The organism is Haemophilus sp. SZY H36, assembly GCF_018829625.1.
GTDB classification, from domain to species: Bacteria; Pseudomonadota; Gammaproteobacteria; order Enterobacterales; family Pasteurellaceae; genus Haemophilus; species Haemophilus haemolyticus_K.
In genome coordinates, this window is the sequence record NZ_JAHKKA010000001.1 from 403,369 (window position 1) to 461,039 (window position 57,671).

54 protein-coding genes, 5 tRNA genes, 1 other RNA gene and 1 pseudogene (1 of these 61 running past the window's edge) are annotated in these 57,671 nt (G+C 38.5%); 20 read left to right on the plus strand and 41 right to left on the minus strand.

The window, feature by feature from the left end:
* Positions 1–24: 24 nt before the first annotated feature.
* The 4 genes from parE to hypA all read left to right on the plus strand — a co-directional run bounded on the left by parE (position 25) and on the right by hypA (position 5,926).
* Entirely contained in the window at positions 25–1,923 is a 1,899-nt protein-coding gene (gene parE, locus KP713_RS01750) for a DNA topoisomerase IV subunit B (RefSeq protein ID WP_215769670.1), read from the plus strand.
* 67 nt (positions 1,924–1,990) lie between these two features.
* Positions 1,991–4,246, plus strand: a complete 2,256-nt coding sequence (gene parC / locus KP713_RS01755) for a DNA topoisomerase IV subunit A (protein ID WP_215769671.1) — start codon at positions 1,991–1,993, stop codon at positions 4,244–4,246.
* Positions 4,247–4,275: 29 nt separating this feature from the next.
* Positions 4,276–5,490: a sodium/glutamate symporter gene (gltS, locus tag KP713_RS01760; RefSeq protein WP_048952622.1), complete on the plus strand. Its 1,215-nt coding sequence runs from the start codon at positions 4,276–4,278 to the stop codon at positions 5,488–5,490.
* A gap of 94 nt (positions 5,491–5,584) precedes the next feature.
* Entirely contained in the window at positions 5,585–5,926 is a 342-nt protein-coding gene (gene hypA, locus KP713_RS01765; RefSeq protein ID WP_005633520.1) for a hydrogenase maturation nickel metallochaperone HypA, read from the plus strand.
* 102 nt (positions 5,927–6,028) lie between these two features.
* Here the strand turns inward: hypA and fdhF are convergent, their stop codons facing one another.
* The 22 genes and pseudogenes from fdhF to KP713_RS01880 form a co-directional block, all read right to left on the minus strand.
* Positions 6,029–8,188, minus strand: coding sequence for a formate dehydrogenase subunit alpha (gene fdhF, locus KP713_RS01770; RefSeq protein WP_226385891.1), 2,160 nt, complete (start codon positions 8,186–8,188; stop codon positions 6,029–6,031).
* A gap of 201 nt (positions 8,189–8,389) precedes the next feature.
* Positions 8,390–9,535: a 5-methyltetrahydropteroyltriglutamate--homocysteine S-methyltransferase gene (locus KP713_RS01780; protein WP_215769672.1), complete on the minus strand. Its 1,146-nt coding sequence runs from the start codon at positions 9,533–9,535 to the stop codon at positions 8,390–8,392.
* 193 nt (positions 9,536–9,728) lie between these two features.
* A complete protein-coding gene (gene lolE, locus KP713_RS01785; protein WP_005633497.1) occupies positions 9,729–10,979 on the minus strand; it encodes a lipoprotein-releasing ABC transporter permease subunit LolE in 1,251 nt (416 codons plus the stop codon).
* On the minus strand, positions 10,979–11,662 hold the full coding sequence (lolD, locus tag KP713_RS01790) for a lipoprotein-releasing ABC transporter ATP-binding protein LolD (RefSeq protein ID WP_005633495.1): 684 nt from the start codon (positions 11,660–11,662) through the stop codon (positions 10,979–10,981). The genes lolE and lolD overlap by 1 nt, the downstream gene beginning before the upstream one ends.
* A gap of 81 nt (positions 11,663–11,743) precedes the next feature.
* Positions 11,744–12,385, minus strand: a complete 642-nt coding sequence (gene bioD / locus KP713_RS01795) for a dethiobiotin synthase (protein ID WP_215769673.1) — start codon at positions 12,383–12,385, stop codon at positions 11,744–11,746.
* 12 nt (positions 12,386–12,397) lie between these two features.
* Positions 12,398–13,177: a malonyl-ACP O-methyltransferase BioC gene (gene bioC / locus KP713_RS01800; RefSeq protein ID WP_215769674.1), complete on the minus strand. Its 780-nt coding sequence runs from the start codon at positions 13,175–13,177 to the stop codon at positions 12,398–12,400.
* A complete protein-coding gene (locus tag KP713_RS01805; protein WP_215769675.1) occupies positions 13,165–13,812 on the minus strand; it encodes a pimeloyl-ACP methyl esterase BioG family protein in 648 nt (215 codons plus the stop codon). Before KP713_RS01805 ends, bioC begins: the two co-directional genes overlap by 13 nt.
* Before the next feature lie 9 nt (positions 13,813–13,821).
* Positions 13,822–14,964: an 8-amino-7-oxononanoate synthase gene (gene bioF, locus KP713_RS01810; RefSeq protein WP_215769676.1), complete on the minus strand. Its 1,143-nt coding sequence runs from the start codon at positions 14,962–14,964 to the stop codon at positions 13,822–13,824.
* 8 nt (positions 14,965–14,972) lie between these two features.
* Entirely contained in the window at positions 14,973–16,262 is a 1,290-nt protein-coding gene (bioA, locus tag KP713_RS01815; protein ID WP_215769895.1) for an adenosylmethionine--8-amino-7-oxononanoate transaminase, read from the minus strand.
* A 22-nt stretch (positions 16,263–16,284) separates the two neighbouring features.
* Complete coding sequence (locus KP713_RS01820; protein ID WP_215769677.1) at positions 16,285–17,466, minus strand: lipoprotein-releasing ABC transporter permease subunit; 1,182 nt, start codon at positions 17,464–17,466, stop codon at positions 16,285–16,287.
* Positions 17,466–18,413, minus strand: coding sequence for a 2-hydroxyacid dehydrogenase (locus KP713_RS01825; protein ID WP_215769678.1), 948 nt, complete (start codon positions 18,411–18,413; stop codon positions 17,466–17,468). The genes KP713_RS01820 and KP713_RS01825 overlap by 1 nt, the downstream gene beginning before the upstream one ends.
* A gap of 54 nt (positions 18,414–18,467) precedes the next feature.
* Positions 18,468–18,590 (minus strand): annotated as a pseudogene (locus tag KP713_RS01830) (IS3 family transposase); the annotation flags it as partial.
* Between the two features lie 37 nt (positions 18,591–18,627).
* Positions 18,628–20,583: a site-specific recombinase gene (locus KP713_RS01835; protein WP_215769679.1), complete on the minus strand. Its 1,956-nt coding sequence runs from the start codon at positions 20,581–20,583 to the stop codon at positions 18,628–18,630.
* A 446-nt stretch (positions 20,584–21,029) separates the two neighbouring features.
* Positions 21,030–21,404: a transposase gene (locus KP713_RS01840; RefSeq protein ID WP_215769680.1), complete on the minus strand. Its 375-nt coding sequence runs from the start codon at positions 21,402–21,404 to the stop codon at positions 21,030–21,032.
* 87 nt (positions 21,405–21,491) lie between these two features.
* Complete coding sequence (gene kdsA / locus KP713_RS01845; RefSeq protein WP_005629022.1) at positions 21,492–22,346, minus strand: 3-deoxy-8-phosphooctulonate synthase; 855 nt, start codon at positions 22,344–22,346, stop codon at positions 21,492–21,494.
* 14 nt (positions 22,347–22,360) lie between these two features.
* Positions 22,361–23,164, minus strand: a complete 804-nt coding sequence (locus KP713_RS01850; protein WP_106013307.1) for a SirB1 family protein — start codon at positions 23,162–23,164, stop codon at positions 22,361–22,363.
* Complete coding sequence (prmC, locus tag KP713_RS01855) at positions 23,164–24,042, minus strand: peptide chain release factor N(5)-glutamine methyltransferase (RefSeq protein ID WP_215769681.1); 879 nt, start codon at positions 24,040–24,042, stop codon at positions 23,164–23,166. The genes KP713_RS01850 and prmC overlap by 1 nt, the downstream gene beginning before the upstream one ends.
* A complete protein-coding gene (locus tag KP713_RS01860; RefSeq protein ID WP_215769682.1) occupies positions 24,042–24,482 on the minus strand; it encodes an RDD family protein in 441 nt (146 codons plus the stop codon). Before KP713_RS01860 ends, prmC begins: the two co-directional genes overlap by 1 nt.
* Positions 24,483–24,534: 52 nt before the next feature.
* On the minus strand, positions 24,535–25,617 hold the full coding sequence (prfA, locus tag KP713_RS01865) for a peptide chain release factor 1 (protein ID WP_032803489.1): 1,083 nt from the start codon (positions 25,615–25,617) through the stop codon (positions 24,535–24,537).
* A gap of 93 nt (positions 25,618–25,710) precedes the next feature.
* Entirely contained in the window at positions 25,711–26,247 is a 537-nt protein-coding gene (locus tag KP713_RS01870) for an elongation factor P hydroxylase (protein WP_215769683.1), read from the minus strand.
* A 32-nt stretch (positions 26,248–26,279) separates the two neighbouring features.
* Positions 26,280–27,347 carry a DNA polymerase IV gene (gene dinB / locus KP713_RS01875; protein WP_215769684.1) on the minus strand — a complete coding sequence of 356 codons (1,068 nt, stop codon included), beginning with the start codon at positions 27,345–27,347 and terminating at the stop codon, positions 26,280–26,282.
* A 65-nt stretch (positions 27,348–27,412) separates the two neighbouring features.
* The gene (locus KP713_RS01880; protein ID WP_215769685.1) at positions 27,413–27,916 is read right to left on the minus strand and encodes a hypothetical protein; all 504 of its coding nucleotides are present in this window, start codon (positions 27,914–27,916) and stop codon (positions 27,413–27,415) included.
* A gap of 105 nt (positions 27,917–28,021) precedes the next feature.
* On the opposite strand from KP713_RS01880, the gene ssrA reads away from it, so the two are divergent.
* Together ssrA and KP713_RS01890 are read left to right on the plus strand one after the other, a co-directional pair.
* Positions 28,022–28,387, plus strand: a transfer-messenger RNA (tmRNA) gene (gene ssrA / locus KP713_RS01885).
* Positions 28,388–28,550: 163 nt separating this feature from the next.
* Entirely contained in the window at positions 28,551–28,931 is a 381-nt protein-coding gene (locus KP713_RS01890) for a pyrimidine dimer DNA glycosylase/endonuclease V (protein ID WP_005638006.1), read from the plus strand.
* A gap of 215 nt (positions 28,932–29,146) precedes the next feature.
* Here KP713_RS01890 and hypE read toward each other — a convergent pair whose 3' ends face one another.
* The 8 genes from hypE to KP713_RS01930 form a co-directional block, all read right to left on the minus strand.
* Positions 29,147–30,160 carry a hydrogenase expression/formation protein HypE gene (gene hypE / locus KP713_RS01895; protein WP_215769686.1) on the minus strand — a complete coding sequence of 338 codons (1,014 nt, stop codon included), beginning with the start codon at positions 30,158–30,160 and terminating at the stop codon, positions 29,147–29,149.
* Position 30,161: 1 nt separating this feature from the next.
* A complete protein-coding gene (gene hypD / locus KP713_RS01900) occupies positions 30,162–31,274 on the minus strand; it encodes a hydrogenase formation protein HypD (RefSeq protein WP_215769687.1) in 1,113 nt (370 codons plus the stop codon).
* Between the two features lie 3 nt (positions 31,275–31,277).
* Positions 31,278–32,084: a hydrogenase nickel incorporation protein HypB gene (gene hypB, locus KP713_RS01905; protein WP_215769688.1), complete on the minus strand. Its 807-nt coding sequence runs from the start codon at positions 32,082–32,084 to the stop codon at positions 31,278–31,280.
* 147 nt (positions 32,085–32,231) lie between these two features.
* Positions 32,232–32,849 (minus strand): energy-coupling factor ABC transporter ATP-binding protein, encoded by a 618-nt coding sequence (locus KP713_RS01910; RefSeq protein WP_215769689.1) that lies wholly within the window; start codon positions 32,847–32,849, stop codon positions 32,232–32,234.
* 1 nt (position 32,850) lies between these two features.
* Complete coding sequence (locus KP713_RS01915) at positions 32,851–33,483, minus strand: energy-coupling factor transporter transmembrane component T family protein (RefSeq protein WP_215769690.1); 633 nt, start codon at positions 33,481–33,483, stop codon at positions 32,851–32,853.
* Positions 33,483–34,103 (minus strand): cobalt transporter CbiM, encoded by a 621-nt coding sequence (gene cbiM / locus KP713_RS01920; RefSeq protein WP_215769691.1) that lies wholly within the window; start codon positions 34,101–34,103, stop codon positions 33,483–33,485. The genes KP713_RS01915 and cbiM overlap by 1 nt, the downstream gene beginning before the upstream one ends.
* Complete coding sequence (locus KP713_RS01925) at positions 34,103–34,588, minus strand: HI_1622 family ECF transport-associated protein (RefSeq protein WP_005632431.1); 486 nt, start codon at positions 34,586–34,588, stop codon at positions 34,103–34,105. The genes cbiM and KP713_RS01925 overlap by 1 nt, the downstream gene beginning before the upstream one ends.
* Positions 34,589–34,600: 12 nt before the next feature.
* Positions 34,601–35,284 (minus strand): DUF4198 domain-containing protein, encoded by a 684-nt coding sequence (locus KP713_RS01930; protein ID WP_215769692.1) that lies wholly within the window; start codon positions 35,282–35,284, stop codon positions 34,601–34,603.
* Between the two features lie 95 nt (positions 35,285–35,379).
* Here KP713_RS01930 and KP713_RS01935 point away from each other — a divergent pair, with 95 nt between their 5' ends.
* The gene (locus tag KP713_RS01935; protein WP_005633867.1) at positions 35,380–35,787 is read left to right on the plus strand and encodes a Cd(II)/Pb(II)-responsive transcriptional regulator; all 408 of its coding nucleotides are present in this window, start codon (positions 35,380–35,382) and stop codon (positions 35,785–35,787) included.
* 13 nt (positions 35,788–35,800) lie between these two features.
* Here the strand turns inward: KP713_RS01935 and KP713_RS01940 are convergent, their stop codons facing one another.
* The gene (locus KP713_RS01940; protein WP_048953983.1) at positions 35,801–36,343 is read right to left on the minus strand and encodes a tetratricopeptide repeat protein; all 543 of its coding nucleotides are present in this window, start codon (positions 36,341–36,343) and stop codon (positions 35,801–35,803) included.
* Complete coding sequence (locus KP713_RS01945; RefSeq protein WP_215769693.1) at positions 36,344–37,060, minus strand: YwiC-like family protein; 717 nt, start codon at positions 37,058–37,060, stop codon at positions 36,344–36,346.
* 111 nt (positions 37,061–37,171) lie between these two features.
* Here KP713_RS01945 and KP713_RS01950 point away from each other — a divergent pair, with 111 nt between their 5' ends.
* The gene (locus KP713_RS01950) at positions 37,172–37,522 is read left to right on the plus strand and encodes a RidA family protein (RefSeq protein WP_215769694.1); all 351 of its coding nucleotides are present in this window, start codon (positions 37,172–37,174) and stop codon (positions 37,520–37,522) included.
* A gap of 30 nt (positions 37,523–37,552) precedes the next feature.
* Entirely contained in the window at positions 37,553–37,957 is a 405-nt protein-coding gene (locus KP713_RS01955; RefSeq protein ID WP_048953986.1) for a Z-ring associated ZapG family protein, read from the plus strand.
* Between the two features lie 134 nt (positions 37,958–38,091).
* Here KP713_RS01955 and KP713_RS01960 read toward each other — a convergent pair.
* A tRNA-Val gene (locus KP713_RS01960) sits at positions 38,092–38,168 on the minus strand.
* A 229-nt stretch (positions 38,169–38,397) separates the two neighbouring features.
* Between KP713_RS01960 and pyk the strand changes: the two genes are divergently transcribed.
* The 4 genes from pyk to pgi all read left to right on the plus strand — a co-directional run bounded on the left by pyk (position 38,398) and on the right by pgi (position 44,230).
* Positions 38,398–39,834: a pyruvate kinase gene (gene pyk / locus KP713_RS01965; RefSeq protein WP_140529074.1), complete on the plus strand. Its 1,437-nt coding sequence runs from the start codon at positions 38,398–38,400 to the stop codon at positions 39,832–39,834.
* Positions 39,835–39,966: 132 nt separating this feature from the next.
* Positions 39,967–41,382, plus strand: coding sequence for a replicative DNA helicase (locus KP713_RS01970; protein WP_353886441.1), 1,416 nt, complete (start codon positions 39,967–39,969; stop codon positions 41,380–41,382).
* 9 nt (positions 41,383–41,391) lie between these two features.
* A complete protein-coding gene (gene alr, locus KP713_RS01975; protein WP_046949505.1) occupies positions 41,392–42,474 on the plus strand; it encodes an alanine racemase in 1,083 nt (360 codons plus the stop codon).
* Between the two features lie 106 nt (positions 42,475–42,580).
* On the plus strand, positions 42,581–44,230 hold the full coding sequence (gene pgi, locus KP713_RS01980; protein ID WP_215769696.1) for a glucose-6-phosphate isomerase: 1,650 nt from the start codon (positions 42,581–42,583) through the stop codon (positions 44,228–44,230).
* A 72-nt stretch (positions 44,231–44,302) separates the two neighbouring features.
* Here the strand turns inward: pgi and KP713_RS01985 are convergent, their stop codons facing one another.
* Complete coding sequence (locus KP713_RS01985) at positions 44,303–46,150, minus strand: UDP-glucose:protein N-beta-glucosyltransferase (RefSeq protein ID WP_215769697.1); 1,848 nt, start codon at positions 46,148–46,150, stop codon at positions 44,303–44,305.
* A gap of 310 nt (positions 46,151–46,460) precedes the next feature.
* Between KP713_RS01985 and fbp the strand changes: the two genes are divergently transcribed.
* A complete protein-coding gene (fbp, locus tag KP713_RS01990; protein WP_215769698.1) occupies positions 46,461–47,465 on the plus strand; it encodes a class 1 fructose-bisphosphatase in 1,005 nt (334 codons plus the stop codon).
* 215 nt (positions 47,466–47,680) lie between these two features.
* Here fbp and KP713_RS01995 read toward each other — a convergent pair.
* From KP713_RS01995 to KP713_RS02010, 4 genes are all read right to left on the minus strand, one after another.
* Positions 47,681–47,755 (minus strand) — tRNA-Gln (locus KP713_RS01995).
* 46 nt (positions 47,756–47,801) lie between these two features.
* Positions 47,802–47,876: transfer RNA gene (locus KP713_RS02000), tRNA-Gln, on the minus strand.
* A gap of 28 nt (positions 47,877–47,904) precedes the next feature.
* A tRNA-Leu gene (locus KP713_RS02005) sits at positions 47,905–47,989 on the minus strand.
* A gap of 5 nt (positions 47,990–47,994) precedes the next feature.
* A tRNA-Met gene (locus tag KP713_RS02010) sits at positions 47,995–48,071 on the minus strand.
* A gap of 345 nt (positions 48,072–48,416) precedes the next feature.
* Between KP713_RS02010 and lysC the strand changes: the two genes are divergently transcribed.
* A complete protein-coding gene (gene lysC, locus KP713_RS02015) occupies positions 48,417–49,769 on the plus strand; it encodes a lysine-sensitive aspartokinase 3 (RefSeq protein ID WP_215769699.1) in 1,353 nt (450 codons plus the stop codon).
* 128 nt (positions 49,770–49,897) lie between these two features.
* Positions 49,898–51,196, plus strand: a complete 1,299-nt coding sequence (gene purA, locus KP713_RS02020; RefSeq protein WP_215769700.1) for an adenylosuccinate synthase — start codon at positions 49,898–49,900, stop codon at positions 51,194–51,196.
* A gap of 105 nt (positions 51,197–51,301) precedes the next feature.
* On the opposite strand, the gene KP713_RS02025 is transcribed toward purA, so the two are convergent.
* The 3 genes from KP713_RS02025 to rsmI form a co-directional block, all read right to left on the minus strand.
* Positions 51,302–51,853 carry an NlpC/P60 family protein gene (locus KP713_RS02025; RefSeq protein ID WP_215769701.1) on the minus strand — a complete coding sequence of 184 codons (552 nt, stop codon included), beginning with the start codon at positions 51,851–51,853 and terminating at the stop codon, positions 51,302–51,304.
* Between the two features lie 121 nt (positions 51,854–51,974).
* Entirely contained in the window at positions 51,975–53,423 is a 1,449-nt protein-coding gene (gene tldD / locus KP713_RS02030; RefSeq protein ID WP_215769702.1) for a metalloprotease TldD, read from the minus strand.
* Positions 53,424–53,525: 102 nt separating this feature from the next.
* Positions 53,526–54,377, minus strand: a complete 852-nt coding sequence (rsmI, locus tag KP713_RS02035) for a 16S rRNA (cytidine(1402)-2'-O)-methyltransferase (RefSeq protein ID WP_215769703.1) — start codon at positions 54,375–54,377, stop codon at positions 53,526–53,528.
* A gap of 71 nt (positions 54,378–54,448) precedes the next feature.
* Here rsmI and KP713_RS02040 point away from each other — a divergent pair, with 71 nt between their 5' ends.
* The 4 genes in view from KP713_RS02040 to dolP are tightly spaced (at most 56 nt apart) and all read left to right on the plus strand, a layout consistent with a single transcriptional unit that may run on beyond the window.
* Complete coding sequence (locus KP713_RS02040; RefSeq protein ID WP_215769704.1) at positions 54,449–56,176, plus strand: penicillin-binding protein activator; 1,728 nt, start codon at positions 54,449–54,451, stop codon at positions 56,174–56,176.
* A complete protein-coding gene (locus KP713_RS02045) occupies positions 56,176–56,535 on the plus strand; it encodes a YraN family protein (protein ID WP_065264667.1) in 360 nt (119 codons plus the stop codon). The genes KP713_RS02040 and KP713_RS02045 overlap by 1 nt, the downstream gene beginning before the upstream one ends.
* Before the next feature lie 12 nt (positions 56,536–56,547).
* Entirely contained in the window at positions 56,548–57,132 is a 585-nt protein-coding gene (locus KP713_RS02050; protein WP_065264666.1) for a D-sedoheptulose-7-phosphate isomerase, read from the plus strand.
* A 56-nt stretch (positions 57,133–57,188) separates the two neighbouring features.
* Positions 57,189–57,671, plus strand: the 5' portion of a protein-coding gene (dolP, locus tag KP713_RS02055; protein ID WP_065264665.1) for a division/outer membrane stress-associated lipid-binding lipoprotein. It continues 99 nt past the right edge of the window; only the first 483 of its 582 coding nucleotides appear in the window; its start codon is at positions 57,189–57,191; the stop codon falls past the right edge of the window.

Below are 57,671 nucleotides of genomic sequence, written 5' to 3' on the forward strand. Positions count from 1 at the left end.
AAAAAATTAACGACTCATCTAACCATGACAACCAATTATTCAGCTCAAGAAATTACCGTTCTTAAAGATCTCGAGCCGGTGCAAATTCGCCCCGGTATGTATACAGACACCACTCGTCCGAATCATCTTGCACAAGAAGTTATTGATAACAGCGTGGATGAGGCGCTTGCGGGTTTTGCTACAAAAATTGAAGTAATTTTACACCCAGATCAATCCATTGAAGTCACAGATAATGGTCGAGGTATGCCTGTGGATATTCATCCTACAGAAGGCGTTTCCGGCGTAGAGGTAATTCTGACTAAATTACATGCTGGTGGTAAATTCTCTAATAAAAATTATGAATTTGCGGGTGGTTTACACGGTGTGGGGATTTCTGTGGTGAATGCACTTTCTGAACGCGTGGATATTCAAGTCAAACGCAATGGTGAAGTGTATAAAATTGCCTTTGAAAACGGCAGTAAAGTAGAGGAATTGGAAGTTATTGGAACTTGTGGCAGACGCACAACTGGAACAACCGTTCACTTCAAACCGAATCCAAAATATTTTGACAGCGCAAAATTTTCCGTTAGCCGCCTACGCCATTTATTAAGAGCGAAAGCAGTCCTCTGCTCAGGGCTTGAAATCAAATTCATTGATAAAGTAAACAATACTCAAGATATTTGGTTATATGAAGATGGGCTTTCCGATTACCTTATCGAAGCAGTTAACGGCTTTGAAACACTTCCGGAAAAACCATTCGTTGGTGAATTTAAAGGAACAAATGAAGCGGTTAGCTGGGCATTACTTTGGTTGCCAGAAGGTGGCGAACTAATTGGCGAAAGCTATGTAAACTTAATTCCGACTATTCAAGGCGGAACACATGTTAATGGCCTACGCCAAGGTTTATTAGATGCCATTCGAGAATTTTGCGAATTTAGAAATCTATTACCACGCGGCGTAAAACTTACCGCTGATGATATTTGGGATCGTTGTTCTTACATTCTTTCCCTTAAAATGCAGGATGCGCAATTCGCAGGGCAAACTAAGGAACGCTTATCATCACGCCAAAGTGCGGTGTTTGTCAGCGGTGTTTTAAAAGATGCATTCAGTCTATGGCTTAACCAAAACGTACAAGATGCTGAAAAATTAGCAGAAATTGCCATTAGTTCCGCACAACGTCGATTACGCGCAGCCAAAAAAGTCGTACGAAAAAAACTCGTTAGTGGCCCTGCGTTACCAGGGAAATTAGCAGATTGTGGCTCACAGGATTTAGAAAAAACAGAATTATTTTTAGTAGAGGGCGACTCTGCAGGCGGTTCAGCAAAACAAGCGCGTGATCGCGAATATCAAGCGATTTTGCCGTTACGTGGAAAAATCTTAAATACATGGGAAGTTTCACCGGATCAAGTATTAGGTTCAACGGAAATTCACGACATAGCTGTGGCTCTAGGGATCGATCCTGATAGCAATGATTTATCACAACTTCGCTATGGTAAAGTATGTATTCTCGCGGATGCTGACTCTGATGGCCTGCATATTGCCACCCTACTCTGCGCCCTATTCTTACGCCATTTTCCGAAATTGGTACAAGACGGTCACGTTTACGTCGCAATGCCACCACTTTATCGCATCGACTTAAATAAAGAAGTCTTCTACGCATTAGATGAAAGTGAAAAAGAGGCGATTTTAGATCGGTTGAAAAATAAAAAAGGCAAACCGAATGTTCAACGCTTTAAAGGTTTGGGTGAAATGAATCCATCACAATTACGTGAAACAACAATGGATCCTAATACTCGTCGCCTTGTTCAATTAACTTATGATTTAGAGGAAAACCAAGGCGCGGATACATTAGAACTCATGGATATGTTGTTAGCGAAAAAACGTTCCGAAGACCGTAAAAATTGGTTACAAGCGAAAGGCGATCAGGTTGATTTATCTGTTTAGACTAAATTAATCTTAGCAAATCCGAATTTCAATAAATTAAGAATACATTCAATTAACAGAAACCAAAATGACAAATATCAATTATGAAGGCATTGAACAAATGCCTCTACGCACCTTCACCGAAAGGGCTTATCTCAACTATTCCATGTATGTCATCATGGATCGTGCGCTGCCTTTTATCGGTGACGGTTTAAAACCCGTTCAACGTCGTATTGTATATGCGATGTCTGAACTTGGCTTAAATGCTACGGCAAAATACAAAAAATCAGCCCGTACCGTCGGTGATGTACTTGGTAAATTCCATCCACATGGTGACATCGCTTGTTATGAAGCAATGGTGTTAATGGCACAACCTTTCTCTTATCGTTATCCGCTTGTAGATGGTCAAGGTAACTGGGGGGCACCAGATGATCCAAAATCCTTCGCTGCCATGCGTTATACGGAATCACGCCTTTCTAAAATCTCTGAAATCTTACTGAGCGAACTCGGACAAGGAACAGTAGATTATCAGCCAAACTTTGATGGAACCTTGGCCGAACCACAATATTTACCTGCTCGTTTACCTCATATTTTATTGAACGGCACAACAGGTATTGCAGTGGGTATGGCGACAGATATTCCACCGCACAATATTAACGAAATTGCTGATGCGGCAGTAATGTTGTTAGATAATCCTAAAGCGGGATTAAATGATGTACTTGAAATTGTTCAAGGCCCAGATTTTCCAACAGAAGCAGAAATTATTTCGCCAAAATCAGAAATTCGTAAAATTTATGAGCAAGGTCGTGGCTCAATAAAAATGCGTGCAACTTGGAAAAAAGAAGACGGTGAAATTATTATTTCAGCGCTTCCACATCAATCTTCGCCATCCAAAGTTATTGCACAAATAGCCGAACAAATGACGGCAAAAAAACTGCCAATGCTAGAAGATATTCGTGATGAAGCCGATCACGAAAATCCAATTCGCATTGTGCTAGTTCCTCGCTCAAATCGCGTCGATACTGATGCGTTAATGGCACATTTATTTGCTACCACAGATCTTGAAAAAAGCTACCGTGTAAATATGAATATGATCGGGCTTGATCATAAACCTGCGGTAAAAGGTTTATTAGAAATCTTAAATGAATGGCTTACCTTCCGCCGTACAACGGTAACTCGTCGCCTTCAATATCGCCTAGATAAAGTACTCTCTCGCTTGCATATTTTAGAAGGTTTGATGATAGCCTTTTTAAATATTGATGAGGTTATCGAAATTATACGTCACGAAGATGATCCTAAAACAGAGCTTATGGCACGCTTTAATTTAAGCGATGAACAAGCCGATGCAATTTTAAATTTACGCTTACGTCATTTAGCGAAATTAGAAGAAAACCAACTCAAAGCTGAACAAGATGAACTTGAAAAAGAGCGGTTAAATTTAGAAGCAATTTTAGGATCAGAACGCCGTTTGAATACGCTTATCAAAAAAGAAATTCAAGAAGATGCGAAAAAATATGCCAGTCCACGTATGTCTCAACTGGTCGAACGTGAAGAAGCCAAAATGATCTCTGAAAGTGAAATGACGCCAGCAGAACCAGTTACTGTAATCTTATCCGAAATGGGCTGGGTACGTTGTGCTAAAGGACACGATATTGATCCAAAATCATTAAGCTACAAAGCGGGTGATAATTATCGAGCTCACGCTTGTGGCAAGAGTAATCAAGCCGTTGTATTCATTGATAGTACGGGGCGGAGTTATGCTCTCGATCCGCTTTCATTACCTTCCGCGCGTTCGCAAGGTGAACCCCTCACAGGTAAACTAAATTTACCCGCTGGTGCGACCATTGAATATGTCGTAATGGCTAGCGAACAGCAAGAATTATTGATGGCTTCTGATGCGGGTTATGGTTTTATTTGTAAATTTGAAGATTTAATTGCACGCAATAAAGCAGGAAAAGCCTTGATTTCTTTACCGGAAAATGCCAAAGTGATGGAGCCTAAGACACTGGCGAATGCCACCTCACTTGTTGTCGCTATGACATCCGCTGGCAGAATGTTGATTTTCCCGGTAAAAGATTTACCGGCATTATCAAAAGGCAAAGGCAATAAAATTGTGACAATACCTGCCGCAAATGCAAAAGAGCGCAGCGAATTGTTAGTGAAATTATTGCTTATTTCAGATCAAGCAAGTCTTGAATTTCATTCCGGAAAACGAAAAATTGTATTAAAACCGGAAGATCTGCAGAAGTTCCGTGCTGAACGAGGCAGAAAAGGTTCGACATTACCACGTGGATTACATACCAATGTTGAAATAGTGATAATCGAACCGCAACACAACACATAATTTAAACACAACATAGGGAGATCCAATTTATGAGTCATACATTTAGCACGTATGAAACCCTTGCACTAGCAAGCTTAGTCTTGCTCTTGGGTTATTTTCTCGTTAAACGAATCAGCATCTTAAAAACCTTCAACATTCCTGAGCCAGTTGTTGGTGGTTTTATTGTTGCTATTGGTCTTTTAATTTGGAATAAAGTTGACGGGACATCCTTTAACTTTGATAAGAATTTGCAAACTACCATGATGTTAGTGTTCTTCACTTCCATTGGTTTAAGCGCAAACTTTTCCCGTTTAATTAAAGGCGGAAAACCACTTATCGTATTTTTGTTCGTCGCTGGTTTGCTAATTATTTGCCAAAATGTTATTGGTGTCGTAGGTTCATTAGCATTAGGTATCCACCCAGCATATGGTTTATTAGCAGGTTCTGTCACATTAACTGGCGGTCATGGTACTGGCGCAGCATGGGCTGATACCTTCGTTCACCAATTTAATCTACAAGGTGCAACTGAAATTGCTATGGCATGTGCAACCTTTGGTTTAGTCTTCGGTGGTATCATTGGTGGCCCTGTTGCACGTTTCTTATTAAATCGTCAAAAACAAGGTGAAAATCCTGAAAATGATGAAGTAGATGATATTCAAGAAGCCTTTGAACATCCAACTTACAAACGTAAAATTACTTCACGTTCGTTAATTGAAACTATTGCAATGATGTCTATCTGTTTGCTTATCGGTCAATATTTAGATGCACAAACAAAAGGCACCGCATTCCAATTACCAACATTCGTATGGTGTTTATTTACCGGTGTAATTATCCGTAATATTTTAACCAATATCTTCCGTTTCCAAGTAGCGGATTCGGCTATTGATGTATTAGGTAGCGTGGGTTTATCTATTTTCTTAGCTATTGCCTTAATGTCATTAAAACTTTGGGAACTTGCAGGTTTAGCGGTAGATGTATTAATCATCCTTGCAGTACAAGTTGTCTTTATGGCGGTATTTGCAATCTATGTTACTTATCGCGCAATGGGTAAAGATTATGATGCGGTTGTATTAAGCTCTGGTCACTGTGGCTTCGGTTTAGGTGCGACCCCAACAGCCGTTGCAAATATGCAAGCCATTACCAGCCGTTTTGGGCCATCACACAAAGCATTTTTAATCGTTCCAATGGTCGGGGCGTTCTTTATCGACTTAATCAACGCTGCGCTATTAAAAGTCTCATTTGCAGTTGTAAATATGCTCGTGTAGAGTGCGGTTGAAATTGACAATGTTTTAGAGAAATGCCTTTATCTTGAATTGATAAAGGCATTTGTTTTAAGGAAGAAAAACAAAAGGAAAAACTATGCACGAATTATCTCTTTGTCAAAATATGCTGGAAATAGTAGAACAACAATGTAAAAGTCACGATATAAAAAAAGTTACGGATCTGTGGCTGGAAATTGGCGCGCTCTCTTGTGTAGAACCTGACGCATTGGAATTCTGTTTTGATATAACCTTTCAAGGTACGGCTGCTGAAGGCTGTAAACTACATCTGATTCCTATTGCAGCGCAAGCCTGGTGTTGGCAGTGTCAAAAATTAGTTGAGATACAAGCTCATCATGATTCTTGTCCAAATTGTGGCAGCATACACTTGCAACGACAAAGCGGTGATGAATTACGTATTAAAGAAATTGCCTTTGAATAAACCCTCTTTTTAACATTTCAAATATTCTTACCCATATCATATTTCATTAGATATAAAAAAGGACAGGCATAAAGCCTGTCCTAATCATGATAAATATGATAATTAAGCCACAAGTGCGGTTTCTTTTAAGCGTGATTTGAGCTTAGTATATTCAGTTACAACATAGTGCTCAGCCCAACGTTGATCTTCAATTTTTTCGATACGCACCGCGCTGTATTTATATTCCGGAGTACGAGATCCCGGATTTAAATGTTCAGCAGTGAGTTCGTTACATTTTCCGATCCACCATTGGTAAGTCATATAACACGCACCTTTATTAGTACGAGAACTTACATCAGCACGAGATATAACTTTACCACGAGATGAAGAAATCCAAACAAGCTCATTATTCTTAATGCCTAAAGCTTTCGCATCTTGGTCGTTCATTTGAACAAATCCTGGCTCATCAGCCAATGCAGCAAGTGCACGGCAGTTACCCGTCATTGAACGGCAAGAATAGTGACCAACTTCGCGCACAGTAGAAAGCACTAATGGATATTCTTCAGAAACTTCTTCCATTGGTGGTTCCCAATCGCAAGCAAAGAATTCAGCTTTACCATTTGGACGGTCGAAGATTTGACCTTCATATAAGTATGTAGTGCCTTGATCTTCAGGGCCTTCATCTGTACATGGCCATTGAATATAACCCAAGCCTTCCATTTTCTCGTAAGTTGCACCTTTATAAATTGGGCAAAGCTCACGCAACTCATCCCAAATTTCTTTGGTATTGTTGTAATGCATTGGATAACCCAAAGCCTGTGCCATAAGACTAATGATTTCCCAGTCGTCTTTCACATCACCAACAGGATCTACCGCTTTATAGAAACGTTGGAAACCACGGTCAGCTGCACTATAAACACCTTCGTGTTCAGCACAAGATGTTGCTGGTAAAATCACATCCGCTTCTGCTGCCGTTTGAGTCATAAAGATATCTTGAACAATAATAAACTCAAGATCTTTAAAAGTTTGTTTCATGGCATTCAAATCAGGTTCAGTTTGTAAAGTATCTTCACCCATAATATAGAATGCTTTGAGTTTACCTTCTGCCACTGCATGTGGCACTTCACTCAATGGTACACCTGGTTTGGTTGGAATAGATGGTACGCCCCATGCTTTCGCAAATTTAGCGTTGATTTCTGGATCCGCATAGCTTTGATAACCAGGTAAAGTATTATATAAAGCCCCCATGTCACATGCGCCTTGTACGTTGTTTTGCCCACGCACAGGGTTTACACCAACATTTGGTTTACCTAAGTTACCAGTAAGCATTGCCAAGCTTGCCAACGCACGTACAGTTTCCACACCTTGACGGAACTGACATACCCCCATACCCCATAGAATTGTCGCAGTTTCAGCTTTCGCATAAGTGCGGGCAATTTCTCTCAACATTTCAGGCTCAATGCCAGTGATATGTTGAGTTGATTCAGGTGTATAAGCTTTTACAGTTTCATAGAACGCATCGAAATTTTCGGTATGTTCATCGATGAATTTTTGATCTTGTAATCCTTCTTCAAGAATCACGTTCATCATTGCATTCAAAAATGCGACATTGCTACCATTGGCAAGAGGCGCATAAATGTCAGCAATACGAGCGGTTTCAATTTTACGAGGATCACAAACAATAATCTTCGCCCCTTTTGCTTTTGCGTGGTTAATACGACGCGCCACAATAGGGTGAGACGTTGAGGCATTATAGCCAAAGATAAATACGCATTTAGTGTCTTCAATCTCAACAATTGAGTTGGACATCGCGCCGTTACCGACCGATTTGAGCAGACCTGTTACAGAAGGGCCGTGTCATACGCGCGCACAACAGTCAATGTTGTTATTACCTAATACCGCACGAGCAAATTTTTGCATAACGAAATTCACTTCGTTACCTGGTCCACGAGAAGAACCCGTTACCATAATTGACTCGTTACCATATTTTTCTCTAATTTCCTGTAGACGTTTTGCAGAATAGGAAATAGCTTCTTCCCAGCTCACTGGCGTGAACGGCTCGCCACGTTTGTAGCGAATCATCGGTTGAGTTAGGCGAGGAGTGAGGATTTTTGTATCATGCACAAAATCCCAGCCATAATATCCTTTCAGGCAAAGCTCCCGTTCGTTTGTTTTACCGTTTGCACCTTCAGCACCCACAATTTTGTTGTTTTCAACCAATAGATTGATCTTACAACCTGAAGCGCAATACGGACAGACAGTAATCACTTTTTTAATTGCCATAATAATGTCCTTATTGTAGATAACCAGAATGAATTAATCATTCCGAGTAATATAATACGCCTAAATAAAGAACATAGGCTTATAAATTTTGTGGATTTTTTGATATAAAACAGGTTTTAAGCAATTTTTTAGAATATTTAAAACAAGTAAAAAAATAGCCGCACTTTATGCGGCTATTTTTATATAACATTGGAAATATATTTATTTTCCCCAGACCTCTTCAGAGATGTCTCGGATAAACTCTAGTTTTTTCCATTGTTGCTCTTCAGTTAAAATATTGCCTTCTTCTGTAGAAGCAAAACCACATTGAGGGCTTAAACAAAGCTGATTAATATCGACATATTGTGTTGCTTCCTTAATGCGTGCAATGATTTCATCACGATTCTCTAAGTCACCTGATTTGGATGTCACTAATCCTAGAACAACTTGCTGATTTTTAATAAAACGTAACGGTTTAAAATCACCCGCACGATCACTATCATATTCTAAAAAGAAACCATCTACATTACAGTGGCCAAATAAGATTTCTGCTATAGGTTCATAACCACCAGCAGAGAACCAAGTAGAACGGAAATTACCTCGACAAATATGCATTGTAATGGCTAGATCAGCTGGTTTAGCCGCAACAATTTTATTAATCATATAGACATAATCTTTTGCGATTTGATCAAGATCTAAACCTCGCTCTGTATAGGCCTTGCGTTTATCTTCAGCACAAAACTCACCCCAACTTGTATCATCCAATTGCAAATTGCGACAGCCTGCAACATAGAAGATATTCATTGCTTTAATATAAGCATCAGCAATATCATCAAGTAATAATTGATTATTATCTTGATAACGTGCAATAGGATGATAATCTGTTTCACGTACTGTACAAATTAAATGCAACATGGAAGGAGAAGGAATGGTTAATTTTACTTCTGTTTCACCTGAAATTTTTTGTAAAGCACGATAATGTGCTATGAATGGATGATTCTCAGAAAAATCAATTTTATCAACAATACGTAAAGTTTTTGGGCGGACACTATGATGCTTAAATTGTACCGAAAATTTTTCTACATCCACTTCTTTTACACCATCTAAAGCGGCTAAGAAGTCAAGATGCCAGAAAGTTCGACGAAACTCCCCATCTGTTACAGCAGATAATCCCACTGACTTTTGATGCTCAACTAATTTTGAAATTTCACTATCTTCTACTTGAGTTAAGTCGGCGCAAGAAATGTCGCCACAGCTACATTGATGGCGTGCTTGTTTTAATGTTTCTGGGCGTAAAAAGCTCCCGACAATATCAAAACGATAAGGGGCTTGAGTTCGAGTCTTGGCATTTGGAAATAATTTGCTCATGATGCTTTCCTATAATTAAATTTTAAATGAAATGCGGTCGATTCTAACAAAGAATATCTAGCGATTGAAGTTTTAGCCATCTAGATGTATATGAATTTTCTTTGTGGTTTTAAGAAATAAATTTCATATAAGTCATTGAAAGCAGATTCTTACAATATTAAAAATACCGCACTATCATGCGGTATTCACAAAATTAATGGCTACTTAATACTTGAGCTGGTTGTAATTTAGCGGCCCTACTTGCTGGATAAAGACTAGCAATTAAACTCAATGCAAGCGCTGCAACTAAAACCATCAAAACATCCAACCAATGTAACTCGCTTGGCAAAAAATCGACAAAATACACATCGCCTGATAATAATTTCTTACCGATAACCCACTCAATGCCTTGAATAAAAGTTGTCAGATTTAATGCAAGTATAATGCCTAACACAATACCAATTAAGCAACCTTTCATTCCAGCCTGTAAGCCATACCAAATAAAAATACGTTTAATGAAAGCATTATTCGCTCCAAGCGTGCGCATAATGGCAATATCGCCCTGCTTATCTTTTACCGCCATAATCAGCGTAGAAACAATATTAAAACATGCCACCCCAATCACGAGTACCATGGCAATATACATCACAGTTCGAATAAGTTGAATATCGCGATACATATAACCAAATTTACTAATCCAGTTTTGAATATAAAGCATCTGAGGATAGTCGTTAAGCATAGATAAATCCAAATTTTTCACAGAAAAAGGATCATCTAATTTCAATTCAACACCTGTTATTTGATCAGGTTTATAAGTTAAAAATTCTTGTGCTTGAGCAAGCGGCAATAAGGCATAACTGTAATCAAGTTGCCCATCTAAACGTAAGATTGCAGTGACTTGCACGCGTTCACGAGTAGGTTGAGCAAGTTGTTCATCGCCATTTTGCTGAGAAATAAGTAAGGTAACCCAATCACCCGATTTTACATCGAGTTCTCTAGCAATACCTGAACCCAAGACTAATCCGCCTTCTTTCCCAAATTTATCCCAGCCTTGCTCTTGTACGAAATTACCAAGAGAGCTCACACGATCTTCTGCTTGTTTTTCAATGCCCTTCACTTGAACCACTTTCAGTTTTGATCCATTTTCTACCAATGCAGTAAAGCTAACAAAAGGGGAAATACCTTTAATTTGGCCATTTTGTTGTAAGCGTTTTTCCAAATTTAGCCAATGGTGAATGGTTGGATCCGTTGCATTCGGTGCAGATAAAATCTCTGCATGGGGAACCACAGCAAGAATTCGTTGGTTAAGCTCACGCTCAAAACCATTCATCGCACTTAAGCCAACAATTAAAACTGCAACGCCCAGCGCGATACCGATAGCTGAAAATTTTGCAATTAACGCAACTAAAGGATTTTTCTGCTTGCCACGTTGATAACGCCAACTAATAAAAAACGGCGTATTCATCACACACCTTCCTTCAAAATACCATCTTGCATAACTAAACGGCGTGATAGTTTTTCAGCAAGCCCCATATCGTGAGTGACTAATAAAAAAGCGGTATTTTGCTCTTGGTTAAGTTGTTGAATGAGTTCAAAAATGCTTTCTGTGGTCTTGTGATCAAGATTCCCTGTGGGTTCATCCGCTAAAACTAACGATGGATTATTCACCAAAGCACGCGCAATCGCCACGCGCTGACGTTCCCCACCAGAAAGCGCTGAAGGACGATGCGTCATTCTATGGCTTAACCCCACCGCACTTAGCATTTTTTCGGCACGATCTTTCGCTTCAGTTTTATTTTGATGACCAATCAACATCGGCATCATCACATTTTCAAGTGCAGTAAAGTCCGCCATTAAATGATGGAATTGATACACAAATCCTAAATAACGATTACGCAAAGCAGCTAATTCATTAGCCGATGCTTTTTGCAAGGATTGTCCATTAATAAACACTTCCCCACTACTTGGCTGATCAAGTCCCCCTAAAGTATGCAATAAAGTACTTTTCCCTGAACCAGAACTTCCCACAATCGCAACCAACTCTGCGGGTTCCATAGAAAAAGAAACGCCTTTTAACACTTGTGTTTGGTTTTCACCTTCTTGATAAAATTTATTGATGTTTTCGCATTTTAATAAATAGTTATTCATTTTTTACTCGTTTTAACCGCACTTTAGCAGCAAATCATCTCATTAAAAACTGGCGCGAGTCTATCACACTTTTCCCTGAGCTTAAATTTCAATGCGCCCAAAGTATTCCAATCCCGTTTCAGGAAAATGTTTTTTAAGATAACCTTTTAAATAGCCTTGTGTCTCTTGACTAATAATAGGATCGTATTCAGGATAACCGTTATACATTACGCTTAGCACTGACACACCATGAGAACGACAAGCCTCTAAACTTAACAATGTATGGTTTATGCTACCTAATTTTCCCGATGTCACTAAAATCAAAGGGTAATTATTTGACTGGATATAATCTAACGTCGTCGCCTCTTCGCAATAAGGTACCATTAACCCACCGGCCCCCTCCAACAATACATAATCATATTTTTCTGCCAAAAGTGCGGTGGATTTTTCAATAATTTTTTCATTAATTTCTCGCCCTTCGAGCTTTGCCGCTAAATGAGGAGAACAAGGATATTCAAAAAGATAAGGGCAGGTGTCGCCTTGTAAATCTTCTTCCGTCAAATCAATGCCTTGAATCTTTCGATGTACAACCAAATCATCAGCGATATTTTTACAGCCTGTTTGAATCATTTTTTGTGTAATAACGGAAAAGCCTTGTTCCATCAACTTTTTAGCATAAATGCCTGTTGCAACTGTTTTACCTACATCGGTATCAATGCCCGATACAAAAATAACCTTGCCCATAAATACGCCTTACTAATTTCCAACACGAGAATAACGTGCGATAAAAAACAATGGATGATAAGTTAACCGCACTTTACCCGATGGCAACCTAAAAGCCTGTAAGTAGTCATCAATAAATTTGTTGAGATTTTTTCTTGTCCAATTTTTCTGGTTAGTCGCTGTTACACCTGTATATTTCAGATGTTTGAGTACATCCAATGGCGTATCAAACTCTAGTATTACATTAACATCGTCATGCCATAAAAGATCAAAATCATTGGCTAACCAATTTTGCCATTGAGATAAATTCGGATAACTTAACCCCACATTCGTCATTTGGCGAATCTCTTTTAAATTATCTTCACCAAAGCTCGTAATCGCTAATAACCCATTAGGTTTCAATCCTGTTTTACAATGGGAAATAAAATTGTCAGGATGATGGAACCACTGCACGGCTGATGCACTTGCAATCAAGTCAAATCGTCGTTGAAAAGGAAAGTTCTCTGCATCACCACAATAAAAATCAAAGGGGTGAATCAGCTTTTCAGCGAGTAGAGAGCGCACATCGCACAAATCATTAAATAACCAATAATTGGCTGAAATCTGTTTCTGCAACAACGTACTCAACATACCAGAACCGCAAGCTAGTTCCAAAACGCTATCTAATGATCCATTTGGTAAATAGTCTTGTAAATGCATCATTAACTTAATATTCATTTTTTGTTGAATTAACGCATGTTCATCATAGCTATTTAAGGCTTTTTGGAAGGCTTGTTGAATACGCGATTTATTTACGGAGGTTAATAATTCCATAATGCCGACCAGTGGGTAAATCTTGAAAACACATAATGTTCACCCTCTATTTCCTGAATGGCACAACGCGATGCCCAATATTGGTGCTGATTAGCTGGCATAAAAATTTTATCGTGAGAACTAACCCATACATTTGTCCAGTGAATAAGATCTGTGCGTTTATCCTGCTGAATCATCGCAAAAAGTGCGGTGAGTTCTTGATGAATTTCGTTAAATGGTCGTGCAGAAAATTGTTGATAACGTTCAAAAGATACTTTGTCACCACAGATTCTACGTTCAAACTTTGAACGAGTATTTTCTGTGAGATTCTCTAGAGTACCTTTAAAAATAGCGTAAGGAATACCGAAACTATCATCACAAGGTAAACCTGTACCATTCACTGCTGTTGCAGATTGTAAAGTGATTCCTTGTAATACTCGCTCTGCCACCCAAACACCCATTGACCATGCCACTAAACGAATTTGCTGATAGGCAGAAAAATCAAAATCTAAATCCAAATCTTGATAATCGTAGCAAATTAATAAATTATGATTTATTGGCAAAATCAAATGAGCTACCGCATCAAGAGGTGTCCCCCAGCCAGCAAAATAAACTATTAAATGCTCACCTTGATGATCATAAAATTTCGTTTTCACATTATTTCCTTATAAGCATGCCACAAACTGTTTTACTTCATCCATTGTCATATCTGCCGTCAAAGACAATCGTATTCTGGATGTACCTTTTGGTACTGTCGGTGGTCTAATCGGCAAGCAATAATAACCTTGCTCTTGCAGCTCTTTCGCCTTGGCAAGGGTTGCTTCGTTCTCACCTAAAATATAGGGAACAATGCAAGTTTGACTTGGCATTATTTGCGTTCTATGCTCCACTTCTTGGCGTAAAAATGCACTTAAGTGCTCAAGATGTGTTCTTTCTTTTGAAAGTTGTGGTAATCGTTCAAAAATAAAATGAGTCCAGGCCACATTAAATGGCGGAAGTGCTGTTGAAAAAATCAATGGACGCATTTGATTAATCAAACACTCTTTTAATATTTGATCACAGACGACATAAGCCCCCATTGAAGCTAAGGCTTTGCCAAAAGTGCCAACCAATAAATCTATATCAGATATCACATTAGCTCGTTCGGCAATACCTAATCCGTTTTTACCATAAACGCCTATTGCATGGGCTTCATCCACATAAAGATAAGTATTGGGAAACTGTTTTTTCAGTTGCACAAGATGTTTTAAATCAGCTACATCACCATCCATACTAAAAACTGATTCCGTCACAATAAAAGTGCGGTCAAATTTTCCAGCATTTTTTTCGAGCAGATTTTTTAGATGTTCATAATCATTATGACGATAACGAAAGAACGCACATTGACTTAAACGAATACCATCAATCATACTGGCATGCACTAATTTATCTGCCAAAATTAAACTTTTTGTTGTTGTCAACGCCGGTAAAATACCAAGATTGGCGTGATAGCCACTGTTAAATAATAAAGCACTTCCCCGTTGGAAACTTTGAGCAATAAGCTGCTCAAGATCGGTATAAACAGGAAAATTTCCCGTTAATAAACGAGACGATGAACTGGTAAAAGAGGGAAAATTATCGCCATATTGCTGTAAAAAAGACTGGCGCAAATTTTCATTTGATGCCAAACCTAAATAATCATTAGATGACATATTCAACATTTTGCGATTTTCTCGCGTAATATATCGTCCTTGATGAACTAAGTCTGGAATTGAACGATATTGATTTTGTGCGCTAAGCTGTTCCAGTTGCTGTTTGAAAGCATCCATTTTTTATCCTAATGTTCATATTCCTGCGTTAAAGCCAGAATCATGCCTTCCGTTAATTTCTGCAGTTCATCACTTTTAATCACAAATGGTGGCATCACATAAACCAATTTTCCGAAAGGTCGAATCCAAACACCTTGTTCCACAAAACGTGGGACTAAAGTTTTCATATTTACCGCACTTTTCATTTCAACCACTCCAATCGCCCCTAATACACGAACGTCTTTGACGTAATCTTTTTCAACTAAAGGCGAAAGCTGTTGTTTTAAGGAAGACTCAATTCGCTGAATATTTTGCTGCCAAGGGCTTTCCAACAATAAACGGATAGATTCTGCTGCAATCGCACAAGCCAACGGATTTGCCATAAAAGTGGGTCCGTGCATAAAGCATTTAGCCTCACCGCCACAAATAGTTTGCGCAATTTCAGTGGTCGTAATGGTTGCCGATAAAGTTAAATAACCACCCGTTAAGGCTTTACCAATACACATAATATCTGGCGAAATCCCAGCATGCTCGGCAGCAAATAGTTTCCCTGTACGGCCAAAACCCGTGGCAATTTCATCAAAAATTAGCAATACACCATATTGCTTACAAAGCGCTTGTGCTTTCACTAAATAAGTTGGCGAATAAAAATACATACCGCCCGCACCTTGCACGACAGGCTCTAAAATAAGTGCGACGATTTCGCTACCTTTTTTCTTAAGTAAATCAGCTAAAGGTTCCATCACACAATCATTCCAAGATTCATAAAATGGAATATTGGGTTGAGGAAGAAAATATTGTACTGGCAGGCTATGATGAAATAAATGATGCATCCCTGTGGTTGGATCACACACTGACATCGCATTCCAAGTATCGCCATGATAACCCGAACGGATGGTGGCAAATTTCTGTCGTTGTACTTCCCCTTTAGCGTGCTGATATTGAATAGCCATTTTCATCGCTACTTCCACAGCAACAGAACCACTATCAGCAAAAAAGATCTTATCTAATCCATTTGGCAAAATTTGTACCAATAATTGAGCTAAGTCCACCGCAGGTTGATGGGTAAAACCGCCAAACATAATATGGCTCATTTTTGCCAACTGATTCTGTGCAGCCGCATTTAAACGAGGGTGATTATAACCATGCAACGCCGCCCACCAAGAAGACATGCCATCAATCAAACGATTGCCATCTTTTAAGGTTATCATCACGCCATCAGCACGTTCTACCGCATAAAGCGGCATGTCAGAAGAAACTGAAGAATAAGGATGCCAAATATGTTGTGTATCAAAAGATAAAAGTGATTGTTCATCCATCATTCATTTACCATTAAAAAACTTATTCGTATCGCAAGGCAGCGGCTGGTTCTACTTTTGCAGCTCGATAAGCGGGATAAAGGGTTGAAAGTAAAGAAAGTAACAAGGAAAATCCAATGACAAAAATCATTTGAACAAAGGATAATTCTGTCGGTAAAAAAACACCTTGTGGATTTACCGCACTTACAATGTCTGTTAAGTTCAAGGTGACTAAAACACCTAAAATAGCACCGAGCAATGTGCCAACAAATCCCACCAGTAGTCCTTGATAAATGAACACTGAACGCACTTGCGATTTTGTTAAGCCCTGAGTTTGCAAGATCGCGATTTCCCCTTGTTTATCCACCACCATTAAACTTAAAGAGGTGACAATATTGGAAATCGCCACGACAATGATCAAACTAATCAGCAATCCCATCATATTTTTTTCCATTCTCACCGCTTGGAAAAATTCACCTTTTTGGACACGCCAATCCGTAATTTTTTGTGTTGGGAAATGTTGTGGGAGTTCTGTAATTTGGAACGGATCATTCAAAAATAAACGATAGCCCTGTGCTTGCTGCGGTTGAATACGCATTAAGCGACCAATATCTGTAATATTAGCAAAGGCTTCATAACCCGATGCTTCGCCATAATCATAATAAATATCGCTAACCGTAAATAAACGCTGTATTGGCACGCGACCGAATGGTGTATATTGACTATTTTCCGTAATCATCAAACGGATTTTATCCCCAACATTCACGCCCAATTTTTGCGCCAGTTGATCACCAATGACCAGTTTAAATTCCCCACTAGGCAAAATTTCATTAAATTTAGCCTGATCAAAAGATTCAACCAAAGGATCATCAAAAAATGATTGAATACCAATGATTTGTCCTGCACTCACGCCTTTTGTCGTTTGGTAAATCACATTTGTTGTATTGATCGGCACCGCTTTTTGGATAAAGTGCGGTAAATTTTCTAATGTTTTTTCTGTAGAAATGGGCTGTTCTTCACTCACAATCGCGTGAGGAATGGAAGATAGCACCTGTTGTTTTTGGTAACCTTCTAATCCATTCATCACAGAAAGCACGATAATCAATGCCATCACACCTAGCACAATCCCTAGGCTTGCAAGATTAGTCACTAATCGGCCAAAACGATCCGCACTTTTAGCACGCCAATAACGTAGTGCAATATAAAGAGAAATAGGAAAATTCATTATTTTTGATTTAATTGTTGTACAAATTCTTCGATGTTTTGCATTACTTTGCCAACTAATGTTGTCACTGCACTATCACTCGCCCAAGCAATATGCGGGGTGATAATTAAATTAGACATAGTTGTTGCAGCTAAAATTAACGGATTATCTTTTTCTGGCGGCTCTTTTACCATTACATCCAAAGCCGCTCCACCTAAATGCCCCGTTTTTAACGCATCAACTAAGGCAAGTTCATCAATCAGAGGCCCACGTCCTGTATTAATCAAAAATGCACCTTTTTTCATTTTGGATAAGGTTTCTGCATTCATTAAATTCTTAGTTGTTTCGGTTAATGGGCAATGCAAAGTCACAATATCCGCTTGTTTTAATACTTCCTCAAAGGGTGTATAACCTTCACGGCAAACAGTGGCGTCTTTGTGTTCAGCATAAAGAACTTTCATTCCCACGGCATTAGCCAAACGTCCCACTTCTGATCCTAAGCAACCTTTACCAAATACACCCAATGTTGAACCGCGCACATCTGTAATTGGGTAATCAAAATAACAAAACTGTTTACTTTCCGACCATTTTGCTTCTATTTGATCGCGTAACCAACCAGCCAAACTGTGTTTTAAAGAAAAAATCAGACCGATAACGTGTTCTGGCACGGTTGTGCTGGAATAACCGGTCACATTACGTACGGAGATTCCCATTTCTTCTGCAGCCACAAGATCAACATTATTTGTACCAGTTGCAGTAATCGCAATTAGCTTTAACTTAGGTAATTGTTTTAACGTTTCTCGATCAAAAATGACTTTGCTCGTAATAACAATATCAGCATCTTTCGCTCGTTCAATCGTTTCAGCACAAGAAGTATGCTCATATTCAGTCCAAGTATGCACAAAGCTTGGACGAGGAATAGGGATATGTTTCGGGATAGCCATACTATCTAAAAAGACGATATTCATTGTTTCTACTTTTATATACAAAGTGATCTGCCCCCCAAAAGTTGGACAGGTTAGTTAACTTAAATATTGAGCTCGGTATTGCACTGGGCTCAATCCTTTGAAAGCAAGTTTAATTCGTTTTTGGTTGTAATACACTAAATATTCTTCAATTTCAGCCTGTAATTCAGCGATTGAGTGATAAGTCCGAGAGTGGGGTGCAGATCACTTAAGCCGATTATTTATCTAATTGAACAGGAAGAAATAAGCTTAATGGACGTTTTTTCACAATTTGACAAACTTCATGCCAAATTGGCCACCAGCTATCAATTTCCGTATTTAAAGAACGCAGGGCAACCCAAAGCGTTAATGAAAAACTGACAATTAAATTCACTAAACCAATCAACAATACAAAAGCAATGCATTGTAAAAGCAATGAATAGGTGAAATGTCCGCTCACGGCAATATAGCCTACATTCGCCGATGAAAATGCCACATGACGAATATCTAACGGAAGATGCGTTAAGTAACCCACCACACCCGTAATACCAAGCAGCATACCAAAGCAAAGGTTACCGATAATAGAGCCATAATTCTCATGCATATAATTAGCAAATTTAACGCGAGATTTCTCAGACATCAATTTTTTCAATAATGGATGTTGCGTTAAACGCATGCGCATATTCAAATAATTGCTGCGGTTATCAAAATAGCCCGAAATAATCCCTGAGCAGAATAACCATACTCCCGCAATGGCTGCAAACCATAAGGTTCCCGCAAAAGGATCAATGCTATGCAACTGATACGCGATTTGATCAGCATTCATCAATGCCTCACCTGTTTTATATTGGTAACCAAACGCAATCAATGCCGCTAAGCCCATCGCGATGAGCACATTACCTAGCACCGCAATACTTTGAGAGCGAAATACATCCACTAATAATTGGGCTAATTTCATATTGACGCTTTTACCTTGAGGCGTTTTCTCGACGGCCTCAGCAAAACGAGCTGCTGTCATGGCCGGCTGTTTCGTTGCAACCGTAAAATGCAACATAAAGATCACCATAAAACCTAAGCCGTAATTTAAGCCTTCAGCAATCCCTTTCCAGACTTTGTCATCAATAATGCTACCTAGATAGATTTTAAATAGCGCCATCAGTGCAATTAATACCCCACCACCTGCGGCAGAATAAAACATTGCCCAGTACTCTTTTTTATCTCGAGTGATGTAATGCTCGCCATGATCGCCCGCATTTTGGGTAATGCTACGTGAAATTAATCTTGAGCTTTGTTTCCATAATCGGGTGATGCTATGTTTCTCTGCTGCTGCGCGAGCAAAACAGCCAGTTAATAACAATATCCGGCGTGGTAAATAGCGATTTGAAACAAAAATCGCCATCAAGGTTTCCAATCGCTCTAAAGTCTGAGAAAGACGCTCCAATAAATACGCAGTATTTAAGGAAGAGCCCACCACTGCCCCACGTTTTTGCAAACGATCAACCAATTTTTTACATTGGCTAAACATTACCTGTAAATGGCTATCATCAAAAACCGTTGATTGGCGGCGCGCCTGTAACCAATTCACCACTTCATGGTGCAATGCCACAAAAGGGGAATCTGCATTCAACAGAGAAGGCTCCATTCGCATCAGCTCAGGATCCATATCTTCAGCAGCAATCCAAATTGAAAGCATCTCAATGGCAAATAACCCTTCACTTTCAATATGATTTTTTAAACGCTCACGATCTTTTTGTTCTGTACAACGGGTTAAGACGCCAAATACACCTCGCCACGTTTTTAAAGGAACAGCATCAATCCAGCGTGCATCATTTTTATCTCTAAATAATAAATAAAAAATATCACGTAAATCATTAATATCTTTAAAAGAGGGGTTAAAACGCTCATAAATACGTGTTTTCATCTCCTGTCCAAAACCGCCACGTGTAAGGATACCGCTACTAATAAACAAGGGGTAAAGGCGTAAACCACATAACCAACCACATAATAATTTCGAAACAGAACAGCCTAATTCTTTATCGTTCTTTAAGATAAACTTAAACAAATGCAAGGTCGGAGCAATTTTTTCTGTGGGGCTGCTACGTAATAATTGGCACAAGCCCTCCACGAGACCAAAGGCATCGTTTTCCGCCACTTTGTTACGTAAAAATTGCGGTAAGGTATCGATTTTAATCATGAGCTTCCCCCTCATATCGTTTATATTCAAAAGCGTAACATTATACAGCGCTGTTGGATAAAGTAAAAATTAGCGGAAAAAGCGATCTCCCCCCCCCCAAAAAAAAGTTGGACAGGTTAGTTAACTTAAATATTCTTCAATTTCAGCCTGTAATTCAGCAATTGAATGATAAGTCCGTGAGTAAAACACTCTGATTTTAATATCGCAAAAAAGCTTTCAATCACCTCATTATCGTAGCAATTTCCTCGGCGACTCATACTCTGTACCGCTTTACCTTTTGGCGTAATTTGAGCGTCATGGGGCAATAACCATCTCGGTTTTTGTTCTTTTTATACGGCGATAAAATAACTTCTTTAGCTTCGTAATTCGCTTAATCTCTTTATAGTAAAAGCTTGAGCGAGGCATTTTAGCCACTCGAAATAAATCATTTAACGCGTGGTTTGGCTTCAAGCTTTCAATGATTTTTCTTTTTTCTGTCGCTGTTTTTGACGGTCGAGTGCCTCTAACTCCTTTAGGTAAGCAATCTCCGCTCGAGCTAAAGCGAGCTCTCTCTGTAACTTTTTAAACGCTTTAGGTGAAAAGTCTGTGGTTTCTTGAATTTCAATGTCTTTCTTTTTCATCTTTGGCTTCACTATTTTCGGTGTTTTAAGGCCTGTATAAGGCGATTTTACGCCATCAAGCCCTCTTTCCCGAAATGCTTTTAGCCAATAAATGACGAGAACGTGGAAAATTTGATGAAGTTTAGCCACCTCATGGATACCATAATCCTGTTCGGTGACGAGTTTGATATTTTTCAAACGAAATTGATAAGAGTAGGACATAATCTGCACTTCAAATTAGGTGTCCAGCTTTTGGGGTGCAGATCAAAGTGCGGTCAAAATTAACCGCACTTTTGCTTAAATATTTTCTTAGATTGAGGTATCCAATTCTGGGAAAGATTTTACTAAATCATCAATCGCTTTCATTTGAGAGACAAAACCTTCAAGAGCAGAAAGAGGCAATGCAGAAGGGCCATCACATTTCGCTTGATTTGGATTTGGATGCGCTTCTAAGAATAAGCCTGCAATTCCTACCGCTAAACCAGAACGCGCGAGTTCGGTCACTTGTGCGCGACGGCCACCTGATGCAGCCCCAAATGGATCACGGCATTGAAGTGAATGGGTTACATCAAAAATAACTGGGCTACCCTTAGATGCTTTTTTCATGACGCTGAAGCCAAGCATATCCACAATTAAATTATCGTATCCAAAGTTTGTTCCACGATCACAAAGAATGATTTTATCGTTACCACATTCTTCGATTTTTTCCACGATATTACCCATTTGACCAGGGCTTAAAAATTGTGGTTTTTTCACATTAATCACTGCGCCTGTTTTCGCCATCGCTTCAACAAGATCGGTTTGACGAGCCAAAAAGGCTGGAAGTTGAATAATATCTACAACATCTGCAACGGGCTGACATTGATAGATTTCGTGTACATCGGTAATAATTTTTACACCGAACGTATCTTTTAATTCTTGGAAAATTTTTAATCCTTCTTCCATACCTGGGCCACGGTAAGAATGAATAGATGAACGATTCGCTTTGTCAAAAGAAGCTTTAAACACATAAGGCACGCCAAGTTTCTCCGTCACTTTCACATAAGCTTCACAGACTTGCATCGCCATATCACGACTTTCAAGTACGTTCATTCCACCAAAAAGCACGAAAGGTTTGTCATTTGCAACATCAATATTGCCAATTTTTACAATTTTATTTTGCATAAATTTTCCTTAAATCAATGGAGGGGAAAAGGATCTTTATCAATCTCGCCCTTAAGTTCTAAAAGTTGAGTTCGGATTAAAGCCGCAGTTGGGTCTTCCGGACAACGTTCCACAAAAAATTCTAAATCTTTTAATGCCGAAGGGTAAGCACCCATCTGAGCTAAAACTAAACCGCGATCACGGATGTGATAAGGATCTTCATCATTACCAATCAGTAAATTCTCAATATAACGGTATGCCATGTCGTTATGCTCTTCGCGGATGAGTGCATTCTTCGCCAGTTGCTCAAAACGAGAATAAAGTAAAGAAAGATCGGCTCTATCAAGTTCTTCCGGTTGAATTTGCACACCAAAGCCAAATGCCCCTTCATAAAGTTGCTGTAATTTTTCTTGCGATATATAAGTGCCATCCCAAGGATCAATAAAAGCCACTTCATCTCTTACTTCGGCACGTAAAATGAGCTGTGTTGGGAAATTGACTGGGTAAATCGGCAAATCCAATACCTCGGCTAAATAAAGCACAATTGCCCCAAGCGTCACTGGCATTCCTTGACGATGCTCCAACACATAGGGCAAATACAAATTGCGTGCATAGAAATACTCTTCTGAGTCACAATGAAAGCCCCAATCACCATAAAATAGCTGTAGTAACTGATGAATTTGCTCTTCTTTCGGCCAATCTGGCGAAATTTCTTTACGTGCTCGACGTACAAACCCGCCAATTTTTCCCCGAATTTGCGCTTCTGATGATCCATCATCTGAGATGGTATTATAAAAATGCACAAATTGATCGTATAACGCACGTCGATAATATTTCATTACTTCTTCCAAAAACCTAAAGTGACGCGCTCATTGTCGCCATAATCACGCACGGTTTCAACCATTTCCCAATGATTTTCTAGGAAAATTGAGCGCACTTTTTCGCCTTGTTGCCATCCATGCTCAAGTAATAATACGCCATTAGAATTCAAATAACCCGGTGTTAATTCAATAATATGACGTAAATCAGCATAACCGGCATCATTGGCAACTAATGCAGAAAGCGGTTCAAAACGCACATCACCTTGACGTAAATGTTCATCTTGAGCATCAATATAAGGCGGATTACTGACAATAAGATCAAACTGCCCTGTTATATTTTCAAACCAACGGCTCTGCAAAAATTGCACATTTAACTTATTTTTTTCTGCATTAGATTGGGCTAATTCCACAACATCGGACATAAGATCAACACCAATGATTTCTAATGAAATTTGTCGTTTTTGACAAATAGGTGAAAGCTCTGATGCTAATGCTAACGAGATAGCGCCTGTGCCTGTGCCAAGATCAAGAATACGAAAGTGCGGTGGATTTTCTTCCAGTTTTTCTAAAGCAATTTGTAATGCCTTTTCCACTAAAATTTCAGTATCTGGTCTTGGAATCAATGTGCCTTTTGAGACATTTAATGGCAACGACCAAAATTCTTTTTCACCAAGAATATAAGCGATAGGTTCGCCTTTTAGACGACGATCTAAAAGTGCGGTCAATTTTAACTGCACTTTTTCATCAATCTCGGTATCATCAAAAGCAAGGATTTGCGTACGCGATTTGCCAGTAGCATGTTGAAGAAGCACAAACGCATCAATTTTGCTATTTTCAGTGGGATTTTTTTGTGCCAAATCCACAATCGCTTGTGCCAGCCATTCTTTATAATTCATTATTTTTCGTCTTTTAACACAATTGTGCCAGCCACTAAATCAGTTAAAGAACGGCGATCATCACGCACAAGTGCAACAATACCGCTAATAATCAATAAGAAACTCGTCCACGCCAATAAAATATCAATAATCTCACGACCAATATATTTACCAAATTCAACAGGCTGATTGGTATGATAATTAAATACACGCAAGCCTAAGCAGCGTTTTGCCATTGTTTGCCCATAAGTTTTCATGAAATATAACTGAAAACCAGCATATACAATCGTCCCCACTACACCAGCAAAATCCCCCAATGCAAAACCGAGACCAACCATCACCCAAAGCACAAGCCCATTAATCATACTCGCAAGCCAGCGTTTAAAACGGCTTGCTTGAGCATGTTGAGAAGGTTTGAAAGCAGAAGAAAATTCAGCATCTTTTTGATTTTCAATGATCATTTTATTTCCCTGTAAAGTTAAAAAGGACATCTGAAATCAGATGCCCCTATCATTAATTCTGTTCAGACAATGCCGCCAACTGATCCGCTTGATATTCGGTAATAATCGGCTGAATCAGTTCATCAATTTTACCATTCATTACTTCATCCAAACGGTAAATAGTGAGATTGATACGGTGATCTGTGACTCGACCTTGCGGATAATTATATGTGCGAATTTTATCAGAACGATCGCCCGAACCTAATAAGTTACGGCGCATATCTGTTTGTTCTGCGGCTTGGCGTTCTTGCTCTGCTTGAACAATACGTGACGCTAATACCGACATTGCTTTCGCTTTATTTTTGTGCTGTGAACGCTCATCCTGACATTCCACCACAATACCTGTTGGAATATGTGTAATACGAACCGCAGAATCCGTTGTATTTACGTGCTGACCACCAGCGCCTGATGAGCGATAAGTATCAATACGCAAATCTGCTGGATTAATTTCTGGCATTTCCGACTCTGGCAATTCTGGCATTACCGCAACGGTACAAGCAGAAGTGTGGATACGCCCTTGCGATTCAGTTTTTGGTACACGTTGCACACGATGACCGCCAGATTCAAACTTTAACTGACCATACACACCTTCGCCAGTGACTTTAACAATCACCTCTTTATAACCGCCTTGCTCACTTTCGTTAGCACTTAGCATTTCTACACGCCAGCGTTTACTTTCAGCATAGCGACTGTACATACGGAATAAATCACCGGCAAAAATACCCGCTTCATCACCGCCTGTTCCCGCACGGATTTCTAAATAGCAGTTATATTCATCATTAGGATCTTTCGGCAGTAAAAGAATTTGAAGTTGTTGTTCCACTTCTTCAATTTCCGCTTTGGATTCTTCTATTTCCATTTGCGCCATTTCTTTCATTTCAGGATCGTCGAGCAATATTTCAGCTTCTTCAATATTTTGATTTAATTGCGTCCAACGATTAAAACATTTCACCACTTCTTCAAGTTGCGAATATTCTTTAGAATACGCACGGAATTTATCCTGATCACTAATTACAGAAACATCACCTAATAAGGCTTCTAGCTCTTCATAACGTTCTTTTAAACTTTCTAATTTTGCAATAATGGAATCTTTCATCATTTGTAAGTCACCGAAAATAAAATCGGCGTATTCTAGCCGATTTTAGGGAGAATTGACAGTGTCAAAAGTGCGGTTAAAAATCGCCACTCTTTAAATACGCGTCACATCAAATTTACTTAAATCAATACGATCTTCTGTGCCATAAAAAATAGCAAGAGTATGGCGTAACATTTCAGCTCGTTTTGGTAAACCTTTTTCCGCGTAGATTTTCACTTGTTCATACACGGCTTGTTTAAAAGGCTGTGTATCACCCGGATTGCCATTCAAATTATCCGCACTGGCAAAATAACGGAAACCTGCCGCCGTCGCCAAAATCCACTCTAATGCTTGCGGTTTAACTTCAACTTTTTCAAAATCACGCTGACGTTCTTCTGAACGTCCATCTGGCTCATACCAATAACCAAAATCTTCTAGTTTACGGCGTTCTTTGCCTGCCACTAACCAATGAGCAATTTCGTGCAATGCACTGCTATAAAATCCTCTAGCAAAATAAATCGCGTTATAAGGCACTTCATCATTTGCGGGTAAATAAATGGGTTCTTCACCGCCTTTGACTAAGCGAGTGTTGTATTCCTCTTCAAAACATTGATTAAAAATTGCAATAATATCTTCTAATTTATGTTCCATAATATCGACTCCTAAAAAACCGCGAGATTATATCACCAGAGGCTCATTTGTTCTTGTTTATTTTCTTCAGGCAAATTGACATGTAACCCAATCAAACGAATCGAGCGCCCTTTTGCTCGCATAAAAATTTGAGGAAGTAATTGATGAAAACTCTCCAAAGAAAGTGGCAAACCTGTTTTCTCCAAAGTAGTTACTTGAAAATCTTCAAATTTAAACTTTACGCCAATTTTACGGAATGAAGATAACGGTATATTAGGGGCAACACGCTTAAGGCGACGAATTAGCTCTTGATAAAGATTATTCAATAATTCTGAAGCTTGCTCAATTGTGTGAATGTTTTCAAGCAAAGTTTGTTCTACGCCAACTGATTTACGTTCACGATGGGCTTGTACTTCACGATCATCAATGCCATGACTAAAATCCCAAATACGTTTACCCGCCTTACCAAATTGATTTAATAAGACGATTTGATCAAAGCTTTGAATGTCAGCACAAGTTTCTAATCCCATATCGAGTAATCGTTGTGATGTCACTTTACCCACACCAGGGATTTTATTTAAGGGTAAGGTTTTAATGAATTTCTCGACTTCATTCGGCTTAATCACAAATTGTCCATTAGGTTTATTCATATCCGAGGCAATTTTGGCAAGGTATTTTAAAGGCGCAACACCAGCCGAGGCAGTTAAATGTAACTCATCAAAAATTGCTTGGCGGATTTCTTGTGCGATCCAAGTCGCTGAGCCAGAACATTTTTGACAGTACGTGACATCTAAATAGGCTTCATCTAAAGAAAGTGGTTCAATAATATCAGTGTAGCGCTGGAAGATTTGATGAATTTGTGCCGAAACTTGTTTATACAACGCCATATTCACGGGCACAAGAATGAGATTAGGACACTTTTTTATGGCTTGAGCCGTTGGCATTGCACTATGCAAACCAAATTTTCTCGCCTCATAATTACAAGTTGTCAATACACCACGTTGACGAGAAGAACCACCTACAGCAACAGGCTTTCCCTGCAAATTAGGATTTTCACGAATCTCAATCGATACGTAAAAACAATCCATATCAATGTGAATAATTTTTTTATCTTGTAGCATAAAAAAAGTGCGGTTAAATTTTATTTAGTATAACCGCACTTTAATTACTGTTCAAGCATACATATTTAATTATCAGAAACGACTTTCTTATCTTTAAACATGACTGAACGTTCAACTTTATAAACATGAATAGGTTCTTGCGTATTCATAAAAATTGAACGGTATTTTTCATCAATTTGAGTAAATGGAATTTGTAAATTAATTGTCAGTGTCTTACCTGGCAATAAGGTATTTTCTAATTCTATTTGCATATCTTGGCTATGCACAACTTGACGATTATGCACATACACACTCATCCATTGAATATTTTGAATCGGGAATTCACTTTTATTCGTAATAGTATATTTAAAGCGAGAAAGTGCCTGACCATCCTCACCTACCACAATATCTCTATCGCCAACATCAATAGAAATAGCATAGTTAACATACTTAGGGTAGCTTTTTTCTGCAGTTGCAGTTTTTTCTACACTTTTAGGTTTTTCCTTTGAAACATTTTCTTTTGCAATTGCAGAAGAAATTGAACAACTAGCTGCAAACAAAGCGAGTACTAAATATTTAAAAAATGACATTATTTTCTCCTATAAAAAACGCCGAAATTTTACCCTAACTCACGCATTTAATAAATACCGCTCTTTTTCTTCTGCTTGTTTTTTGTTAGACTAGTCTACAATTTTGGGGCTGATTCTGGATTCGACGGGATTAGCGAAGCCCAAGGTGCACGTCGAGGTGCGGTAGGCCTCGTAAATAAACCGCAAAAAAATAGTCGCAAACGACGAACAATACGCTTTAGCAGCTTAATAACCTGCATTTAGCCTTCGCGCCCTAGCTTCCGCTCGTAAGACGGGGATAACGCGGAGTCAAACCAAAACGAGATCGTGTGGAAGCCACCGTTTGAGGATCGAAGCACTAAATTGAATCAAACTAGCTTAAGTTTAGCGTGTCTGTCCGCATGCTTAAGTGAAATTAAAGACTAGACTAAACGTGTAGTGCTGAAGGTAGAGTAATTTCGGACGGGGGTTCAACTCCCCCCAGCTCCACCACCCCTTTATTTTTCCTCTTCTAAGTTTTCAATAAAAGAAATAATTTAGTTTTTCTACTCACCTTAGTTTTAGTAACCGTTACCTTATTATTACCTAGCACATTATTGGTGGAATTAGTCATATTCATTACTCGATGGGATATAAAATAATAAAGAGAGATTTTATGACCAGAATTAACCTTGTTCCTCCTGCTGAACTTTGCGATCAGCATCTATTAGCGGAACATAGAGAACTAACACGGATTCCAAATGCGGTTGCGAAAGGAAAATTTAGTTTAAAAGGGCAGCCTGAAGATTATAAATTAGGCGAAGGACACGTACGATTTTTCTTTAATAAACTTGCGTTTTTAAAGCAACGTTACGACTTATTGCATGAAGAGTGTCTTGCTCGTGGTTTCAATGTTCAATATTTTTGGGCAGAGGAGCTACCTGATGATCCTAATCTTTGGCAAAATTATTTGCCCACAGAAAATGCTTTAGCATTAAACCGTGAGCGAATTGCATTGCGTATGCCTGTAAAGGCACGATTTACCGCAAGAAAATAAAGCCCAGAAAGAGCTTTAGCTTTCATTGTTTTGAATGAAATATAATCAGCATCCACACCGACCATTGTAGTCTCTATAGTGCGGTAGCCTTCATGCCATTTTGGATAAATTGCCAGTGATGGATAAACTACTCTAGCTGTTCTAAGCTATTTTTGCTAAGTTGAGAAATCACTTCACCTATTTAATTTTTCTAAAGTATTGATTTTATCTAATCATTAACAAATTCTTGGCAATGGTTCATTTGTTGGTAAATCTAATAATCGACTTTGTCCAAATATACCTACTAAACGCACTTTTTTATCGGTTGTCACTTCACCAATCACGGCCGCATTTTCACCTAATGGATGACGGCGAAGTGCGGTCAAAATTTCTGGTGTTTTTTCAGCGGAGGCAACAATAACCAATTTCCCTTCATTCGCGAAATTTAATGCTTCAAGACCCAGTAATTCACAAATTCCGCGTACTTCTTGGCGAATTGGCAAGGCTTGTTCATCAATATTCATGCCTAGCTGTTGCGCCTGTGCAAATTCATGCAAAACAGCATTAACTCCCCCACGGGTCGCATCTCGAACTGCTTTAACACCATCTACTTTGCGTAAATTTTCAATCAATGGATACAGCACGGCGCAATCGCTATGAAGATCCGTTTGGATACCCAGTTTTTCACGTAAATTTAAGATTGTTGCGCCATGATCCCCAATAGTGCCGCTAACAATGATTTTATCGCCAGCCTGAATGTTATGAACCCCCCAATCCAAATTTTGAGGAATAACACCAATTCCACTGGTATTGATAAAAATCTTATCCACTGCACCTTTCTGTACCACTTTTGTATCGCCAGTAACAACCTGAATGCCTGCCGCTTTTGCGGTTTCTGCCATTGATTGAATAATTGCTTTAAGATCCACAAGTGGCAATCCTTCTTCCAAAATAAAGCCACAGGATAAATATTTTGGTATCGCACCGCACACCGCCACATCATTTGCCGTGCCGCACACCGCTAATTTTCCGATATTACCACCAGGAAAAAAAATGGGATCAATGACAAAACTATCCGTACTAAATGACAGTGTTTGGCCTTGCTTTGCTAATTCGGTTAATGGAATTCTTGCCTGATCTTCCCCTTGTGCCAAAATAGGATTAGCAAAGGCTTCAACAAAATAATCTTGGATCAATTTTTGCATGGCAGCACCGCCATTGCCGTGCGCCATAGTGATAAATTCGCTCATTTTATTCTCTCCGATATTGATAATAGGCTGCACATGCGCCTTCGGAAGAAACCATTAATGCGCCATAAGCATTATCAGGATTACAACCTGTGCCAAATAATGGGCAATCAGATGGTTTACAACGCCCAGTCAAGACATCGCCACAACGAGAATTAGGATCATCCGCCACCTGTTGAGCTTGGCTTTGGAAATAAATTTCGGCATCAAATTCACGATAAGCCTCCGTCAATTCCACGCCAGATTGTTCAATTTCCCCCAACCCACGCCATTCACTGCTTGCTTTAAGCTGGAATACTTCTTGCATTGAACGTTGGGCTAAAGCATTTCCGTGATCATCAACAATGCGTTTATATTGATTTTCGATTTCACAACGGCCATCAACAAATTGCTGCACTAACATCACAATCGCCTGCAAAATATCTAAAGGTTCAAAACCTGTAATCACAAAAGGTTTGTGATATTTATCAACAATCCCTTGATAAGGCGATGAACCAATCACCATACTCACATGCCCTGGCGCAAGAAAACCATCAATTTTGACTTGATCTTGAGCCAGTAAGCTATGTAACGTTGGAATAATCGTGATGTTTTGACAAACAATCCAGAAATTTTTTGTTCCTAGTTTTTTAGCTTGTTGAAGCGTCACTGCTGCGCTCGGCATCGTCGTTTCAAATCCTAAGGAAAAAAAGACGACTTTTTTATTCGGATTATTTTGTGCAATATTCAATGCATCCAAAGGCGAATACACAATGCGAACATCTGCGCCTTTCGCTTTTGCTTCTAAAAGCGAACCTTTACGACCTTTCACCCGCATTGCATCCCCAAAAGTACAGAAAATGACATCAGGTTTCAGCGCAATTTCAATACAGACATCAATACGCCCCATCGGAAGCACACAGACAGGACAACCTGGGCCATGAATAAATTCGATACTTTTTGGCAATAGCCGATCCAACCCAAATTTAAAAATCGTATGGGTATGTCCGCCACACACTTCCATTAAATACAATGGATTCTGCGCCGTAAAGTGCGGCATTTTTTCCATTAATTTTTCAAGTTGCGCCACTAAACTACGGGCAAGTTCAGGATCGCGAAATTCATCAACAAATCTCATCGATTATCCTTGTTTACGTTGTTCTAGCCAATTTAACCACTCGCTAAGACCTTGTTCAGTTGTAGCGGAAAGTTGAATCACTTCAATATTAGGATTCACACGTTTTGCATTGGCAATGCATTGTTCTACATCAAATTTCAAATAAGGTAATAAATCCACTTTATTTAAAATCATCAAACTGGATGCGGCAAACATATGTGGGTATTTAAGCGGTTTATCTTCGCCTTCTGTCACTGATAAAATCACCACTTTCGCTTTTTCGCCAAGATCAAATTCAGATGGACAAACGAGATTGCCCACATTTTCGATAAACATAATGCTGTCAGCTTGAGGTCTTAATTTCACCATAGCTTCGCTAATCATTTGTGCATCTAAATGACAACCTTTGCCTGTATTCACTTGAATAGCCGGCACGCCAGTCGCACGAATACGATCTGCATCATTTTCAGTTTGTTGATCGCCTTCGATTACATAACAAGTGCGGTCATTTTTGAGGGCATTTAGCGTCGTCGTTAACAGGGTGGTTTTGCCTGAACCCGGACTCGATACAAGATTCAAGGCTAAAATATATTGTTTAGCAAAGAATGCACGGTTTTGATCCGCGAGTTGATTATTTTTTCCGAGAACATCTTGTTCAATTTTTAACAAACGTTTTTGGGTATCGTCTGCATCGACTGGTTTATTGAAATGAAATGTTGAATGTGAAAAGTTTGGCATACCTGATTGATGACTTCCTTGATCATCATGTGTATGAGGCAATTCACCAATACGGACTTGCTCTGGATGTCCGCAGCCACAGGTTGTACACATAAATCCTCCGTTTTAATGTGCTTATTTGGGCTGAGGTTTCAAACTGACTTTCAACAGAAATAATGTTTAAAACACTCGAAGCCCTGAGCTTTGTCAACAAATTTGCAACAAGCATAGCACAATCAAAATTCAGCTTTTTGATGAAGATCATAAACTGATAATTTCTGTGGCTAATTCGTTAATAAATCCATGATGATGGGATGAAATCAAAATGGGTAAGGCAAGTTCACGCAAAAGTGCGGTCAATTTTTCAGTATTTTTTCGATCTAATCCATTGGTAGGTTCATCTAATAATAAAATTTTTGGCTGCATCGCTAAAACACCTGCAAGTGCAGTGAAATTTTTCTCACCACCAGATAAGGTATGCACCATACGATCTTTTAAACGTGTGATACCAAGACGTTCTAATTGCTGCTCTGCGATATGATACGCCTGCTCTCTGGGCACATTTTGGTTTAATGGTCCAAAGGCAATATCATCCAACACCGTTGGGCCAAAAAGTTGATCATCAGCATTTTGAAAACAAATACCAATCGTGCCACGAAACGGTGCGAAATCTTTTTCTTCACGACAAACTTGGCCAAATAATTGAATTTCACCTTTGGTTACGGGAACAAATCCCAACAAAGCAAGCAGTAAAGTGGTTTTTCCTGAGCCAATTTCCCCTTGTACGAAAAGACGTTTTTGACCTTCCAAGGTAAAACTCAAATCTTGAATAATCGCTCTACCATTGCGTTCTATATAAAGATTACTTACAGCTAACATATTATTTTTCTCTCTTTTTGCCAAACCGAAAACCACGACATTTTAAGGCCATTTGCGCCGTTTCGGCTTTCAACAGGGCATGAATCAATAATAAAGCGACACTTTGAGCCGTCAAATAAAGGGTTCGGCTATTAAGCCCAGGACGAAATCCACGAGCCCGCATGGCAATATCCATCTTTTGACGCAATTCACCAAGCAGTGCAATGTAACGTACGGTCAACACAAAAAGTTGAATTAATTTTTCTGGCAAAGGCAATTTACCAATGGCTTGAACAAGCACTGCATCATTAATATTCCACAAAAAAAGCCAAAGAGAAATCAGCAATAAATGAGTCCGCAAACTCAATTTTTCTGCTAATTCTATACCTTGAAAATTGAGTTCAATACCATTTTCTCCAATTTTCCAACTTAATGTCGTCCACATTAAAGCAATAAAAATGATTAAAGCAAACCAACGTTTAAGATAAGGCAAAAAAGATTTTTGACTGAACTGCAGTGAAATAAAAAAGAGAGAAACTGCAAGCAAATTAAGGGGGATAAGCCAAGTGAGATCACTTAATCCACTAATGATTAGCCCCCAGATAAACAGATAAATCAACCTAAAGTGCGGTTGAAATAAGCGATGAATTTTCATTAAGAGAAATTCTCGGTACGATTCATGACTTCAGGATACATTTTACCAAGCAAGGTAATCACCCCCACGCTGATAATACTATCCAAAATAAATACCGGAATATGAGAGACTAACAAGAGCCAAACAAGATTCAGATAACTTTTTCCACCATCTAACATCAGTACAAAAGAAGCAAGCGCGCCTGCCCCGCCAACGCCAATTACGCCAGATCCAATACCGACTAATAAACGATCTTTTAAAGCTATGTGCGGTTGTAAACGAGAACGGAAAAGATAATGAGCGATCACCGCTGGCGTTGCCATCACGCAGAGATTGACACCTAACACTGCAAATCCGCCAAAAGAAAAGAAGATGACTTGCAATAAAAGTGCGATGAGGAATGCAGGAAAAACAGCCCACCCAAGAAATAAACCAGCCATGCCATTTAAAATTAAATGCACGCTACCAATTCCGACGGGCACATGAATGGTTCCTGCCACAAAAAATGCCGCGGCAAAAAGTGCGGTGAGCGGTAAACGTTCTGGTTCTAAACGACGTAACCCCACAGCAATGCCCGCAACAGCAAGCACTGCGCCAGCTAATAAAATAGGCGTATGTAACACGCCTTCAGATAAATGCATTAAATACGTCCTTGTTTAATTTTACGCGCATTACGTAAAGCAATAAGTCCAGCAATACCAACGATATAACCGATGCCACCTAAAATATCATGCAAATAAATTTTATCTTTTAAATGCGCAATATCTTCGCGAAGAAGCATTAAATCTGCCCCGCTTTGATTTTCGGCAGATGTATGAGCAGCAACTACTGACGCACGATGTCCTTCATCGCCTTCCACTACAACTTTTAAGGTTGTATGCGGCACATCAGCAATAGAAAGCTTAAATGCGCCTTGACGGTCAGTTTTTCCAGTTAAAACGGGATCAGAAACACCTGAGCGGAAAACTTCTAAATAAGTTTCAGCTGCTGGGGTCATATCAGAATAATAGGATTTGCCAGAGAGTGTTTGCCCATCATATTGGGCAAACACATAAAGCGCGTGGGCATAAGCATTCGGGAGATAGCAAGCCGCAAAAAGTGCGGTTAAAAAAACAATTTTCTTCATCCCAAATCCATATTATTGCACATCAAAAGTTAACATATATTCTACAGAGCGACGATCGTAATCCGCATTATTAGTTACTTTTTCCTCAAACTCTGCCCATACTTTGTTGAAGCCTTTAGTTGGCGTAAATTGAGCGATACCTTTTTCATTAGTTAAATTGAACGGAGCATCTTCACTCACACCCACTTTAATGCCTTGAACTGGTTTACCGTTATGTAAAACAAGGATAGAAAGTGGTTTGTTCGCTTGTGCTTTTTCTTGAGGAATCAATTCGTAAGCTTGTTGATGAGATTTGAAAGATTCAGCATCCCATTTCAAAATCGCTTTACCAAATTTAACAGGATTAGTACTAAACTCCGCTGTTGGTTCTTCACGTTTTGTTTTTTCAACGTATTTACCGCTTGGTAGTTTTGACCATACACCATTATCGAAATGAACGAATACTAAATCTGATTTAGGCATAAGATAGGCTTCACCATTTCTGAATTGATAGTCAACAGCAGTTAATTTTCCTTGCGCATTTAAGGCTTGGATAGATTTAAGTTTAGATTCTGGATAGGTTTCAGTTTGTTCATGTCCAAATTTCACCACGTATTCACCTTGGGCTGAAGCAGGTTCAAGCCAAACATTGTGTGCGTTAGCAACAGACATACCTAAAAGTGCGGTTAATCCCACTGCGATTTTTTTTAATTCCATTTTGGATACTCCTTGTTTGTTTTTGTTTAAGAAAATCTGAATGCATGATAAAATATAAAGTAACTTTAGAGTCAAGTTATTTTTTAAGGAAATTGATGAAAATTGGAGCACTTGCGAAAGCCTTAGGCTGTACCGTAGAAACCATTCGTTATTATGAACAACAAGGTTTAATCCCGCCCCCCAAACGCACTTCGGGCAATTTTCGACAATATAATGAAGAACACTTGCAACGTTTATCATTTATTTGTAACTGCCGAAATTTAGATATTTCATTAAGTGAAATAAAAAGCCTACTGAATTTAGAAAATGCTTCAAAACAACAAGCAGAAGAAATAAATCGCGTATTAGATAAACACATTAAAGAGGTAGCCACAAGAATTCACGAACTCGCCCATTTGCGGATGAAATTAATTGAATTACGTGAGAAAACGGTGTCGAACGATGAAGATCCAATGAAATTGCTATTGCAACATAGTGGCGTGAAATTTGTGCGGTTAAAATAACCGCACTTTTAGATTATGGCTGACTAGATAAACGCTGTTTTGCTTCCTTATTGCCTAATTCAGCGGCTTTCTTCAGCCATTCCAATGATTTTTCAGGTTGGTTTTGTGAGCGATAAATATTACTTAACATCATCATCGCATCCGTATCTTTAGCTCGAGCTGTACGCTCAAAAAGCTTAATAGCTTGCTCTGTATTTTGTTTGACGTAATCGCCACGCAGATACATAACGCCAAGGTTATTTAACCCTTTCACACTTCCCTTCTCTGCTGCTTCGCTAAACCACCAATAAGCCTTTTCGTAGTCTCTCACCGTGCCACGCCCAAGGTTATATAACATACCTAGATTGCTTTGAGCGGTGATATTTCCTTCTAACGCCATCGGATACATAATATCGAAAACAGATATCCATTGCTGTTTATTAGCAAACTCTTGTGCCAAATTCATTCTTGCTTGATCATCCATTTTCGAACTTGCTGTAACATCAACGGTTTTCATTGCCCAAATAGGCAAACTACAAGAAAGTAATACTATATGAAAAAATAACTTCAGTTTCATTTACAAGGTTGCTATTAAAAGTAAAATAAAAAATACGGCAGTAATCGCAAATTCGGTTAATCCAACTTGCATAACAGAAAGTTTTTTAGTCGGTAGATAAACTGCTCGCACTAATCCTGGGACAAAAGCTAATGCTAAAATAAATTGTTGCGAAATCACAAAAATCAGCACACATAATAAGTGAAAAATCACTGACGCCCAAAAATAACGTGGATTTTTTCGCTCACGCATCATAGATTTCACATAAAGTGTTGTTCCAATAAAAAATAATGTTGGATAAATCGCCACCCAAAGTACTTTTTCATCAAAAGTGCGGTCAGAAAAATAATAAGATCCCATTCCAGCTAGCGCAAAAATTAAGATGCCCGCCAAGTCATTCCATAAGTTACGCTCATCTTTTTTCTTGGTGAAATAAATGTTTACCGCGACAAACGGCAGCATGGCAAACATAAAATACAGCACTTGCCAATTATAAATTAACGCGGGAATCGCAAAAATCACAGCAGCAGCAAAATAAATCACAGACCATTTTTTGTATAACTCAAGATTTTTACCTTTAAACAAATTCAAAAAAGGATAAGTCATCAAATAAAGCGAAAACCATCCTAATAACAAAAATACGTGCGCCCAGACAGGATTAGCAAGTAACATGCCATAAATAAAAGGCACCAATGCCATAACAATAGCGCCATGCTGATTAGAGATAAGCAGTTTCATAATGATTAAATAATTGAGAATAATTATCGGGTATTCTAGCCTAGTAAAGAGGATTTTACAAAGTAGTAAACGCTATTTAGAATAGAAGAAAGCACCCCAAAGGAGAATCCTATGACAATTCAACGCATTTTACCCAGCGCACGTTTAAGTGAAGTTTCAATTCATAACAACCTCGCCTATTTTGCAGGGCAAGTTCCAGAGCTAACCATCGAGCAAAATGCCTACGAACAGACCAAAGAAGTATTAGGTTTAATTGATAAATTGTTAGCTGAAATTGGCTCCAATAAAAGCAACATTTTAACCGCGCAAATTTTCTTGGCAGACATGCAAGATTATGCTCAATTAAATCAAGCTTGGGATGAATGGGTCGATCATGTTAGTCCACCAAGTCGAGCGACAGTCAAAGCTAAATTAGCGAATCCTCATTGGAAAGTTGAAATTGTTATTATTGCAACTTGTTAGTTTTTTAAGCCGAATAAACAGGAGAATATTATGGAAAATTGGACAAATGAAATTTGGGTAGCGATTGGTATCGCTTTTATTGTTGGATTATTTATTGGTTACATTATTGTGCGTTTAACCAAAGGCTCCGTAAAGCATCAAGCTAAAACAGAAGCGGAATTAAAAACCGTCAAAACCCAACTTGATACACAAAAGGCGCAAATCGAAAAACATTTTGCAGAAAGTGCTGAATTATTCAAAACCTTAATTAACGATTATCAAAAACTTTATCGCCACTACGCAACCTCCTCCAATAATTTACTGGGCGAAAAAGAGCACAAAGGTTTATTCACCCAACAGTTAATTACTGCAACAGATAAATCTCAAAATGAACAGCCAAGAGACTATTCCGAGGGCGCATCAGGCTTATTTAAAGAAAAGAAAGAAGAAAATTAAAAAGTGCGGCTAAAAATAGAAATGTTTTTAGCCGTTTTGATATAGGAACAATTTATTGTTCTCTTATACCACTCATAAAACCTACATAAAACAAAACCCCGCGATTAGTTTCGCGGGGTTGTGAAAGGGTTAATTGGTGCAACTAGCTGGACTCGAACCAGTGACCCCCACCATGTCAAGGTGGTGCTCTAACCAACTGAGCTATAGTTGCACTATATAAAACACTCCGAATTATAGATATTTTTGACCTGAAAACAAGTATTTTTCTTAAAACCCGATATAACTGGTAAAAAAGTAAACAGTATTGCCTTAAATAACAGGGCTGTTTTTGATTTCCCAAATTTTTAAGCGTATAATGCGCACCGATTTTTCATCTGGCTAATATATAGCCAAGTAAAAATAGTATCTTTAAAATTTTGTAATTATTGACGGAGTAAATAATGTCTAGAAGACTAAGAAGAACGAAGATTGTATGTACTATGGGCCCATCAACTGACCGTGATAACAATCTTGAAAAAATTATCGCAGCGGGTGCAAACGTAGTTCGTATGAACTTCTCTCACGGTACACCTGATGACCATATTGAACGTGCTGAACGTGTACGTTCTATTGCGAAAAAATTAGGTAAAACTGTGGCAATCTTAGGTGATTTACAAGGTCCTAAAATTCGTGTTTCTACCTTTAAAGATGGTAAGATTTTCTTAAACATTGGTGACAAATTCATTCTTGATGCAGAGTTACCAAAAGGTGAAGGCACACAAGAATCTGTTGGTCTAGACTATAAAACTCTTCCACAAGATGTTGTTCCTGGCGACATTCTTTTATTAGATGATGGCCGTGTTCAATTAAAAGTATTATCAACTGATGGTGCAAAAGTTTTCACTGAAGTCACTGTTGGTGGTCCATTATCAAATAATAAAGGTATCAACAAATTAGGCGGCGGTTTATCTGCAGATGCCTTAACAGAAAAAGATAAAGCAGACATTATTACTGCTGCACGCATTGGCGTTGATTTCTTAGCGGTTTCTTTCCCTCGTTCAAGCGCTGACCTAAATTATGCGCGTGAACTTGCCCAACAAGCTGGTTTAAATGCAAAAATCGTTGCTAAAGTTGAACGTGCAGAAACAGTGGCTACTGATGAAGCAATGGACGATATTATTTTAGCGTCTGATGTTATCATGGTTGCTCGTGGTGACTTAGGTGTAGAAATCGGCGATCCTGAATTAGTCGGCGTACAGAAAAAATTAATCCGTCGTTCACGTCAATTAAACCGTGCGGTAATTACAGCGACTCAAATGATGGAATCAATGATTAGCAACCCAATGCCAACTCGTGCTGAAGTGATGGATGTTGCAAACGCAGTATTAGATGGTACTGATGCGGTTATGCTTTCTGCAGAAACAGCGGCTGGTCAATATCCTTCTGAAACAGTAGCTGCAATGGCTGGCGTATGTTTAGGTGCAGAAAAAATGCCAAGCATTAACGTTTCTCGTCACCGTATGGATAAAGAATTTGAAACTATTGAAGAATCTGTTGCGATGTCTGCAATGTATGCAGCAAACCACATGAAAGGTGTGGCTGCAATCGTGACTTTAACTAGCACAGGTCGTACTCCATTATTGATGTCACGTATCAGCTCAGGTTTACCAATCTTTGCTTTATCTCGTAATCAAGAAACCTTAAACCTTTGTGCACTATACCGTGGCGTAACTCCAGTTTATCATGGTGAAGATAGCCGCACAGAAACCAGTGCAAAAGTAGCACTTCAATCATTAAAAGAAAAAGGTTACTTATCTACTGGTGATTTAGTGCTTGTTACTCACGGTGGTCAAGGTGCGACACAAACCAACGTATGTCGTACATTAATTGTTGAATAATCAACAATCTAGATACGTTAAAATGAAAGAGCGGTGGATTTTTCCACCGTTTTTTATTTCCTTTTTCTACCGCACTTTTCACTTAAACCTAATAGATATTTGCGGTATCATAGATGACATTCTAGTATCGAAATAAGTCCTATGGCATCACAACCTCAAATCAAATCTTCTGACAAAAAAACGGCACAAATAAGTATTCCACCGCACTCACTTGAGGCTGAACAAGCCGTGTTGGGTGGCATCATGCTGAGCAATCAACATTGGGATGGTATTGCTGAACGTGTGATTGCTGACGATTTTTATACTTTTCAGCATCGTCTAATTTTTATAGAAATGGAACATCTGATGCGTAATCAATCGCCTATTGATTTAATTACTCTAGATCAAGCCTTAAGAAGCCGTGGTGTAAGCGATGAAGTGGGTGGATTTGCCTATCTAGCAGAGCTTTCCAATAATACTCCGAACGCGATTAATATTTTGGCTTATGCGGATATTGTGAGAGAAAAAGCCATATTACGGGAACTTATTTCGGTAGGAAATCGCATTGCTGAAAATAGCTATTCTCCCAAAGGGCAAGACATCAAGTTAATTCTTGATGAGGCTGAGCGTGAAGTATTTGCAATTGCAGAAAAACGGACAACTTCTAGCGAGGGCCCACAAAATGTGATCAATGTGCTGGAAAGTACCATTGAAAAAATCGATATTTTGAGCAAACTTGAAAATCATTCAGGCGTAACGGGCATTACGACTGGTTTCACTGATCTTGATAAAAAAACGGCAGGTTTACAGCCTTCTGACTTAATTATCGTTGCGGCACGTCCATCAATGGGTAAAACCACTTTCGCCATGAACCTTTGCGAAAATGCCGCAATGGCAAGTGAAAAACCCGTTTTAGTATTTAGTTTAGAAATGCCCGCAGAACAAATTATGATGCGTATGATCGCATCGCTTGCTCGCGTTGATCAAACTAAAATTCGAACAGGTCAAAATTTAGATGAGATCGAGTGGAACAAAATTGCCAGCGTAGTTGGGATGTTCAAGCAAAAAAATAATCTTTATATCGATGACTCTTCAGGCCTAACGCCTACCGACGTTCGTTCGCGCGCACGACGAGTTTATCGTGAAAATGGTGGATTAAGTATGATTATGGTGGATTATTTGCAATTAATGCGCGCACCCGCATTTTCAGATAACCGAACACTAGAAATCGCAGAAATTTCTCGTTCCCTCAAAGCGTTAGCCAAAGAATTACAAGTGCCAGTGGTCGCCCTTTCTCAGTTAAATCGTACTTTAGAACAACGTGCAGATAAACGCCCTGTAAACTCAGATTTACGTGAATCAGGCTCCATTGAACAAGATGCAGACTTGATTATGTTTATTTACCGAGATGAAGTCTATAACGATAACTCGGAAGATAAAGGTGTTGCAGAAATTATTATCGGTAAACAACGTAACGGCCCGATTGGTCGAGTGAGGTTAAAATTTAATGGACAATTCTCACGCTTTGACAATCTTGCCGAACAACGTGAATATCATGATGATTATTAAGGAATAACAATGAATGTAAAACCGGCGACAGCGAAAATTAGCTCGCACGCCTTAAAACAAAATTTAGAAATAATTAAACAAAAAGCCCCAAATAGTAAAATCATCGCTGTGGTTAAAGCAAATGCCTACGGTCACGGCGTTGTATTTGTTGCATCAACTTTAGAACAAAATGTTGATTGCTTTGGCGTGGCGCGTTTAGAAGAGGCTTTAGCATTACGCTCCAACGGTATTACTAAACCGATTTTATTGCTTGAAGGCTTTTTTAATGAACAGGATTTGCCCGTCTTAGCGGTCAATAATATCGAAACTATCGTACATAATCGTGAACAATTGGATGCACTAAAACGTGCGAATTTACCAAGCCCAATTAAAGTTTGGTTAAAAATAGACACAGGCATGCATCGTTTAGGTGTGGCATTAGATGAAGTGGATTTTTTCTATAATGAACTTAAAAAACTTCCATATATTCAACCGCACTTAGGCTTTGTCAGCCATTTTAGCCGCGCTGATGAATTAGAATCCAATTATACGCAACTTCAAATCAACCGCTTTTTATCCGCCACAAAAGATAAACAAGGTGAACGTACTATTGCTGCGTCAGGCGGCATTCTTTTCTGGCCTGAATCTCATCTGGAATGTATCCGCCCTGGTATTATTATGTATGGCATTTCACCAACTGATACCGTCGGTGCTGAATTTGGTTTAACGCCAGTGATGAATTTAACTTCATCATTGATTGCTGTTCGCAACCATAAACAAGGTGAGCCAGTTGGATACGGTGGCATTTGGACTAGTTCACATGATACAAAAATCGGTGTTGTGGCTATTGGCTATGGCGATGGATATCCTCGAGATGTGCCTGAAGGCACGCCTGTTTATTTGAATGGTCGTATCGTGCCTATCGTTGGAAGGGTTTCAATGGATATGTTAACCGTTGATTTAGGACCTGATAGCCAAGATCAAGTAGGTGATGAAGTCATTCTATGGGGTAAGGAATTGCCTATTGAAACCGTAGCTAAATTCACAGGAATTTTAAGCTATGAGCTAATTACAAAATTAACGCCGCGTGTTATAACTGAATATGTTGATTAATCTGTTAATCACCGCATTTTCTGAAAAGAGGGATTCACTCCCTCTCTAATAAAAATCCTAGAAAGTGCGGTTAAAATTTTGATTATTTTTAATGAAAGGAAATACCATGAAAAACATTAACCCGACTCACACCCATGCGTGGAAATCTCTCGAAGCACATAAAGCTGAATTGTCAAACACCACCATCCAAGATTTATTTAAACAAGAAAAAAATCGTTTTGACGATTATTCTTTAACATTCAATAACCAAATTCTTGTAGATTTTTCCAAAAACAACATCAATCAAACAACACTTTCACATCTTCGCCAACTTGCTCAAGAATGCTCTCTTGATAGCGCAAAAGAAGCAATGTTTACCGGTGAAAAAATCAATCGTACTGAAAATCGGGCTGTACTACATACCGCACTTCGTAATCGTTCTAATACTCCAGTGCTTGTTGATGGCAAAGATGTCATGCCTGAAGTTAATGCTGTGCTAGCTAAAATGAAAGATTTCTGTCAGCGTATTATTTCTGGCGAATGGAAAGGCTATACAGGCAAAGCGATTACGGATGTAGTGAATATTGGTATTGGTGGCTCTGATTTAGGCCCTTATATGGTAACCGAAGCGCTTCGCCCATATAAAAATCACCTAAATATGCACTTTGTTTCAAATGTCGATGGTACACATATTGCGGAAACCTTAAAAAAAGTCAATCCAGAAACGACGCTTTTCTTAGTGGCATCTAAAACGTTTACCACTCAAGAAACCATGACAAATGCGCAAAGTGCACGTGATTGGTTACTGAAAGCAGCAAAAGATGAAAGTGCGGTTGCAAAACATTTTGCTGCACTATCAACCAATGCCAAAGATGTAGAAAAATTTGGTATTGATACCAATAACATGTTTGAATTTTGGGATTGGGTTGGCGGTCGTTACTCTTTATGGTCAGCTATTGGTCTTTCAATTGCACTATCAATTGGCTTTGAAAACTTTGAAGAGTTATTAAATGGCGCGCATGAAATGGATAAACATTTCCGCTCTACTCCAATTGAAAAAAATATTCCAACCACTTTAGCATTAGTTGGTTTATGGAATACCAACTTCCTTGGTGCACAAACAGAAGCGATCTTACCTTATGATCAATATTTACATCGCTTTGCTGCCTACTTCCAACAAGGTAATATGGAATCAAATGGTAAATATGTGGATCGTGATGGCAATGTCATTAATCATTACCAAACTGGCCCGATTATTTGGGGAGAACCAGGTACAAACGGACAACATGCGTTCTATCAATTAATTCACCAAGGCACCACTTTAATTCCTTGTGATTTTATCGCACCGGCTCAAAGCCATAACCCATTGGCAGATCATCACAATAAATTGCTTTCTAACTTCTTCGCACAAACAGAAGCATTAGCATTCGGAAAAACAAAAGAGGAAGTCGAGGCTGAATTTGTAAAAGCAGGTAAATCTTTAGATGATGTAAAAAATATTGTTCCATTTAAAGTGTTCACTGGTAATAAACCGACTAATTCGATTCTCGTTCAAAAAATCACGCCATTTACTTTAGGGGCATTAATTGCTATGTATGAACATAAAATATTCGTACAAGGTGTGATTTTCAATATCTTTAGCTTCGATCAATGGGGTGTAGAACTAGGCAAACAACTTGCAAACAGAATTCTTCCTGAATTAACAGATTCTGAAAAAGTAGCAAGTCATGACAGTTCAACCAATGGGTTAATTAATCAATTTAAATCATGGCGTTAGTTTTTTAATATATAAATAATCTGCACTCTAATTACTGATAGATAATCAGATTTTTAAAGTGCAGATTAATAATTACAATTTTAATTCATTTACTCTCTCTAATAGTACTCTCCCCAGAGGACTTGGATCGCCTATAAAAAGTGTATTCAATCTATTATTTTCGATAATGTGTTGACGTAATTTAAGTCGTTCTCTATGATTTTCTGCAAGACTAACAGCACAATCAATGTATTCATCTATAGTTTTAGCTATAAGCCATTCAGGTAAACCTAAACGTTTAAATAAACCTTCATCAATATGCTCATGTACTTCTATACCAGTTTTACAAACACCTACTAAGCCCAAAGTAACCATATCAATGATGCCATTGGTATTGCCAAATGGAAATGGATTTAACATCATATCGCATTGACCTAAAATATTGAGATATTGATGATAAGGCGCATGAGCATAAGCTGTTGCACTATCCCCTAAATAGCTCTCAATAAACCACTTAACATAGGGATGGGTGATACCTAAAGATTGACCTAAAGCAAAGTGAAAATGTATTTTTACTTTAGCCCTATCCCGAATCTCTCGTAGAGTCTCAAGAAATTTAGGGTTCATTTTCATTGTCGTTGCAGCAATACCAATATTGACAATCTCTGGATCTTCTCTAAATAAATAGTCTACTTTTTCTGGCGCTAATGCTGATGGTACATAAGGTAATGAATCTTTTGGTAAACGTATTAAGGTTTCACTAAAACAATCTTCCGAGCCCACATAATCATCCTCTACAATTACATATTCAATAAAATCAGAATATGTAGTTGCAGGGTGCCCTAGCGCAATCGCTTGAATTGGAGCAAGACGTGTATTACTTGCAAAAATGGTGATTAAATCCATCCCAATACTTGGCATATAAAACACTGCCGCACCATATTCTTCACATGTCCGACGAATAAACTCAAGATTCTTTAGAATACTATTCCCTTCAAGTTGAAAAAACTCATCAAATACATCACGCCCAGCTTTATCAACCTCTTTTCTCCCGATGCCAATTAAATAAAATCGTTCACGAGCGGCAATCATTGAAGTTGAATGAGTACGGTAAATTGAATGAGCTGAATTAAAATGCTCTAGTAATACAATCATTACTGGCTTATCATTATAACGCCCCAAAGAAATTATCTTACGATCTTCCCACCCCTGAGCTAATAAATGTCCCCGAATCACTTTATTTAAAGCTCGCTTTACATAGTGTTTATTACTTGCAAAATCATAACTACAATGCATATAAACATCATGAGAAATACCCGAAGGTAATTCATCTAAATTCTCAAACTCTGCTAATTTTTCAGGAAACCACTGTAAAATAGCAGCTCTTTTATTAAATGCCGTACTTGTTCCAATAAAACGAGGTGATTGCAATGCAAAACAAAGTGAAGCACAAAGCGCTTTGTTAATTTCCCAGAGTGCATTTAAATCTACATTAATATTTGATTCTGGCAAATATAAAATACAGAATTTTGCGAATGACGAAAAATCAGTCTTTAAACACATATCGCCTTTAGGATCAGGATTAATATTATAAGTTCTTAAAATATGATCTGCATTAACATAAGGGGAGGTTGAAAAAATCATTGTCAACCAACGTTGTAAAGTAATAAAACGCAGTGCTCCACTTTCTGAAATATGTAAATCAGGATCTATAAATAAATTAGTTATTGCATTTGCAACGCGTGTACAAAAATACGTCAAATGTTTTTCCGATAAATCAGAAAGCTGTTTTGGATAATCGAATTGTATTCCTTCAATTCCTCCAAAATTACAATCAAGTTTAGTTAAAATTTTTATAAGTTCTAAACAAGCTAGTTCATAATTTTTAGCTGAGATTTCTTGTTCTAAACGATTAACACTAGGTAGAATTTCTTCTGACATATATATCCTTCTTACATTAATCAATATTATGTTATCATTATATTTTTACCATTCTATTGAAATCTTAAGATGAAATAAATAAAAATTCATAGACTATAAAAACGCACTACCCATTATAGTAATAAATTTTATTATTGAAAAATTGACTAATTGTAGATTAAATATATCTATAATGATTGATTGACCATTATAGCCTGTTTGATTAAATGTTACTAATATGTGATCTTGATCACATTTTTACACTCTTTCATTAGCATTATTTTCACTAGTTTTCTATAATTAAGTCATAATTAAAGACTAAAGGAAAATTATGAAAACATTAAGTGAATTTATTGTAGAACGTCAAGCTGAATATCCTAATGCAAAAGGGGAGTTAAGTGGAATTTTATCGTCAATACGATTACTTGCTAAAATTATCCATCGTGATATCAATAAAGCGGGCCTAACTAATATCCTTGGACAATCAGGTATAGAAAATGTGCAAGGTGAAAGCCAAATGAAGCTAGATTTATTTGCACACAATACAATGAGAGCAGCCTTAATGGCACGAGAAGAAGTCGCAGGATTTGCATCAGAGGAAGAAGAAAGCTTTATCGCTTTCGATACAGAACGTGGTCGCAATGCAAAATATATTATATTGACAGATCCTCTTGATGGTTCATCTAATATTGATGTAAATGTATCTGTCGGAACAATTTTCTCTATTTATCGTAGAGTTTCACCAATTGGTACACCAGTAACATTAGAAGATTTCTTACAACCTGGAAATAAACAAGTTGCTGCTGGTTATATTGTTTATGGTTCATCAACAATGTTAGTATATACCACTGGTAACGGAGTTAACGGATTTACCTATGATCCATCAATCGGCACATTTTGCCTTTCTCACGAAAATATGCAAATGCCAAAAGATGGACGTATTTATTCTATTAATGAGGGACAATATTTGAAATTTCCTCAAGGTGTAAAAAAATATATCAAATATTGCCAAGAAGAAGACAGAACCACTAACCGTCCTTATGCATCTCGCTATATTGGATCTCTTGTTGCTGATTTCCATCGCAACTTACTTAAAGGTGGAATTTATATTTACCCAAGTGCAACTAATTACCCGAATGGTAAATTACGCCTACTTTATGAAGGTAATCCTATAGCCTTCTTAGCTGAACAAGCAGGAGGAATTGCGAGTGATGGTTCTCGTAGAATTTTAGATATAAAACCAACTGCACTTCATGAACGAATCCCATTATTTGTCGGTTCAGAGAAAATGGTGAAAAAAGCGCAAGAAATGATGGAAGAATTTAAAGAAAATTAAGAGAGCTTTCATCAAATCCTTTTTATTTATTAATCTTAATATAAATGGGGGGAGTACATCCTCCCATATTATTTTCAACATCAGATGAACTTGAATACAACTGATCTAGATAACAATATAATCTATTTTATGACTATCTTACTTACTAAATTTCTAAAAATAAATTATTTGTTTAGCTTAGTGAACAATATCAAATAGTAATAATACAGAAAATATGGCTGGGGTACTAGGATTCGAACCTAGGGATGCCGAGATCAAAACCCGGTGCCTTACCGCTTGGCGATACCCCAATAAAGAAATCTTTGATTAGATATAAAGAAGATTTATTTGATAGTATGGCTGGGGTACTAGGATTCGAACCTAGGGATGCCGAGATCAAAACCCGGTGCCTTACCGCTTGGCGATACCCCAACTACTATTTGACTTACAAAGCGATAAATGGTGCGGGACGAGGGACTTGAACCCACACACCTCTCGGCGCCAGAACCTAAATCTGGTGCGTCTACCAATTTCGCCAGTCCCGCAAATCTGGTGGCTACAGCGAGATTCGAACTTGCGACCCCAACATTATGAGTGTTGTGCTCTAACCAACTGAGCTATGTAGCCATTACCTTAATTTGCCTAACCATATCGGCTTTGCGGGGCGTATTATGCTGATTTTAAGAGACCTCGTCAAATACTTTTTTGAAAAAATTTGTGTTTCTATGTTTATTTGATTATTAAAAAAACACTTTACTTGTTTTTTATACGTTTGCAGTTTGCATTGTAAGCATTCCTATTCTGTGTCTCCAATTTTTTATTTTTTCACATTCATATGTAAATTTTATTTATATTATGATTAAAAAAAGGGCACTTTTTCATTTGTCAATAAAATCTATTTGACAAAAAATGCCTAAATCGTTATTTCTATACCCACTATTCTAAAAAATCACAACATCTCAGGAGTACCTTATGTCCCATCTCTCAGTCGCCAAATTTGGCGGAACATCTGTAGCCAACCATGCCGCAATGACAGCTTGCGCCAAAATTGTCATCGCTGATCCAAATACACGCGTAGTCGTGCTTTCTGCATCAGCTGGCGTGACGAATTTATTAGTCGCTTTAGCAAATGGTGTAGAAGCGACAGAACGTGAAAAATTAATTGGTGAAATCCGTCAAATTCAAGAGAATATTTTGAATGAATTAAAAGACGACAGCCGAGTTCGTCCGATTATTGAAAAATATCTTGAAAATATTACCGCACTTTCCGAAGCAGCTAGCCTTGCAACCTCTCCCGCATTAACTGATGAACTCATCAGTCACGGAGAAATGATGTCAACTCAAATCTTTATTGAGATTTTACGTGAACAAAACGCATCGGGCACTTGGGTTGATGTCCGTACAATTGTTGCAACCAATAACCATTTTGGTAAAGCTGCACCAAATGATGAACAAACTCAATCAAACAGCAATAGCATTTTAAAACCATTAATAGACCGCGGCGAATTAGTCATCACCCAAGGTTTTATCGGACGTGAACCAAGCGGTAAAACAACCACATTAGGCCGTGGCGGTAGCGACTACTCTGCTGCCTTGTTAGCCGAAGTATTAAATGCAAAAGACGTTTTAATTTGGACTGATGTTGCAGGTATTTACACAACCGATCCACGCATTGTGCCAGCTGCACAACGTATCGACACAATGAGCTTTGCTGAAGCAGCTGAAATGGCAACCTTTGGTGCAAAAGTGCTACATCCAGCCACATTACTCCCCGCAGTTCGCAGCAATATCCCCGTTTATGTAGGTTCAAGTAAAGCGCCAGAAGCAGGCGGAACTTGGGTCACGCGCGATCCTCAACCTCGTCCAACTTTCCGTGCTATCGCTCTACGCAGAGATCAAACTTTACTCACTCTTTCTAGCTTAAGTATGCTGCATGCGCAAGGTTTCTTAGCGAATGTATTTAACATTTTGGCTAAACACAAAATTTCAGTGGATACTATCACCACATCAGAAGTGAGCGTTGCATTGACATTAGATAAAACAGGCTCCGCATCTTCAGGGGCAGAATTACTTTCAACCGAATTGTTAGATGAACTTCGTCAATATTGTTCAGTGAAAGTCGATACTGGATTATCATTAGTTGCATTAATCGGTAATGATTTACATACTGCAACAGGTGTAGCAAAAGGAATTTTTGATACTCTTGAGCCTTATAATGTAAGAATGATTAGCTATGGTGCAAGCACCAACAATATTTGTATGCTCGTGCAAAGTGAACATGCTGACGAAGTCGTTCGTTCATTACACAAATCCTTATTTGAATAAGGTCTAACCCCAAAGTGCGGTGAAAAATCACCGCACTTTTTCTTTTATATCATTGAGATTAAAGCCGAAAAAGAGTAAAGTAAACGGCTGTTCATTTGACTAATTTAACCGAATAAAAGGCGGAAATTATGGGAAAAAGTGTTGTTATCTTAGGCGCTCAATGGGGCGATGAAGGTAAAGGGAAAATCGTCGATCTTCTAACGGATCGCGTAAAATACGTAGTTCGTTACCAAGGCGGTCACAACGCAGGCCACACACTTATCATCAATGGAGAGAAAACCGTATTACGTTTAATTCCATCTGGTATGTTACATCCAAACGTAACTTGCTTAATTGGTAATGGCGTTGTGGTTTCACCTGAAGCATTAATGAAAGAAATGGGTGAACTTGAAAGCCGTGGTATTAAAGTTCGTGAACGTTTATTAATTTCTGAAGCTTGTCCTTTAATCTTGCCTTATCATGTGGCGATGGATCACGCCCGTGAAGCAGCACTCGGCAAAAAAGCTATCGGTACAACTGGTCGTGGTATTGGCCCAGCTTATGAAGATAAAGTAGCTCGTCGTGGTTTACGCGTAGGCGATTTATTTAATAAAGAAGCCTTTGCCGAAAAACTCAAAAATATCCTTGAATACTATAATTTCCAATTGGTGAACTACTACAAAGTTGAACCTGTCGATTATCAAAAAACCTTAGATGATGTAATGGCAATTGCCGATGTAATCACTGGTATGGTGGCAGATATTACTACAATTCTTGATACAGCGTACAAAAATGGTGAGCACATTTTATTTGAAGGTGCACAAGGTACCATGTTAGATATCGACCACGGTACTTATCCGTATGTAACCAGCTCAAACACAACGGCTGGTGGTGTTGCAACAGGTTCTGGTTTTGGCCCGCGTAACTTAGACTATGTACTTGGTATCATCAAAGCTTACTGTACTCGTGTAGGTGGAGGCCCATTCACAACGGAATTATTTGATGATGTGGGTGCTGAAATTGCGCGTAAAGGTAACGAATTTGGTGCGGTAACAGGCCGTCCACGTCGTTGTGGTTGGTTCGATGCCGTCGCCATTCGCCGTGCAATCCAACTTAACTCTATTTCTGGCTTCTGCATGACCAAACTGGACGTATTAGATGGTTTTGATGAAGTAAAAATCTGTGTTGCATACAAAATGCCAAATGGTGAAATCGTTGAATATTCACCATTAGCCGCGAAAGATTGGGAAGGTGTGGAACCTATTTATGAAACATTACCTGGTTGGAAAGAAAATACTTTCCGCATCACAGATGTAAATAAATTGCCACAAAACTGCATTAACTATATTAAACGTATTGAAGAAGTGACTGGCGTACCTATTGATATTCTTTCAACAGGACCTGATCGTGTAGAAACCATGATTTTACGTGATCCATTTGCAGAATAATGAAAATGGCGAATGTAAATACTTTATTTACATTCGCCTTTCTTATTTTATTAAATATAAATACTCTTATGTAAAAAATGAACTAAATATTCATTTCTTTCTATACTACATAATACGACGAGATTGTGTATAAACTCTCGCCCAATAATCTTCATCAAGAGAACTAATAGTCACTCCCTGGCTTGTACTTGCATGCATAAATTGGTTGTTACCAATATAAACACCGACATGGTTATTTTTACGGAAGAATACTAAATCGCCTTTTTTCAACTCTGATTTACTAATTTGTTTACCTAAATAACGTTGTTCAGCTGTCGAACGAGGCAACTCAATGCCAAATGCTTCAGAAAAAGTCGTTTGCATAAATGCAGAACAATCAATGCCACGTTTAGTTGTACCGCCCATACGATAAGCGGTTCCCACCCATTCATTATATACACCAGCTAAAGCCTTATCACCCATTAAAGCTGATGAACGGTTTGTTCTCACTTTATGGAAAATCCCTGAACGATTACCTTTTTCTAAATTACTAATCAAACCCGTTAATTGAGCATCATCACTCTCTGAAATAACCTGATGATTTGCCGTTCGTGGGCCATTAGAACAAGCGGTTACGAGTGTCGCTAAACCAATAATAACTAAAATTCTTTTTAACATAATTTAAAATAATTAAAAGATATAAAATAAAATTCTGCCCGAGACTATCAAAATTTGAATAAGATTGCCAGTAAAAATCCAATTTTAATGGGATTTTTGTGATCTTTTGCACAATTTTGGTTTAATTTGTACCACCAACAGTAATTTCATCAATTTTTAGTGCAGGCTGTCCAACACCAACGGGCACACTTTGCCCCTCTTTGCCACAAACCCCGATACCTAAATCAAGTTCAGATTTATCTGCAACCATAGAAATTTTTTGCATCACTTCAATGCCGCTACCGATTAAAGTTGCGCCCTTAACTGGTTTCGTGATTTTTCCTTTTTCAATTAAATAAGCTTCTGAAGTGGAAAATACAAATTTACCAGACGTAATATCCACTTGCCCACCACCAAAGTGCGGTGCATAAATCCCTCGTTCTACAGAAGTAATCAAATCATCAAACTGACTTTGTCCAGCAAGCATATAGGTGTTAGTCATTCTAGGCATTGGTAAATGGGCATAAGACTCGCGACGGCCATTCCCCGTTGGTGCGACGCCCATCAAACGGGCATTCATTTTATCTTGCATGTAACCTTGCAAGATCCCATCTTTGATGAGTACATTGCATTGGCTTGGCACACCTTCATCATCAATAGTTAATGAACCTCGACGATTTTCAATCGTGCCATCATCCACAATCGTACATAACGCTGAAGTCACTTGTTCACCAATCTTTCCTGTGAAAAGTGAACTTTCTTTACGGTTAAAATCCCCTTCTAAACCGTGCCCTACCGCCTCGTGTAACAATACGCCTGGCCAACCAGCACCTAATACAACTGGCATTAATCCAGCTGGTGCTGCAACTGCGCTAAGATTTACTAAAGCTTGACGAACAGCTTCTTTAGCAAATTGTACTGCTCTAATATCGCCATCAATCACTTCAAAGAACCAATCTAAACCGAAACGCCCACCAGAACCACAACTGCCTCGTTCACGTTTGCCATTTTCCTCTACTAACACAGAGATAGATAAGCGAACTAAAGGACGAATATCTGCCGCTAGCGTACCATCCGTCGCCATGACTAATATTTCTTCATAAACAGAACTAAGACTTGCTGATACGCGGGTTACGCGATAATCTTCTGCGCGTGCTGTACGATCAACTAAATGTAATAGCTCAATTTTTTTCTCTTTAGTCAAACTTTCCAAAGGATTAATCGCTGCATAACGAGCAATAGGATTTACAACATTAAAAACGGATGGCGAAATCAAATTCCCCTGTTTGACTTGCGCAATCCCCTTTACCGCCTCCGCACATTGCTGCAAAGAAGCTAGATTAATTTGATCGGCATAAGCAAAGCCTGTTTTCTCACCAGAAACTGCCCGCACGCCAACACCACGATCAATATGAAAACCGCCTTCTTTTATAATGCCATCTTCCAATACCCAACTTTCATCTTGGCTAAGTTGAAAATACAAATCAGCATAATCAATATTACGATGCGACATCATGTCTAAAATATTGAGCAATGCTTTAGTTGAAAGATTACTTGGCGTCAGTAATGTATTTGAAACTTGGTTTAACATATTTTTTCCAGTCTAAAAGTAAATATCTTGTAAAAGCTCATATCCATTTGGTGTAACAGCATAGATTAAAATTGGATGAATAAAGTGCGGTTGATTTTTAGGTTATTTTTCCAAATGCGCTAATCCAAATTGATACAAAGCATTCTTCTTATAACCATATAACTCAGCAACAATAGCAGCCGCTTTTTTTAGCGGTAATTCTTCTGCAATTAATTCAAGCGCCTTCACCGCTTGTGGAGAAATTTCATCGTTATTGTCAGACTTTGGTTTGCCTTCAACAATCAAAACCATCTCGCCTTTTGTACGATTGGGATCTTCTAAAAGCCATTCGCGTAAATTTTTAATCGTATTACCCGTAATCGTTTCCCAAGTTTTAGTAATTTCACGGGCTAACACAATATATCGTTCTTCCCCTAACACCGATTGCATATCTTCTAGCGTATCTAAAATACGGTGAGTGGATTCATAAAAAATCAAAGTGCGGTCTTCTTCTGCGATATTTGCTAATTTATCTTTGCGGGCTTTACTTTTCGCAGGTAAAAAACCTTCAAAACAAAATCTATCAGAAGCAATCCCCGATGCGCAAAGTGCGGTAATTGCCGCGCATGCCCCTGGTAAAGGAACAACACGAATGCCTGCTTCACGGCATTGACGAACTAAATGAAAACCAGGATCGCTAATTAATGGCGTTCCTGCATCAGAAATCAAAGCAATATAGCTACCTTGCTTGAGTTTCTCCACCAAAATATGCGCTTTTTCTTGTTCATTGTGATCATGCAAAGCAAAAAAGGGCTTTTTGATACCGTAATGGCTTAATAAAAGGCCACTATGACGGGTATCTTCTGCGGCAATTAAATCCACTTGCGCAAAAGTATCTAAAGCGCGCTGGGTAATATCCTGTAAATTGCCAATTGGTGTGGCAACAATGTATAAAATTCCGGTTAAATCAGTCATTTTTGTTTGCTTTTAAGTTATGAGATAAGTAAGATCTGCCACAACTATTGTCTGTTCATGATGGAGCGAGAATGTCTATTCTATTACAAGGCGGACGTTTTAAAAAACGTTTAATGCCAATTTTATTGTCAATGGCCTTAGCTGGCTGTTCAAATCTACTTGGCAGCAGTTTTACGCAAACTTTACAACAAGATGCGAATGCAAGTTCTGAATTTTATATGAATAAATTAGGACAAGCACAAGAACTTGAAGATCAACAAACCTATAAATTGCTCGCTGCTCGCGTGTTAATCAGTGAAAATAAAGTTGAACAATCAGAAGCTTTATTAAGTGAGTTAGGTGAATTAAATGATGCGCAAAAATTAGATCGAGCATTAATTGAAGCGAGAATTTCTGCTGCAAAAAATGCCAATGAAGTCGCGCAAAATCAATTACGTGCATTGGATTTAAATAAATTAAGCCCGTCACAAAAATCTCGTTATTACGAGACCTTAGCGGTTGTTGCTGAAAACCAAAAAGATATCATTGAGGCCGTCAAAGCGCGGATAAAAATTGATGAAAATTTAACAGATGTACAACGTCGTCAAGATAATGTTGATAAAACTTGGGCATTGTTACGTTCAGCAAATACTGGCGTAATCAATAATGCTTCAGATGAAGGCAACGCAGCTTTAGGTGGTTGGTTAACCTTAATTAAAACCTACAATGATTATATTCGTCAACCCGTTCAATTAAGCCAAGCATTACAAAGTTGGAAAAATGCTTATCCAAATCATGCAGCCGCAACGTTGTTCCCTAAAGAATTGCTTACATTGCTGAATTTCCAACAAACGAATGTGTCACAAATTGGTTTATTATTGCCATTAAGTGGAGACGGACAAATTCTTGGTACCACCATTCAATCGGGTTTCAACGATGCGAAAGGTAACTCAACCATTCCAGTGCAAGTATTTGATACCTCAATGAATTCTGTACAAGATATCATTGCGCAGGCAAAACAAGCAGGTATTAAAACGTTAGTGGGTCCATTACTAAAACAAAATCTTGATGTGATTTTAGCGGATCCAGCACAAATTCAAGGTATGGATGTGCTTGCATTAAATGCTACACCAAATTCTCGTGCAATTGCTCAACTTTGCTATTATGGACTTTCACCAGAAGATGAAGCAGAATCAGCGGCAAATAAAATGTGGAATGATGGAATTCGTAGTCCACTCGTCGCCATGCCTCAAAATGATTTAGGGCAACGCGTAGGCAATGCCTTTAACGTACGTTGGCAACAACTTGCTGGTGTCGATGCGAATGTTCGTTATTATAATCTACCTGCTGATGTTACCTACTTTTTACAACAAAATGGTGAAAATACAACCGCACTTTATGTGGTCGCCAATCCAGATGAACTGGTCGAAATGAAAGGCTATTTAACGAATAGTGCACCAAATTTACGTATTTATGCGAGCTCACGCTCAAGCTCCAATACCACAAGCAGCAATCCTGAGTTTGTCGCTCAAATGAATGGTGTTCAATTTAGTGATATTCCATTTTTTAAAGAAACCAATTCACCACAATATCAAAAACTCGCTAAAACAACTGGCGGTGAATATCAATTAATGCGTTTATATGCAATGGGTGCAGATGCTTGGTTACTCATCAATCAATTTAATGAATTGCGCCAAGTACCAGGATATCGCTTAAGTGGTTTAACCGGCATTTTAAGTGCGGGTACAAATTGTAATGTTGAACGAGATATGACTTGGTATCAATATCAAAATGGTGCAATTGTACCGGTCGCAAACTAATGTTTTCTTTAAAACGTCAACAAGGGGCGAGCTTTGAGCATCAAGCTCGCCTTTTTTTAGAATCAAAAGGCTTAAAATTTATTGCGGCTAATCAAAATTTCAAATGTGGTGAACTTGATCTTATTATGAATGACAAAGGAACCATCGTTTTTGTTGAAGTTCGCCAGCGTTCTAATCATGCCTTTGGCTCGGCAATAGAAAGCGTAGATTGGCAAAAACAACAAAAATGGTTAGATGCGGCAAACTTATGGCTTGCAAAACAAAATATGAGCTTAGAAGATGCCGATTGTCGTTTTGATTTAATCGCCTTTGGCAAAACGCCCCAAGATATTCAATGGATTCCTAATTTTCTCGATTAATGGCTTTTTATAATGTTACAAAAAGTAAAAGATATTTATAGCGAAAGTATTCAAATTCAAATTGCTACGTCTAGTATGCTTTCAGAAAATATTGCTAACGCTACCCAAATGGTGATGCAATGTTTGCTAGGTGGCAATAAAGTGATCGCTTGTGGTGTGTCACGCTCTTATGCCAATGCACAGTTTCTCGTATCTAACTTACTTAATCGATACGATTTGGCAAGACCAAGTTTTCCCTCTGTTCTATTAAGTTTAGAAAGTGCGGTGGGTTCTTCTCTTGTTTTTGAACACTCGCCTGAGGAATTGTATTGTCATCAATTTAATGCCGTTGCCAAACCAGGTGATTTACTTATTGCTTTTGCACCTTTGGGAACAGAAAAAATTGTACTAAACACTATTTCTCATGCAGTAAATAAAGAAATTAATGTCATTGCACTCACTGGCTCTAATAACGATGCAATTCAAGGAATTTTAGCTGATAGTGATTTAGAAATATCGATTCCAGCAACCAAAGAAAGTCGGGTCTTAGAAAACCATCTTTTTGTTATCAATGCCCTTTGTGAATTAGTTGACCATACGTTGTTCCCAGGTGCTTGACAGCACAATAAATCAATTTCAAACTAGCAGTAATTTAATCTCAAAAGGAGTTAATTATGACATTATCCCCGTTAAAAAAACTGGCTATCGTGCTTAGCACAACATTCCTTTTACAAGGCTGTATCGTTGCCGCTCTAGGTGGTGGCGCAGCAGCAGCTAAAGTAGGTACAGATCCTAGAACAGCTGGCACACAAGTAGATGACGAAACACTCGAATTCAAAGTAGAAAATGCCGTTGAAAAAGATGCTCAAATCAAAACTGAAGGTCGTGTAAATGCAGTGTCTTACAATGGTCGAGTACTTTTAATCGGTCAAGTTCCCAATAGTGGTGTAAAAGAAACAGCCGCAGATCTTGCAAAAGGCGTTGAAGGTGTCAATGACATTTATAACGAGCTGACTGTTGGCCCGAAAATCTCTTTTGCACAAATCAGCAAAGACAGTTGGATTACTACTCAAGTTAAATCAAAAATGTTAGTCGATGGTCGAGTTAAAGCAACCGATGTTAAAGTTATTAGCGAAAATGGCGAAGTTTTCCTACTC

Bases quoted from the DNA above. Each gene is read 5' to 3' on its own strand.
- KP713_RS01860 (WP_215769682.1), bottom strand. From the start codon at position 24,482: ATGATCATTGAAAATCAAAAAGATGCTGAATTTTCTTCTGCTTTCAAA.
- tldD (WP_215769702.1), bottom strand. From the start codon at position 53,423: ATGTTAAACCAAGTTTCAAATACATTACTGACGCCAAGTAATCTTTCA.
- KP713_RS01840 (WP_215769680.1), bottom strand. From the start codon at position 21,404: ATGTCCTACTCTTATCAATTTCGTTTGAAAAATATCAAACTCGTCACC.
- KP713_RS01930 (WP_215769692.1), bottom strand. From the start codon at position 35,284: ATGGAATTAAAAAAAATCGCAGTGGGATTAACCGCACTTTTAGGTATG.
- bioF (WP_215769676.1), bottom strand. From the start codon at position 14,964: ATGGATGCTTTCAAACAGCAACTGGAACAGCTTAGCGCACAAAATCAA.
- KP713_RS01950 (WP_215769694.1), top strand. From the start codon at position 37,172: ATGACAATTCAACGCATTTTACCCAGCGCACGTTTAAGTGAAGTTTCA.
- KP713_RS01890 (WP_005638006.1), top strand. From the start codon at position 28,551: ATGACCAGAATTAACCTTGTTCCTCCTGCTGAACTTTGCGATCAGCAT.
- bioD (WP_215769673.1), bottom strand. From the start codon at position 12,385: ATGGGCAAGGTTATTTTTGTATCGGGCATTGATACCGATGTAGGTAAA.
- parC (WP_215769671.1), top strand. From the start codon at position 1,991: ATGACAAATATCAATTATGAAGGCATTGAACAAATGCCTCTACGCACC.
- KP713_RS01880 (WP_215769685.1), bottom strand. From the start codon at position 27,916: ATGTCATTTTTTAAATATTTAGTACTCGCTTTGTTTGCAGCTAGTTGT.
- KP713_RS01850 (WP_106013307.1), bottom strand. From the start codon at position 23,164: ATGAAATATTATCGACGTGCGTTATACGATCAATTTGTGCATTTTTAT.
- hypB (WP_215769688.1), bottom strand. From the start codon at position 32,084: ATGTGTACAACCTGTGGCTGCGGACATCCAGAGCAAGTCCGTATTGGT.
- KP713_RS01945 (WP_215769693.1), bottom strand. From the start codon at position 37,060: ATGAAACTGCTTATCTCTAATCAGCATGGCGCTATTGTTATGGCATTG.
- pgi (WP_215769696.1), top strand. From the start codon at position 42,581: ATGAAAAACATTAACCCGACTCACACCCATGCGTGGAAATCTCTCGAA.
- KP713_RS01985 (WP_215769697.1), bottom strand. From the start codon at position 46,150: ATGTCAGAAGAAATTCTACCTAGTGTTAATCGTTTAGAACAAGAAATC.
- lysC (WP_215769699.1), top strand. From the start codon at position 48,417: ATGTCCCATCTCTCAGTCGCCAAATTTGGCGGAACATCTGTAGCCAAC.
- KP713_RS01935 (WP_005633867.1), top strand. From the start codon at position 35,380: ATGAAAATTGGAGCACTTGCGAAAGCCTTAGGCTGTACCGTAGAAACC.
- KP713_RS01955 (WP_048953986.1), top strand. From the start codon at position 37,553: ATGGAAAATTGGACAAATGAAATTTGGGTAGCGATTGGTATCGCTTTT.
- hypA (WP_005633520.1), top strand. From the start codon at position 5,585: ATGCACGAATTATCTCTTTGTCAAAATATGCTGGAAATAGTAGAACAA.
- KP713_RS02045 (WP_065264667.1), top strand. From the start codon at position 56,176: ATGTTTTCTTTAAAACGTCAACAAGGGGCGAGCTTTGAGCATCAAGCT.
- hypD (WP_215769687.1), bottom strand. From the start codon at position 31,274: ATGAGATTTGTTGATGAATTTCGCGATCCTGAACTTGCCCGTAGTTTA.
- bioC (WP_215769674.1), bottom strand. From the start codon at position 13,177: ATGGAATTATTAACCTCCGTAAATAAATCGCGTATTCAACAAGCCTTC.
- KP713_RS01940 (WP_048953983.1), bottom strand. From the start codon at position 36,343: ATGAAACTGAAGTTATTTTTTCATATAGTATTACTTTCTTGTAGTTTG.
- prfA (WP_032803489.1), bottom strand. From the start codon at position 25,617: ATGAAAGATTCCATTATTGCAAAATTAGAAAGTTTAAAAGAACGTTAT.
- KP713_RS01925 (WP_005632431.1), bottom strand. From the start codon at position 34,588: ATGAAGAAAATTGTTTTTTTAACCGCACTTTTTGCGGCTTGCTATCTC.
- KP713_RS01820 (WP_215769677.1), bottom strand. From the start codon at position 17,466: ATGAATTTTCCTATTTCTCTTTATATTGCACTACGTTATTGGCGTGCT.
- gltS (WP_048952622.1), top strand. From the start codon at position 4,276: ATGAGTCATACATTTAGCACGTATGAAACCCTTGCACTAGCAAGCTTA.
- KP713_RS01835 (WP_215769679.1), bottom strand. From the start codon at position 20,583: ATGATTAAAATCGATACCTTACCGCAATTTTTACGTAACAAAGTGGCG.
- KP713_RS02025 (WP_215769701.1), bottom strand. From the start codon at position 51,853: ATGTTAAAAAGAATTTTAGTTATTATTGGTTTAGCGACACTCGTAACC.
- KP713_RS01825 (WP_215769678.1), bottom strand. From the start codon at position 18,413: ATGAATATCGTCTTTTTAGATAGTATGGCTATCCCGAAACATATCCCT.
- purA (WP_215769700.1), top strand. From the start codon at position 49,898: ATGGGAAAAAGTGTTGTTATCTTAGGCGCTCAATGGGGCGATGAAGGT.
- KP713_RS01910 (WP_215769689.1), bottom strand. From the start codon at position 32,849: ATGTTAGCTGTAAGTAATCTTTATATAGAACGCAATGGTAGAGCGATT.
- lolD (WP_005633495.1), bottom strand. From the start codon at position 11,662: ATGAATAACTATTTATTAAAATGCGAAAACATCAATAAATTTTATCAA.
- KP713_RS01780 (WP_215769672.1), bottom strand. From the start codon at position 9,535: ATGAGCAAATTATTTCCAAATGCCAAGACTCGAACTCAAGCCCCTTAT.
- fbp (WP_215769698.1), top strand. From the start codon at position 46,461: ATGAAAACATTAAGTGAATTTATTGTAGAACGTCAAGCTGAATATCCT.
- prmC (WP_215769681.1), bottom strand. From the start codon at position 24,042: ATGAATTATAAAGAATGGCTGGCACAAGCGATTGTGGATTTGGCACAA.
- dinB (WP_215769684.1), bottom strand. From the start codon at position 27,347: ATGCTACAAGATAAAAAAATTATTCACATTGATATGGATTGTTTTTAC.
- KP713_RS01915 (WP_215769690.1), bottom strand. From the start codon at position 33,483: ATGAAAATTCATCGCTTATTTCAACCGCACTTTAGGTTGATTTATCTG.
- pyk (WP_140529074.1), top strand. From the start codon at position 38,398: ATGTCTAGAAGACTAAGAAGAACGAAGATTGTATGTACTATGGGCCCA.
- bioA (WP_215769895.1), bottom strand. From the start codon at position 16,262: ATGGATGAACAATCACTTTTATCTTTTGATACACAACATATTTGGCAT.
- cbiM (WP_215769691.1), bottom strand. From the start codon at position 34,103: ATGCATTTATCTGAAGGCGTGTTACATACGCCTATTTTATTAGCTGGC.
- KP713_RS01870 (WP_215769683.1), bottom strand. From the start codon at position 26,247: ATGGAACATAAATTAGAAGATATTATTGCAATTTTTAATCAATGTTTT.
- KP713_RS02050 (WP_065264666.1), top strand. From the start codon at position 56,548: ATGTTACAAAAAGTAAAAGATATTTATAGCGAAAGTATTCAAATTCAA.
- rsmI (WP_215769703.1), bottom strand. From the start codon at position 54,377: ATGACTGATTTAACCGGAATTTTATACATTGTTGCCACACCAATTGGC.
- KP713_RS02040 (WP_215769704.1), top strand. From the start codon at position 54,449: ATGTCTATTCTATTACAAGGCGGACGTTTTAAAAAACGTTTAATGCCA.
- parE (WP_215769670.1), top strand. From the start codon at position 25: ATGACAACCAATTATTCAGCTCAAGAAATTACCGTTCTTAAAGATCTC.
- alr (WP_046949505.1), top strand. From the start codon at position 41,392: ATGAATGTAAAACCGGCGACAGCGAAAATTAGCTCGCACGCCTTAAAA.
- hypE (WP_215769686.1), bottom strand. From the start codon at position 30,160: ATGAGCGAATTTATCACTATGGCGCACGGCAATGGCGGTGCTGCCATG.
- lolE (WP_005633497.1), bottom strand. From the start codon at position 10,979: ATGAATACGCCGTTTTTTATTAGTTGGCGTTATCAACGTGGCAAGCAG.
- kdsA (WP_005629022.1), bottom strand. From the start codon at position 22,346: ATGCAAAATAAAATTGTAAAAATTGGCAATATTGATGTTGCAAATGAC.